This is a genomic window from Cerasicoccus sp. TK19100, assembly GCF_027257155.1.
In the GTDB taxonomy this organism is placed as follows: domain Bacteria; phylum Verrucomicrobiota; class Verrucomicrobiia; order Opitutales; family Cerasicoccaceae; genus Cerasicoccus; species Cerasicoccus fimbriatus.
Genome location: NZ_JAPWDU010000003.1, coordinates 461,372 through 517,725 on the forward strand (window position 1 = coordinate 461,372; position 56,354 = coordinate 517,725).

General features: G+C 57.5%; 55 protein-coding genes (1 of these 55 cut by a window edge). 33 read left to right on the forward strand and 22 right to left on the reverse strand.

Translation table 11 applies throughout. The annotated features are described in order from the left end of the window. Positions 1-755, reverse strand: partial view of a GumC domain-containing protein gene (locus tag O3S85_RS08545; protein WP_269539602.1) — the 5' portion only. It extends 115 nt beyond the left edge of the window; only the first 755 of its 870 coding nucleotides appear in the window; it begins with the start codon at positions 753-755; its stop codon lies off the left edge, out of view. Between the two features lie 304 nt (positions 756-1,059). Between O3S85_RS08545 and O3S85_RS08550 the strand changes: the two genes are divergently transcribed. From O3S85_RS08550 to O3S85_RS08560, 3 genes are all read left to right on the forward strand, one after another. After that, positions 1,060-1,233 (forward strand): hypothetical protein, encoded by a 174-nt coding sequence (locus O3S85_RS08550; RefSeq protein WP_269539604.1) that lies wholly within the window; start codon positions 1,060-1,062, stop codon positions 1,231-1,233. After that, on the forward strand, positions 1,224-2,180 hold the full coding sequence (locus O3S85_RS08555) for a permease (RefSeq protein WP_269539606.1): 957 nt from the start codon (positions 1,224-1,226) through the stop codon (positions 2,178-2,180). Before O3S85_RS08550 ends, O3S85_RS08555 begins: the two co-directional genes overlap by 10 nt. Before the next feature lie 277 nt (positions 2,181-2,457). Next, complete coding sequence (locus tag O3S85_RS08560; protein ID WP_269539608.1) at positions 2,458-3,510, forward strand: acyltransferase family protein; 1,053 nt, start codon at positions 2,458-2,460, stop codon at positions 3,508-3,510. Positions 3,511-3,535: 25 nt separating this feature from the next. Here the strand turns inward: O3S85_RS08560 and O3S85_RS08565 are convergent, their stop codons facing one another. Then, positions 3,536-4,561 (reverse strand): Gfo/Idh/MocA family protein, encoded by a 1,026-nt coding sequence (locus O3S85_RS08565; RefSeq protein ID WP_269539610.1) that lies wholly within the window; start codon positions 4,559-4,561, stop codon positions 3,536-3,538. A 568-nt stretch (positions 4,562-5,129) separates the two neighbouring features. Between O3S85_RS08565 and O3S85_RS08570 the strand changes: the two genes are divergently transcribed. From O3S85_RS08570 to O3S85_RS08585, 4 genes are all read left to right on the forward strand, one after another. Next, a complete protein-coding gene (locus O3S85_RS08570; RefSeq protein WP_269539613.1) occupies positions 5,130-5,909 on the forward strand; it encodes an IclR family transcriptional regulator in 780 nt (259 codons plus the stop codon). Further along, a complete protein-coding gene (locus O3S85_RS08575; RefSeq protein ID WP_269539614.1) occupies positions 5,896-6,768 on the forward strand; it encodes a phytanoyl-CoA dioxygenase family protein in 873 nt (290 codons plus the stop codon). The genes O3S85_RS08570 and O3S85_RS08575 overlap by 14 nt, the downstream gene beginning before the upstream one ends. Positions 6,769-7,236: 468 nt before the next feature. Next, positions 7,237-7,632 (forward strand): VOC family protein, encoded by a 396-nt coding sequence (locus O3S85_RS08580; RefSeq protein WP_269539616.1) that lies wholly within the window; start codon positions 7,237-7,239, stop codon positions 7,630-7,632. 18 nt (positions 7,633-7,650) lie between these two features. After that, a complete protein-coding gene (locus tag O3S85_RS08585) occupies positions 7,651-8,610 on the forward strand; it encodes a hypothetical protein (protein WP_269539619.1) in 960 nt (319 codons plus the stop codon). Between the two features lie 6 nt (positions 8,611-8,616). Here the strand turns inward: O3S85_RS08585 and O3S85_RS08590 are convergent, their stop codons facing one another. Next, positions 8,617-8,991 (reverse strand): hypothetical protein, encoded by a 375-nt coding sequence (locus O3S85_RS08590; protein ID WP_269539621.1) that lies wholly within the window; start codon positions 8,989-8,991, stop codon positions 8,617-8,619. Positions 8,992-9,162: 171 nt separating this feature from the next. Here O3S85_RS08590 and obgE point away from each other — a divergent pair, with 171 nt between their 5' ends. Further along, positions 9,163-10,170, forward strand: coding sequence for a GTPase ObgE (gene obgE / locus O3S85_RS08595; protein WP_269539623.1), 1,008 nt, complete (start codon positions 9,163-9,165; stop codon positions 10,168-10,170). Between the two features lie 91 nt (positions 10,171-10,261). On the opposite strand, the gene O3S85_RS08600 is transcribed toward obgE, so the two are convergent. Beyond that, positions 10,262-11,905, reverse strand: a complete 1,644-nt coding sequence (locus tag O3S85_RS08600; RefSeq protein WP_269539625.1) for a tetratricopeptide repeat protein — start codon at positions 11,903-11,905, stop codon at positions 10,262-10,264. A 281-nt stretch (positions 11,906-12,186) separates the two neighbouring features. On the opposite strand from O3S85_RS08600, the gene O3S85_RS08605 reads away from it, so the two are divergent. The 3 genes from O3S85_RS08605 (at position 12,187) to O3S85_RS08615 (ending at position 16,546) form a co-directional block, all read left to right on the forward strand. Next, positions 12,187-13,482 (forward strand): porin family protein, encoded by a 1,296-nt coding sequence (locus O3S85_RS08605; protein ID WP_269539627.1) that lies wholly within the window; start codon positions 12,187-12,189, stop codon positions 13,480-13,482. Between the two features lie 94 nt (positions 13,483-13,576). Then, the gene (locus O3S85_RS08610; RefSeq protein ID WP_269539629.1) at positions 13,577-14,182 is read left to right on the forward strand and encodes a polysaccharide biosynthesis/export family protein; all 606 of its coding nucleotides are present in this window, start codon (positions 13,577-13,579) and stop codon (positions 14,180-14,182) included. A 45-nt stretch (positions 14,183-14,227) separates the two neighbouring features. Then, positions 14,228-16,546, forward strand: a complete 2,319-nt coding sequence (locus O3S85_RS08615) for a GumC family protein (protein ID WP_269539630.1) — start codon at positions 14,228-14,230, stop codon at positions 16,544-16,546. Positions 16,547-16,560: 14 nt separating this feature from the next. On the opposite strand, the gene O3S85_RS08620 is transcribed toward O3S85_RS08615, so the two are convergent. Then, the gene (locus O3S85_RS08620) at positions 16,561-17,553 is read right to left on the reverse strand and encodes an L-threonylcarbamoyladenylate synthase (protein ID WP_269539631.1); all 993 of its coding nucleotides are present in this window, start codon (positions 17,551-17,553) and stop codon (positions 16,561-16,563) included. Positions 17,554-17,609: 56 nt separating this feature from the next. Next, positions 17,610-17,801, reverse strand: coding sequence for a 30S ribosomal protein S18 (rpsR, locus tag O3S85_RS08625; protein WP_309397377.1), 192 nt, complete (start codon positions 17,799-17,801; stop codon positions 17,610-17,612). 235 nt (positions 17,802-18,036) lie between these two features. Here rpsR and O3S85_RS08630 point away from each other — a divergent pair, with 235 nt between their 5' ends. Then, on the forward strand, positions 18,037-18,981 hold the full coding sequence (locus O3S85_RS08630) for a hypothetical protein (protein ID WP_269539633.1): 945 nt from the start codon (positions 18,037-18,039) through the stop codon (positions 18,979-18,981). Here the strand turns inward: O3S85_RS08630 and O3S85_RS08635 are convergent. The 4 genes from O3S85_RS08635 to alaS form a co-directional block, all read right to left on the reverse strand. Further along, positions 18,978-19,244, reverse strand: a complete 267-nt coding sequence (locus tag O3S85_RS08635; RefSeq protein WP_269539635.1) for a YhbY family RNA-binding protein — start codon at positions 19,242-19,244, stop codon at positions 18,978-18,980. The two genes, O3S85_RS08630 and O3S85_RS08635, sit on opposite strands and share 4 nt — an antisense overlap. Positions 19,245-19,354: 110 nt before the next feature. Continuing rightward, positions 19,355-19,762: a hypothetical protein gene (locus tag O3S85_RS08640; RefSeq protein ID WP_269539636.1), complete on the reverse strand. Its 408-nt coding sequence runs from the start codon at positions 19,760-19,762 to the stop codon at positions 19,355-19,357. Between the two features lie 104 nt (positions 19,763-19,866). Then, positions 19,867-20,271: a hypothetical protein gene (locus O3S85_RS08645; protein ID WP_269539638.1), complete on the reverse strand. Its 405-nt coding sequence runs from the start codon at positions 20,269-20,271 to the stop codon at positions 19,867-19,869. Positions 20,272-20,280: 9 nt separating this feature from the next. Continuing rightward, positions 20,281-23,097: an alanine--tRNA ligase gene (gene alaS / locus O3S85_RS08650; RefSeq protein ID WP_343218944.1), complete on the reverse strand. Its 2,817-nt coding sequence runs from the start codon at positions 23,095-23,097 to the stop codon at positions 20,281-20,283. A gap of 267 nt (positions 23,098-23,364) precedes the next feature. Between alaS and O3S85_RS08655 the strand changes: the two genes are divergently transcribed. Next, entirely contained in the window at positions 23,365-24,117 is a 753-nt protein-coding gene (locus O3S85_RS08655; protein WP_269539642.1) for a helix-turn-helix transcriptional regulator, read from the forward strand. A gap of 69 nt (positions 24,118-24,186) precedes the next feature. Next, positions 24,187-24,813, forward strand: coding sequence for a PEP-CTERM sorting domain-containing protein (locus tag O3S85_RS08660; RefSeq protein ID WP_269539643.1), 627 nt, complete (start codon positions 24,187-24,189; stop codon positions 24,811-24,813). Between the two features lie 63 nt (positions 24,814-24,876). Here the strand turns inward: O3S85_RS08660 and O3S85_RS08665 are convergent, their stop codons facing one another. Beyond that, on the reverse strand, positions 24,877-25,878 hold the full coding sequence (locus O3S85_RS08665; protein ID WP_269539645.1) for a TAXI family TRAP transporter solute-binding subunit: 1,002 nt from the start codon (positions 25,876-25,878) through the stop codon (positions 24,877-24,879). Here O3S85_RS08665 and O3S85_RS08670 point away from each other — a divergent pair. From O3S85_RS08670 to O3S85_RS08740, 15 genes are all read left to right on the forward strand, one after another. Continuing rightward, positions 25,877-27,370, forward strand: coding sequence for a TolB-like translocation protein (locus tag O3S85_RS08670; protein ID WP_269539647.1), 1,494 nt, complete (start codon positions 25,877-25,879; stop codon positions 27,368-27,370). The two genes, O3S85_RS08665 and O3S85_RS08670, sit on opposite strands and share 2 nt — an antisense overlap. Positions 27,371-27,586: 216 nt before the next feature. Next, a complete protein-coding gene (locus O3S85_RS08675; RefSeq protein WP_269539649.1) occupies positions 27,587-28,516 on the forward strand; it encodes a hypothetical protein in 930 nt (309 codons plus the stop codon). Positions 28,517-28,560: 44 nt separating this feature from the next. Further along, on the forward strand, positions 28,561-29,154 hold the full coding sequence (locus O3S85_RS08680) for a PEP-CTERM sorting domain-containing protein (protein WP_269539650.1): 594 nt from the start codon (positions 28,561-28,563) through the stop codon (positions 29,152-29,154). A 134-nt stretch (positions 29,155-29,288) separates the two neighbouring features. After that, positions 29,289-29,747, forward strand: a complete 459-nt coding sequence (gspG, locus tag O3S85_RS08685; RefSeq protein WP_269539652.1) for a type II secretion system major pseudopilin GspG — start codon at positions 29,289-29,291, stop codon at positions 29,745-29,747. A 25-nt stretch (positions 29,748-29,772) separates the two neighbouring features. Continuing rightward, entirely contained in the window at positions 29,773-30,411 is a 639-nt protein-coding gene (locus O3S85_RS08690) for a pilus assembly FimT family protein (protein WP_269539654.1), read from the forward strand. A 52-nt stretch (positions 30,412-30,463) separates the two neighbouring features. Beyond that, the gene (locus O3S85_RS08695; RefSeq protein ID WP_269539657.1) at positions 30,464-30,919 is read left to right on the forward strand and encodes a type II secretion system protein; all 456 of its coding nucleotides are present in this window, start codon (positions 30,464-30,466) and stop codon (positions 30,917-30,919) included. After that, on the forward strand, positions 30,909-31,583 hold the full coding sequence (locus O3S85_RS08700) for a PulJ/GspJ family protein (protein WP_269539659.1): 675 nt from the start codon (positions 30,909-30,911) through the stop codon (positions 31,581-31,583). The genes O3S85_RS08695 and O3S85_RS08700 overlap by 11 nt, the downstream gene beginning before the upstream one ends. After that, on the forward strand, positions 31,580-32,773 hold the full coding sequence (locus tag O3S85_RS08705; protein WP_269539661.1) for a type II secretion system minor pseudopilin: 1,194 nt from the start codon (positions 31,580-31,582) through the stop codon (positions 32,771-32,773). The genes O3S85_RS08700 and O3S85_RS08705 overlap by 4 nt, the downstream gene beginning before the upstream one ends. A gap of 39 nt (positions 32,774-32,812) precedes the next feature. Beyond that, positions 32,813-34,036 carry a PilN domain-containing protein gene (locus O3S85_RS08710; protein ID WP_269539663.1) on the forward strand — a complete coding sequence of 408 codons (1,224 nt, stop codon included), beginning with the start codon at positions 32,813-32,815 and terminating at the stop codon, positions 34,034-34,036. A 23-nt stretch (positions 34,037-34,059) separates the two neighbouring features. Continuing rightward, positions 34,060-34,578, forward strand: coding sequence for a hypothetical protein (locus O3S85_RS08715; RefSeq protein WP_269539665.1), 519 nt, complete (start codon positions 34,060-34,062; stop codon positions 34,576-34,578). Positions 34,579-34,584: 6 nt separating this feature from the next. Continuing rightward, positions 34,585-36,900: a secretin N-terminal domain-containing protein gene (locus O3S85_RS08720; RefSeq protein ID WP_269539667.1), complete on the forward strand. Its 2,316-nt coding sequence runs from the start codon at positions 34,585-34,587 to the stop codon at positions 36,898-36,900. Beyond that, the gene (locus O3S85_RS08725) at positions 36,900-38,615 is read left to right on the forward strand and encodes a GspE/PulE family protein (RefSeq protein WP_269539669.1); all 1,716 of its coding nucleotides are present in this window, start codon (positions 36,900-36,902) and stop codon (positions 38,613-38,615) included. The genes O3S85_RS08720 and O3S85_RS08725 overlap by 1 nt, the downstream gene beginning before the upstream one ends. 12 nt (positions 38,616-38,627) lie before the next feature. Beyond that, the gene (locus O3S85_RS08730; protein WP_269539671.1) at positions 38,628-39,920 is read left to right on the forward strand and encodes a type II secretion system F family protein; all 1,293 of its coding nucleotides are present in this window, start codon (positions 38,628-38,630) and stop codon (positions 39,918-39,920) included. A gap of 48 nt (positions 39,921-39,968) precedes the next feature. Next, positions 39,969-41,021, forward strand: coding sequence for a hypothetical protein (locus O3S85_RS08735; protein WP_269539673.1), 1,053 nt, complete (start codon positions 39,969-39,971; stop codon positions 41,019-41,021). Between the two features lie 26 nt (positions 41,022-41,047). Beyond that, positions 41,048-42,313, forward strand: a complete 1,266-nt coding sequence (locus tag O3S85_RS08740; protein ID WP_269539675.1) for an amidase — start codon at positions 41,048-41,050, stop codon at positions 42,311-42,313. Here O3S85_RS08740 and O3S85_RS08745 read toward each other — a convergent pair. The 11 genes from O3S85_RS08745 to O3S85_RS08795 form a co-directional block, all read right to left on the reverse strand. Further along, positions 42,310-43,698, reverse strand: coding sequence for a glutamate--tRNA ligase (locus O3S85_RS08745; RefSeq protein WP_269539677.1), 1,389 nt, complete (start codon positions 43,696-43,698; stop codon positions 42,310-42,312). The two genes, O3S85_RS08740 and O3S85_RS08745, sit on opposite strands and share 4 nt — an antisense overlap. 44 nt (positions 43,699-43,742) lie before the next feature. Further along, positions 43,743-44,318, reverse strand: coding sequence for a hypothetical protein (locus O3S85_RS08750; protein ID WP_269539679.1), 576 nt, complete (start codon positions 44,316-44,318; stop codon positions 43,743-43,745). Positions 44,319-44,330: 12 nt separating this feature from the next. Beyond that, the gene (locus O3S85_RS08755) at positions 44,331-44,894 is read right to left on the reverse strand and encodes a DUF4136 domain-containing protein (protein ID WP_269539680.1); all 564 of its coding nucleotides are present in this window, start codon (positions 44,892-44,894) and stop codon (positions 44,331-44,333) included. Positions 44,895-44,941: 47 nt separating this feature from the next. Next, on the reverse strand, positions 44,942-45,487 hold the full coding sequence (locus O3S85_RS08760) for a hypothetical protein (RefSeq protein WP_269539682.1): 546 nt from the start codon (positions 45,485-45,487) through the stop codon (positions 44,942-44,944). Positions 45,488-45,505: 18 nt separating this feature from the next. Then, on the reverse strand, positions 45,506-46,189 hold the full coding sequence (locus tag O3S85_RS08765; RefSeq protein WP_269539684.1) for a DUF6901 family protein: 684 nt from the start codon (positions 46,187-46,189) through the stop codon (positions 45,506-45,508). A 41-nt stretch (positions 46,190-46,230) separates the two neighbouring features. After that, positions 46,231-46,758 carry a hypothetical protein gene (locus tag O3S85_RS08770; protein WP_269539687.1) on the reverse strand — a complete coding sequence of 176 codons (528 nt, stop codon included), beginning with the start codon at positions 46,756-46,758 and terminating at the stop codon, positions 46,231-46,233. An 80-nt stretch (positions 46,759-46,838) separates the two neighbouring features. Next, positions 46,839-47,636: an RluA family pseudouridine synthase gene (locus O3S85_RS08775; RefSeq protein WP_269539689.1), complete on the reverse strand. Its 798-nt coding sequence runs from the start codon at positions 47,634-47,636 to the stop codon at positions 46,839-46,841. Between the two features lie 6 nt (positions 47,637-47,642). Next, positions 47,643-50,243: a DNA mismatch repair protein MutS gene (mutS, locus tag O3S85_RS08780; RefSeq protein ID WP_269539691.1), complete on the reverse strand. Its 2,601-nt coding sequence runs from the start codon at positions 50,241-50,243 to the stop codon at positions 47,643-47,645. 57 nt (positions 50,244-50,300) lie between these two features. Further along, a complete protein-coding gene (locus tag O3S85_RS08785) occupies positions 50,301-50,801 on the reverse strand; it encodes a sll1863 family stress response protein (RefSeq protein WP_269539693.1) in 501 nt (166 codons plus the stop codon). Between the two features lie 150 nt (positions 50,802-50,951). Then, positions 50,952-51,152: a hypothetical protein gene (locus O3S85_RS08790; protein ID WP_269539694.1), complete on the reverse strand. Its 201-nt coding sequence runs from the start codon at positions 51,150-51,152 to the stop codon at positions 50,952-50,954. 84 nt (positions 51,153-51,236) lie between these two features. Continuing rightward, positions 51,237-51,824, reverse strand: a complete 588-nt coding sequence (locus tag O3S85_RS08795) for a hypothetical protein (RefSeq protein WP_269539696.1) — start codon at positions 51,822-51,824, stop codon at positions 51,237-51,239. A gap of 103 nt (positions 51,825-51,927) precedes the next feature. Between O3S85_RS08795 and O3S85_RS08800 the strand changes: the two genes are divergently transcribed. The 4 genes from O3S85_RS08800 to sufU all read left to right on the forward strand — a co-directional run bounded on the left by O3S85_RS08800 (position 51,928) and on the right by sufU (position 56,331). Next, positions 51,928-53,088, forward strand: a complete 1,161-nt coding sequence (locus O3S85_RS08800; protein ID WP_269539698.1) for an APC family permease — start codon at positions 51,928-51,930, stop codon at positions 53,086-53,088. Positions 53,089-53,199: 111 nt separating this feature from the next. After that, positions 53,200-54,126: a LolA-like protein gene (locus O3S85_RS08805; protein ID WP_269539700.1), complete on the forward strand. Its 927-nt coding sequence runs from the start codon at positions 53,200-53,202 to the stop codon at positions 54,124-54,126. Positions 54,127-54,238: 112 nt separating this feature from the next. Beyond that, positions 54,239-55,486 (forward strand): cysteine desulfurase, encoded by a 1,248-nt coding sequence (locus O3S85_RS08810; RefSeq protein ID WP_269539702.1) that lies wholly within the window; start codon positions 54,239-54,241, stop codon positions 55,484-55,486. Positions 55,487-55,908: 422 nt separating this feature from the next. Further along, positions 55,909-56,331, forward strand: a complete 423-nt coding sequence (gene sufU / locus O3S85_RS08815; RefSeq protein ID WP_269539703.1) for a Fe-S cluster assembly sulfur transfer protein SufU — start codon at positions 55,909-55,911, stop codon at positions 56,329-56,331. Positions 56,332-56,354 lie beyond the last annotated feature (23 nt).

A 56,354-nucleotide genomic window follows, 5' to 3' on the forward strand; every position in this document is an offset into this window, starting at 1 on the left:
AGGTTTCTTGAGATATTTGGCGAAACGGGGACAGTGCTGGGCGAGGCCTTGTCGAGGATCATGATGGGGGAGGTGATGAGGGCGATGTCGACCATGGCTTGATTGTAATTGCCCGCCATGTCCACATATAGATCATAGTTCACTTTGTAGTCGGCCTGGTAGATTGGATCATCCATGGCGTTCTCCCGCAGCATTTCTTCACGTATTTCCACTACCTTACCCATCCGATGCTCAGCGCGGTTTCTGAGATCTTCGATGTAGCGAATTCTCATATCTAACGCGGTTCGCACGTAATAGTTGATGGTCTCGTCGGCGAAGTAGTTAGCGACTTTCGCGGCAATGATGCGATCCGAGTGCTGGTAGGCAACAAATAGCACGTTGGTTTCGGGGTCGATGTAGGCCTCGCGGTGAGAATCCAATACTTCCTCCAAGGTCATTGGGCCGGACATTTTTATCTCTTCTTTGTAAGCGGCCATCAGGGTTTGTCGGTCCTCTTCCTTGATGCGATTCGCGACTTGGTTGAGCAGCGAATCACTCCGAATGACACCGAGCACGTCCTCAATGGCGATGTCGTCCTTGATCACCAGTGGGTTCATGTACTTCGGGCTCATGACAACGCTCGCCCTCGACTCGTAGATCGGCGAAACATTAAACGTGTAGAGCAGCGTCAACGTAAACACCGGCACGACGGCGGCTACAGCCAGCGCGATGATGACGATTTTCCAAGTGGAGCCTTTGCGGGATTTTGGATTCATTAGGAAATACTAGATGCTATCCAAATAGCCCGGTCAAAGCAAACTTTGGCGAATGCTAGGGGTGCGCGAAAATTTATGCGTCCGCCTACAGGCTAGCCCAGAGCGTATCAGTGAAGCGCATGGAACGGAAGCCGTCGGCGAAGCTGTTGAGACAGGGCTCGGGTTTGCGAAAAATACCCAAAGTATTATTTGTATTTCATCGAATATGCACCTATTGGTATATTGGAGCAAGGCATCATGACTAGTGAGACAAAAGCAGCCACGGTGTTCTCCAAGCCATTCCCATTTTTGACACCGATATACCATGAGCAACGAAAAGCAAAATCCAACCGCCAAACACCCCGAAGCCAAACCGGGCTTCTTTACCCGTATGGTGAACAAGCTCGATTCCTCAATGAAGGAAAAGGCCGACGCCAAAGCCAAGGAGCAGAGTAGCTGCTGCTCGGGTGACGACGGTAAGGGCGGTAAATGCTGCTAGAGCAGGCGCTCAATACAGTCGTCTTCGATTGGTTCGGACTCGACCCGGAGTCGCGCTTCGGCGGAGCAGTCCATTTCTTCCTGTACGATACGATTAAGATCTTCCTGCTGTTGGCGGTGATGATCTTTGTGATCGGCGTGGTGCGCACCTGGTTGCCCGAGCACAAGCTGAAGCGCTGGATGAGCAAGGGCGGTCTGTGGGGAAACGTGGTGGCGGCGGTCTTTGGTGCAGTCACGCCGTTTTGCTCCTGTTCGTCGATCCCGATTTTTATCAGCCTGCTCAAGGCCGGTGCGCCGCTTGGGGTGACGTTTTCCTTCCTCGTCACCTCGCCGATTATCAATGAGTACCTGGCCATCCTGATGATTGGCGAATTTGGCCTGCCGATTACCATTGCCTACGTGGGCAGCGGCCTGCTGGTGGGCGTTTTTGCCGGGGCCCTCATCGGGCGGCTGGGGCTGGAACGTTATTTGGAAACAGACATGATCGCCGGCGCCGAGGATGAGGCAACCGAGCGCCGCTACACGTGGAAATCGCGGCTCAAATTTGGCGTCGACGAGTCGGTGGACGTGATCAAGCAAATCTGGCTCTGGGTGCTCGTTGGGGTAGGCATCGGCGCGTTTATCCACAACTATGTGCCGCAGGAGGTGATTCAAAACGCCATTGGCAAGACGGGCATCTTCGGTGTGCCGATTGCGACGATCCTCGGCGTGCCAATGTATGGCAGCTGCGCGGCAATTGTGCCGGTGGCCGTGGTGCTTTTTGAGAAGGGCATCCCGTTGGGCACGGCTTTGGCCTTTATGATGGCGATGGCCGCGCTCAGCCTGCCGGAGGCCATCATGCTGCGCCGCATCATCAAGCTCCCGCTGATCGCGATCTTCTTTGGCGTCACGACCCTGGCCATCACCGCCACGGGCTACCTCTTGAATTTCCTGGCGCAGTTTCTCTAACCTAGCGTCCCGCCCAGGAGTGAGCTTATTGAATCTCTGGACCGTCGGATGCGTTGCACCCGGATTGGCGCCTTGCCCACGGGTTGGATAAAACCGTGACGCGATAATTGCATTTACTCGCCCGGCAGGGGTGGCGGCGCGGCTGTCTTGCGCTGGCCAAACCCTAAATAAAGCAATGGCAAGCAGCGCCAGAACGCCCAGTGGAATTCCCGATCCGAGGAGTAGTGCTAAAGGTTCGTATTGCCGAATAGAGTATATCTTGTAGTACAGGGCGGCAATGAGGCGTCACATCCCTAACTTAGATGGTCTACGGGCATTCGCCATTCTGCCGGTATTGGGGCAACACGCCTCGTATGGCCTGATTGGCGGCGGATTTCTAGGCGTGGATCTCTTTTTCGTCCTGAGCGGCTTTCTGATCACGGGCATCTTGTTTGACGAACTTCAAAATGCTCATGCCATTGGTTATCGTAACTTCTATGTCCGCCGCGCTTTGCGTCTACTTCCAGCAATGGTGATCTCATTATTGCTCGCTGCTGCATTGTGGCCTTTGACCTTTAGTGAAGGTAACCATTTTGCCCTGGCGGCAACCTCAGTCGTATTTTACTTTTCAAATTTCGTTAATCCCGGCGCGCTGGGATCTCTTGAATCGGCTTGGTCGCTTTCCTTGGAAGAGCAATTCTATCTCATTTGGCCGTTGGCGTTGGCGCTGCTTTTTGCTCAGCGCAAAGCAAATGTTCGGCAGATGATGTGGTTGTTGGTTACCGTGGTAGCTTTGGTAGCAATTGGTCGAATAGTCGCGCTAGCGACATTCGCATCGCCCGAATGGGTTTACCGCTTCACCCTGACTAGAGCTGATTCCTTGATTATGGGTGCCCTTGCTGCCCTCTTCGTGAGAGATGGTTTTCAATTCAAACCTGCGTTCAGGCAAATAGTCGTGATGATCAGTGGCGTCCTCTTCTTCTGTGGTGTCATCTGGTGCTCTTGGCAGTCTCCGATCATGGGAAATGGCGGATTTACATTCTCCACGTTTGTTTTTGCGGCATGGATCATCGCATTAACCCAATCACCACCTTTGCGGCCATTTTCAAATAGAATTTTCAAATGGATTGGGCACAGGTCATATGGGCTCTACATTTACCATCTACCAATATTCCTGGCCCTTGAGCACTTACGGGCACACGATGACTTGGCAAATTTCTTATGGGTATCCCTCTTGCGCTTTGGCCTGACATTTCTGGTGGCAGATTTATCGTATCGATATATTGAACAACCGGTTCTTAAGCTTAAAAGGCTATTTCCAACGCTGGAAAAGGGCCAAGGCAGAGGCTAGTCAGCTATATTGAGTGACGCTCGTCCTACTCCCTTTCGGCCATCGCCGCTTCCCAGACCATGTCCGTGAAGCGCATGTAGCGGACGCCGTCGGCAAAGCTGGTGAGGGACACGGGTTTGCCGTCGCGGATGGAGTCGACGAAGTCCTGCTCGACACGCCAGCCAATGGCTGTGCCTGCATCCGGGGTGATGGCTTCTGGTGCGTGGCCGGCCCGGGTGAGGTGTAGCTTGTTGTCGTTCATGCAGAAATGTAGGCCGCCGCGCTCGCATTGCACGTCGATGAACCACACCGGGAAGCCGTGGTCGACGCAAGAGAAGTGGCCGAACAGCTGGGCACCGGTATTATAGCGACCCAGGAAGCTGAGGGTGTCCGGGATGGTGACCGGGGCGTGGCCTTTGCCGGAGGCGGTGGGGCGCTCGGCAATGGCGGTTGCGGCGTCGGCCTTGACCCAGTCCACATCCACGCCCTGGCCAAGCCAGCGTTGCGCGGTTTCGAACAGGATGCCCATGGTCATGATGTTGTGGCCGGAGAGGTCGCTGCGCTGCCGCCAGGTAAGGGGGGCGGTCGGGTCGGCTGCGCTGCCGCCAATGTGGACCAGCCGGACTTGGCGGATGGGGCCGAGCTCACCCAGCAGACGTTGGATGGTGGCGTCGTATTCCAGGGTAAAGGGGGCGGGGACGATTTGCGCGACCAGCTCGGGCTTAGCTTGGGCGGCGGCGATCATTTTCTTGGCCTCGTCGAGGTTCATCGCCATGCGGGCCTCGGTGAGCACGTGTTTGCCGGCGGCAAGGGCGTCGATGGTGGCCTCGGCGTGGAGATAGGGCCAGGTGCCGATGCAGACGGCGTCGACCGCGTCATCCGCGATCACGTCCTGCCAGCGCTTGCTGATGCGGGGGACGCCAAACTCGTCGGCCACGCGCTGCGCGGACTCCGGCGTGCGGTTGGCGATGGTAACGACTTCCACGCCGTCGATGGCCTGAAAGCCGGGAATGTGCTTGCTGCGGGTGTTGCCGCCCGCGCCGATGATGCCAATGCGTAGTGGGTTTGCCATGGGGCAAGTTAGCCATTTATCAGAGCCAAGTGGCAACATGATTTAAACAGGAAGATCGGGAAGATGGGGAAGGGGCGCACCTCCGGGGCGTCCGCCGACATCCTGTTGGACTGGCGTAGGTCGGTCTCTTTAGAGGCCGACACTTATCGCCGGCCATGCACGCGGATGGCTAAAGCCAACCGCCTACGCCAAGCAAACGTTTGTGGCTTCGCTCATTGTAGGCTAACAAGTCAGTGCGTCATGATTGGCTCCCAGCAACCTCTAAGGTAGCGCAGGCGCGTCTCGCGCCGCATCCCAGCGGAGTGGCTACGGTCATCATGTAGGGCTCGCGCTTGCGCGATGCCGCATCCGCTCAAGCCTCCCCCCGGATAGCCACCTATTGCGGCATCGCGCAAGCGCGAGCCCTACATTCCAACGACCTTTACCGTCAGCATGGGTGCGGCGCGAGATCACCGCTTAGCGGGACAGGCGCGCCTGCGATACCTTTTAAGGTGCTTGCACTGTAAGCGTTCTAATATGCAGAACAAAAATCCTTGACTTGTGTGTTCCATATACTAGAACGGTTGCCATGAACAACACCTTAACCAACGGCTTGGCCTTGCTGACGCTGGTTGCCAATGAGGCCCGGCCACACGGGGTCACTGAGCTGGCGCGGATGGCGGACTTGCCCAAGAGCCACGTGCACCGGCTGTTGCAGTCGCTGGTGGAGGCGCGGTATTTGGACAAAGATTCCCGCGGGCGCTACATGATCAGCGTCGGCGCACTGCGCTTGGGGCGTGAGCTGCTGCGGAATTTCCCCATTCGCCGCTTGGCGCTGTCGGAGATGATGCGCCTGGCGGTCGAGCAGATGGTCGCTTTTTCGCTGGCCGCGCCGTTTGGCAATGAGGCCATTTCCATCGCGCACTTCACGCATGATGGTAATCTGCGCGACTCGCCGGAGACGCTGGGCTCGGTGCTCGCTGCGCACTCTTCGGCCAGTGGAAAGTTGTTCCTGGCGCATTTGCCAGAGGATGAGGTTGACGCCGTACTGGCAGGCATCGACTACGAGCCACGCGGCCCCAATACTCATCGGGACGCTGCGAGCCTGAAGGCCGAACTGCCCAAAATTCGCCAGCAGGGCTACAGTATCAACGACCGTGAGAATGGCCCCGGCGGTTCCAGTATTGCCGTGCCGATCTTTAACCCCGACGGAGCGGTGATCGCCGCGCTGGGCGCTTCCGGATTGGCGAAAGACTTGAACCCCCGTCGCCTCGATGAGCTGGCCACCGTGTTGGGCGAAGCCGCCGGGCGCATTGAAACCCTTTACCAAGAACACCTTAAGGAGGAACCCGAATATGTTAACCGCTGAACCACAAACCAACGACCTGATGACCGCGGACCACATCCGCCAATACTGGGAGGAGGGCTATACCGTCGTGCGCGGCGTCTTCAGCGAGGCTGAGCTCGACCAAATGCGCACCGCCTGCGATCGCTGGAAATTCACTGGCGATCTGCTCGGCCGCACTTGGCGCAAGCAAAACACCGTGATCTGGGTCGATGAGGACGCCGACACCGGCACCACCGTGCGCGGTATGCAGTGGCCGTCTTACCACGATGCGGTGATGGACAAATTTCGCACCGATCCGCGCATGCTGATGATCATCGAGCCGCTCATTGGCAACAGCATCAGGCAGATCATCAACCAGGTGCACTGGAAGCGCCCGGGCTCGCAGACCAGTTGGGCGCTCCACCGCGACGTGCGCAGCCGCCGCCCGAGCAACGCCTTTACCGATCTCTACACCTCATGGGTGCAGACGGGCATCGCGATCGACCCGCACATGAAGGAGAACGGCGCGATGCAAATCGTCCCGGGCAGCCATCTGGATATCGAGCACGATCCGGAGGACAAGTCAGCCTGGATGGCCCCGCAGTACGCCGAGGATGCGCGCATCAAAGACATGGTCCTGGAGCCGGGCGACGTCGGCCTGTGGTCGGCCTACACCGTGCATGGCGGCGGGTTTAACACCACGAAATACCTGGATCGCCGACTTTACATCAATGGCTTCGTGAAGGCCGAGAAATGCGCGCGCGGCGAGTGGGCTTGGAAGGACGGCCGCACTTGTGGCCTCTACGGCGAGCAGGCCCTGGTGCAATTTGAAGAAATCGAGGAAATCCGCCACGCCTTCTACGCCTCCGAGCTCAACCGCAAAGAAGTCATCCGCGACTGACCAGCCTCCGGCTGGACCGGTAGATTTGCCCATTGGGCAAATGGGCGTGAGTCGCGGGTAGGGCGCATAAAAGGTAGGGCGCAGTCCCGCTCAGCGGGACAAGCCGCCTCGGTGGAGTGGTCTTGGCCATCTCTTGGGGTAGCGCGGGCGCGCCTGTCCCGCTAAACGGTGATCTCGCGCCGCATCCCAGCGGAGTGGCTACGGCCATCATGTAGGGCTCGCGCTTGCGCGATGCCGCAATAGGTGGCTATGCGGGGGAGGCTTGAGCGGATGCGGCATCGCGCAAGCGCGAGCCCTACATTCCAACGACCTTTACCATCAGCATGGGGTGCGGCGCGAGACGCGCCTGCGCTACCTTTGGCCAGATGGATTATAGGCGAACACAGAGGTTCGCGTTCCATTGGGCGTTCCGCCACGCCGGTGCCATTCAATCTTGCCAATCATGGCATTGCCCAAACGCTGGTTGGAATGAAGCCGCCAACGCACATTATCGAGACCTGTCTTTACGCGGAAGATGTCGAAGCTGCCGAGCGATTTTACTCCGACGTGATGGGGCTGGAGTTGTTTAGCAAAGCCGAGGGCAAGTTTGTCTTCTATAAGATGGCTGAGGCAATGCTGCTGATCTTTGACCCCGACGCCAGTGACGGCTCTCAGCACAAGCTGCCCGACCACGGTGCGAAGGGCCCGGGCCATGTCTGCTTTCGAGTGGATGAGGCTGAGTTCCCGGCTTGGCGCGAGCACTTGGCCAGCCACGGCGTGGCGATCGAGTCCGAGCATGTCTGGCCCAGTGGTGTGAGGTCGCTCTATTTTCGCGACCCGGCGGGCAACAGTCTGGAGCTGGCCCCATGGAAGCTGTGGGCCTAGCAGGGGCGTGTTACTTTAATGTCACTGGAAAATTTTGTTATCGCCTCCTCCAGTGTGAATTATCAATTTATGTTTAACGTGAAGACCATTCTTCTGTATTCTGTTCTCATTCTTTTTCTGGCCGCCCATTCCTTTGGGGCGGAGTCGGTTTTCTTAAAAGGTGCCAATGGCCGTATCGTAGAGTTTGCCGGTGTGCGTTCCGCCGGTCCGCAGGGGTTAATACTGCTGATGCAGGCCGATGGCGACGAGATGCTCGTTGGGTGGGACAAGATTGACCTCGAGGACTTGAAAAAACACGACAAGATTTACAGTGCCTACCAGAATGCGCAAAGCGGCCGCAAAACCACGCTGAATCTTGGCGTTTACGAAGGGGCGATGTCGCAGGACCAGTTCTTGCGGAACTTGAAAGCCATGCTTCTTAAGGAAGATGCTTACAAAGCACCGCGCATGACTGATATCGAGTTTGATCGAGATCTATTCAACTATGAGAATCGTCCTGGGGATTACGTAAAGGCCCAGCGCAAGACTGAAAAGATTTATCTGGAATACAGGTTGTTGATGGAGGAGTTCTTTGGGGTCAAAGAAGATCAGCTTAAAACTCGTATAACCACAATACCTTATGGCGATGAGACCTACCGTGTCATTGACTTTTCATCCCTGGCAGACCGCAGTAAAGTGAATGTAAGCCGTTTGAGTGTGATCAAATATTTTGCGGACTCAGGTCATGAATCCTATCATGACGCCATAGACTGGTTTACTGGCAATGATCTGGAGTTTCAGGGGATCGTCCGGGAGTTGAGGGATCAACAAAAGGTCGTCAATCAGCAACTGTTGGCCAGCGACAATGTAAAGCTTCGCTATTCCTATTTGCTGGGGCAGTTGCAGAAGCACTTCACCAATCTTGGTGATTCCTCCACCATGGAAAAGTCTTTGCCGACAGATATGCGTGCATTTCTCGAAGAAATGCAGCTCAGGTGAGTGATTTTAGCGTGACCGCTTCCGCGCCGCCTTGCGCTTGCGGGGTGGCGGGTGGACGCCAAAGCGCGGATCTCCCTGACGAATTGCTTCGATAATGGCCTCGGCGACCGGCTCGAAGTCATCGTGTTCCTCGGGCAGATAAAGCCATTTGGGCAGGATGGCGTGAGGTGCCAGCGGTGGGAAATCCGCGATGATGGCCTCGTGCTGCTCGCGGTCCACCGTGACCAGTAGGCCGCGCCAGGGCTCCTCCCGGGCGGAGAGCACGCAGACCATTTTGCCATTCAGGTAGCATCCCACCGCGCCAAACATCGGCTTGCGCACAAAGGAGGGGTCATCGGCGATGGGCTCAATCAGCCAGTCGTAGGGATGCGGTTTCGGCATGAGGGGGAGAATAAAGTGAGCCAATGAAAAATGAAAGATCAGGTTTGGCATTCGATTCGCCGCGTTGGGCGCAAATCGTTACCCGCTTGAATTTGCCCACTGTAATATTTAATCTACACCGGCTATCGCCGTGATTGACTTGTGATCCCGCAAGCAGCGTAATAGCTCCCCATGTTCGTCGACGAAGTCACAGTAAAACTCAAGGCGGGAGATGGCGGCAACGGCTGCCTGAGCTTCCGGCGGGAGAAGTATGAGCCCATGGGTGGCCCCAACGGGGGTAACGGCGGACGCGGGGGTAACGTCGTGCTCGTGGGGGATGAGAACACCGCGGATTTGGTCGACTACAAATTCATGCCGCACGCCAAGGCGCAAAATGGCGAGCCGGGCCGTGGCTCGGATCAACACGGAGCCTGGGGTGATGACAAGCGCTTGCGCTTGCCACTGGGCACACAGGTGTTCGATGTGGTCAGCGGCTTGATGGTCTGCGAGCTCCTTGAGCACGAGCAGGAGGTGACGTTGCTCAACGGTGGCCGGGGTGGCCTGGGCAATCTGGTCTTCAAATCCTCGGTTAACCAGGCACCGCGCAAAATTACGCCCGGTAAGCCCGGAGAGGAAGGCGAATACCGTTTTGTGCTCAAGACTATCGCCGATTGCGGGTTGGTGGGATTCCCTAATGCCGGCAAGTCGTCGATCATGGGCATCATGACCAAAAATCAGCCCAAGGTCGGTCATTATGCCTTTACCACGATCAATCCGAGCGTTGGCGTGGTGCTTTATCCTGATACCTACGAACGACTTACAATTGCCGATATCCCCGGGCTGATTGAGGGCGCTCATGAAAACCGTGGCCTGGGCCACCGTTTTCTGCGGCACGTTGAGCGATGCCGAATCCTGCTTTTCATGCTGGATATGTCGGGTGAGGAGGGGCGCGATCCGCTGGATGACTACGCTCAGCTGTGCCACGAACTGGAGCTGTATGAAGAGGAGCTCGCGGAACGCGACCGTATCTTGATCGCTAACAAGATGGACGAAGAAACTTCGGCAGAGAATTTAAAACGTCTGCGCGCTGCCTACCCGGATTTGAAAATTTGCCCAATTTCCTGCCTGAGCGAAGAAGGCATTCCGGAACTGCGCGAGGCGCTCTACGATGCGGTTATCCGCAGTGCCGCCACGGAGTAAGCCGCAGCTTGGTCGCTTGCTGAGCCTGTTTGGGGCAGGGCTGTGCTCACATGGCCGCCCTGTGTGGGCTTTGCGCACTTAGTGCCTGAAGCTAGCCAGCCTGCTCGGTCGGATTGAGCACGCCGTTGAGCTCGATGAGGAGATTTTCCCGGTCTGGCGTGAAGATGAAGCGGTCGCTACCCAGCTTTTCGTAGGCCTGCTGGAGAATGTCGGCCGACGGGCGGCGCATTTGGAGCAGCTTTTTAAGGTAGTTCCCGAGTTCGGCGGCGTTGCCGGTTTTGATCTCGATTTCGATCAGGTTGGACAGCGCAGCTTGGTTCTTGGGATTGTTCTCGTAGGCCTGCTTGAGCACGCGACGGGAAAATTCATCGCCTCCCAGCTGGGAGAAGCGGCGGGAAACCGCCATGAGCGATTCGGCGCGCAGGTTGGGCTCCTGCAAGAACTGGTCGACATAGATTTCAGCCAGGTTCATGTTGCCGACGCCGTAGTAAGCCACGGAGCGAAGGCTGTTGAAAATTGGCAGGTTGCTTTCCAGCCAGTCTGGGCGCTCCTTGGCGAGCTCTTCGCTAAAGCTGATGGCACCTTCGAAATCACCCGCAGTGATGTGAGACTCGATCAGCAGGAGTGCGAAGGGCGCGATGGGGAAGTCATTTTCGAGCGCTTGCTCGTAGATGCGGCGGGCGAGGTCGATTTGGCCTTCGTCGGTGGCGTAATTGGCCAATTTGAGCATGGCCTTCTCATCGTTGCGGAATTGGCGCAGGATGGCGTCGGCCTCGGCTTGGGCGCGTTCATCCTGGTCGGTCAGGCTGAGCGTGTAAAGCAGGTCGACGCGGGGCGAGACGGCCAACGGGGCATCGATGTTGCGCAAAACGGCATACTGGCGGGCTTTTTCATACTCCTCCAGGTCGCGATAATACTGGCTAAGCTGCGCGTAGAGTGGCTCGTTGGTCTTGTATTTGCCGATGCTGTTTTCCAGCTTGTCGATGGCAGTGCGCTGGGCACCGCGTTCCCAGGAAATCTTTGCGGAGAGCAGCAGGCCTTCCAAGCCGGTTTCCAGCTCATACTCTTTCACGAAGTCTTCGGCCTCATCAAAATTGCCCCGATAGAGGTGAGCGGTAGCTGCTGCAGTGGAGAGCAGTGTGGTCACGTCTTCGTTGTTGGTGTCGGCGAGAATCTCCTCGGAAAGGCTAATGACTTCCTCGTCCTCCTGCTGGCTGATCAGTAGCTGAACGTAGCGCTTGAGGTAAGCCGGGTTATCATGGGCGTAGGGCACGCCTTCACGTAAGAGGTCGAGCGCGCGGTCGATATCGCGCAGATTGGGGATGTAGAGGAAGTATTCGCTAACCAGGAGGCGACCCTCGAGGTTGGTGGGGGATCGCTGCACGCCCTCGCGCAGGAATTTAAAGGCATCACGGTAATTGCCCTCTTCGAGCATCTCCTTGGCCATTTCAATCTGGTAGTCGCCGACTTTGGCGCGGTGTTCATCCATGTGAAGCCAGATGGTAAACATGTCCGCGTATTGCACGTCTTCGAATTTTTGCACTTTCTTAAAGAACACAAACAACGCGGTCGCTAAGCCAATATAGCCCACGATGGCCAAGCCCGCAAAGACGCCAAGTATGCGCCCCCAGCGAAAATGAATATGCCAACGGCCACTGGGCCCCCGCTTCCGGACCGCGAAGCCAAGCAAAACGCTTCTTTGCTGGTTTTGAGACGATGGGGAGGCCTTTTTCATGGGTTTGAAATTTACACGCCGACCACTGGGGTCAATCTAAAATGGAAGCCGGGAATAAGTATTCACTTAACTGCATGTGATTGTTTTCCCCTTACGTAGAGCGGGCGTTAACGTGATTGTCACATTTGGAAAGAGTTGATGGGGAAAAATTTGGAATTTTTAGATTCTAGGCCGTTCTTGGGCTTGATTTTTATAATTCTTTTGCCCACAGTAGCAATCAACGCCTTTACCAGACGAAGTAAACCTATCTTCGGAAATCATCCAGCTACACAGATATAAATATGAAATCCTTTACCCAAAAATCTCTAATTGCTGCTTCGATTCTCGGTGCCGGCGCAGCTCTTAATGCTGCCCCTCTCGTATCGATCGGCGACTCCGTTGACATTTTCTTCAACGGTAGCACCAATGTTCAATGGCGATCCAACCTTTTCTACGCTGACGGTATCGAGGGCACGACCCCTCCCACAGCCTTGGCTCCCGCCGGTGTCACTATCAATCGCCCTAAGGAATCTGCTTTCGTCTTCTACGTATCGCCGGGTTTGGAAATCCAGATTGGCCGTAACAGTAATGCCAACGTTACCATCTATTTCCGTGAGGACTTCTTGTTCTACTCGAAGTATAGCAGCCAACTGAATACGGAACTGGCGAACCTCTACGTCGATGGCGTTTACGACTGGGGCAACCTGAGCACCTCTGCTGGCTTCTCCTTCGTCCAGTCACAGCAGAACACGCCAACCACTTCCGGCGGCGTTTTTCAAGCAGATCTGGTTGAAACTAACAACTACAATGCCTACATCGATGCTGACTACGACATCTCTCCGAAGGCATGGTTGAGTGGAGGCTTTAACTGGACTCGTAGGGACTATACCAACAATCAGAATTTTGGTAACCGCTACTCGGACGTTGATTACTATCAAGCTCCGATCACTTTCTTCTGGCGTGTCACACCGAAGCTCAGCGTTGGTCCTAGTTTCCGTTATCGCTACACCGATCCGAGCAGCACGCCGACCACTATCCCTGCTGATTACAATGATTATTTCTTCAACGTTGCAGTCAAGGGTGAGGTTATGCCCAAGCTGAATGTTGGGCTTAACGTTGGTTACCAGCTCCGCGATCCCAATCGTGATCGCATCAATCGGGTTACCAACACGGCGATCTCTCAGGACACCCGCGGTCAGTTCAGCATCATTGGTGATGTCGAATACGAAATCACTCCGAAACTACTTGGTTACGCCTCGCTTTACAATGAGTTTGGCGTCGGTGCAGAGGGTCAAACCACCACGGACCTCGGCGGTGACATCGGTGCGATCTATCAATTCAACAGCTACATTTCTGCAGTCGCAGAATTCGGAATGGAAAACTCGGAGTATCAAAATTCCAATGGTCGTGAAGATCTCACCACCACTGCTGACTTCTCCATCAATTATACACCCAATGCATATTGGCAGCTGAGCGCAGGTTACTATTACATCAACAACAACTCTGATGGTAACTTCAACCCGATCATAGGCTCAGACAATACGGGTGCTAGCTTTAATTCTCATACGGTGAATTTACAGGCGACCTTCCGCTATTAAGGGAGGCATTCTCAAAGTTCATTTGAACAATTCCGGGAAAGGAAGGTCTATTGAAGTGCCTTCCTTTCCTCTTTTTACCAAACCAGTTTTCACCATGAACCGTTTTACCTGTCTTTGTTTTTTGGCTATAACATGCTTTTTCGCGACCTTTGCTCAGGCACAAAACACTGCTGAAGCGAAGAACCGCGGGCTCATTGGTTCGAATTACACGTTGCAGCCGTTGGATATCGTCCAGATGACGGTTTACAAAGAGCCGGAGTTAGAGCAGCAGGTTCGTGTTAGTCAGGAAGGCACAGTGATATTACCCTTGGTCGGAGAAGTGCAGGTGGGCGGTATGACCATTACCAATGCAACTCGATTGATCACTGATTTGTACAATCGAGATTATTTGGTGAATCCTCAGGTGACTCTTCTTCTCATATCCTACACCGAGCGCCGAGCTTATGTGCATGGACAAGTGAACCGACCCGGTCCGGTCATTATTCCACCTGAAGAAACAATGACGCTTTCACAGGTCATTAGTGCCGCAGGTAGCACTACACGTCTAGCCAGTGACACCATTCGCGTTACAAGGACAGAATCTAACGGTAAGAAGACCGTTTATGAACTGGAGTTCGATGAGATTCTGGAAGATCCAGACGCCAAAGATATCATTATTATGGATGGCGATTCTATTTATGTGCCAGAGCGCATCATCTAGTTAGCGTTTATCAGTTAACTAATTTATCACTCACTACTTTTGAATATGAGCGACGACGATAAGCGTAACGTTTCAAATGAGTCTGCCGGAAGTTACGGCGGTTATCAGGGGTATGGTTCCTATGGAAACTACGGCGGTGGCTACTATTATGGTTATGGCTATAATTACGGTGGCTACGGCGGTAATGAACAAGGTCCTTCGCGTTCGATCAAAGATTATCTGGTTATTCTGCGTGAGCGTATCTGGTATCTTGTTGTCACGTTTTTTATTATTTTTACCGCTACGTTGCTCTATACGTTCAACGTAACAGAGGAATATGTGTCGACCGCCACTATCCAAGTGTTGCGCGATGATCCAAAGATTCTTCAAGATGACATGGATGTCTTGGATAACTCAATTCGTGGGATTGAAGACTTTCAGACTCAAGTTAGCATTTTGCAGAGTGGCTCGCTAATTAGTGCGGTAGCAGATCGCATTAAGGATGAAGATCGTGCGATCTTCATGGCACCTTACAAGGACCAGTTTAGCCTTTCGGGACCGCTATCACTAGAAGAGGTTCTAGCAAAAAACTTGTCTATAAGTCCGTTACGCATGACGTGGATTGTTGCAGTCTCATACATGCACCCGGATGCATCCATGGCTGCGAAGGTAGCTAATTACTTTGCGGATGAATACATAAATTATAATGTTAAACTTAACATTGAAACCTCGATGCGTGCGGTGGAAGATTTGCGCAATCGGGCAGAGCATCAACGACAAAAAGTCGAGGAGATACGTGAGGAGATCAATGAGTATCGTAAAAGGTTTAAACGGCTAGGATTTTCTCCTGAGGAAAATGCTGGGTTTGAAGCCCAGGAGTTGCTTTCTCTCAAAGCTGCAGTGATCGAAGATCAGCGAATGCTTTCAATGGCTGAGCGTCATTGGACATTGGTTCAAGAGTATCAGGAATCTGGCAGACCATTATGGGACATTCCTTTTATTTCTGACATGCCGAGAATATCGGAACTCCTTTCCCAGCAATCACAACAGAACATCACGGTTGCCTCATTGAAGAAGCGTTACCGCGATAAGCACCCTAGCATGATAGAGGCTGTGCGCGCTGTGGAAGAGACCACGAAGGAATTGGATAAGGCTGTGGCCTCGGCGATTGAGAAAACGCGCATTTCTTATGAACAGGCCAAGAAGCAATTTGAAACAGCTAGCAATCGCTTGGCGGAAAAAGAGCTGGATATGATGGATCTTGGCGAAATCGCTGTGAAATACAACTCGATGACTGATGAGCTCGAAGTTAATAACTCGCTTTACCAAGCGATGATGGCCCGCTACCAAACCGAAATGGCGCAAGTGGCTTTGGTTACTGCTAATGCCCGCATTATCGATAAGGCTGCACCCTCCAGTAAGCCGGCCAAGCCCAAAATCTTTCTCAATCTGGTGATCGGGGTTTTCGGGGGCATCGTCTGCGGTGCTAGCCTCGTGTTCCTCATCGCAATCCTGGACGACCGGATTAAGAGCGCCTACGACATTGAGAACGCCGTTGGACTGCCGTTGATTGGCATTATTCCTCGCATCAAGCGCCTAAACTCTCCGGAAAAAGCACAAGCCGTGGCCTCCAATGCTGAGCGTCGGGTCACTGAGGCATTCCGGGCTATTCACTCAGCGCTGAAGTTGAATGAGGCCAGTAAGAAGGCGAAGATTATTCTAACCACTTCGACTTCACCGTCCGAAGGTAAGTCCTTTGTGTCGACGAACTTGGCCATCACATTTGCGATCCATGGTGAGCGCACGCTGATTTTGGATGGTGACTTGCGCATGCCGAATGTGGCCAAGTCGATGAATCTTGAGGATCGCACGGATGGCGTCGTGAAATATTTTGCCGGTGAGTGCTCACTGGATGACGCGATCATCACGGAGCTTTATCCCAACCTTGACGTATTACCTGCCGGCACCAAGGCAAAGAATCCCACGCAGATTCTTAACAGCCCGGACTTCGAGGCCCTGCTTGCCACTTTGAGTGAGCGTTATGACCGTATCTTCATCGATACGCCGCCGATCGCGGTGGTCAGTGACGTGCTTACGGTTCTGCCATTCGCTGACGGCATCATTTACGTCATCAAGTTTAATGCGGTTAAGCGCAAGACTGCCAAGTCGAACCTGCGCCGCATCATTGAGTCCAACACTCCAGTCTTTGGCGCGATCCTTAACCAGATCAGTGTCAACGTGGCCTCTTACTATTACGCCAATTATTACGACAAGTCGTATGCTGGCTATTATGGCCATGATGAAGACGGTGATTCGTTGGACGTGCCGATCAAGCGAACCAGCAAGGCGCGATCTGAGGACGGGCAAGCGCTTCCCCGCAGTTAATTCTGCGGCGGGGCTTAGCGTTTGCTGGCGCGGCCTAGTCGATCCCGGATCGCGTTAGCGATTCCGGGGCCGGGCGGAGGCTGCTCGCAATGAATCGCCTGAATACCTTCGAGTGCATCCAAGGTGCGCAATAGGCTAAAGAGATTTTTGGCAACTTCAGGCAGTTCGCCGGATTCACTTAGCCAGTAGTCATGCTTACCGTCGGAAAATGGCGGGCGCTTAAGGTAAATACGAGCTTCTACCTCACTCACGCTCGGCAATTGGCCGGCGGGATGAAGCAGTAGACGCGTCGTCGGGCTGTAGTGCCGCTCCAACATGCCAGGGGCCAGGCTGCTATCGCTGGTTGGGGCAGGGAGCGATACTTCAACGCCGAGCACGGATTCAATCATCTCTTTGCCGATCGGTCCTGGGCGGAGTAGGATGGGTCTTTCTGGTTCGCGTAAATCGACAATGGTTGATTCTAGGCCACTTTCGCAAGGGCCACCATCGAGAATATGCGGGCAGCGTTCATTCAGTGAATCACGAACGTGTTGAGCGGTGGTCGGGCTGATGTAGCCAAAGGGATTTGCGCTTGGCGCGGCGAGGTATAATTTACTGGCCTCCAAGAGCTTGCGCATGATGGGGTGCGCCGGGCGGCGGATGGCTACGCTGTCGCGATTGGCGGTGACCAAGTCGTGTACGCGCTCATGCTTGGGCAATACCAAAGTCAATGGACCAGGCCAGAACGCTTCATCTAGGCGTCGGGCGGCGGTCAGTTGAGACTCATTGAGCTGTGTCAGGTCGTGCAGCTGGTCGAAATCGTGGAGGTGCACGATCAGCGGATCAATGAATGGCCGGCTCTTAATGGCGAAAATTTGGCGAACGGCAGCCTCATTCATGGCATCTCCCGCCAGGCCATATACGGTTTCGGTAGGTACGGCGACGCAATGGCCGGACTGTAGTAGCTGGGCCGCTTGCTGGATCCCGGCCTCGCTGCCGGAGATGAATGCTGGGAGGGCTGCGTCCATAAAAAAAGCGCCATATGGCGCTTTTCGAGGGTTTCGGGTTTTCTAGGCCGACACGCTTACTTCATCAGAAGCATGTTGCGCGCGCGCTTGATGGCCTTGGTGACGCGGCGCTGCTGAAGGGCGGTGAGTCCAGTAATACGACGTGGAAGAATCTTACCCGTGTCAGTGACATAACGGGAAAGTTGTTCGACATCATTGAAATCGAAATCCAGCGGCGTGCGGCTTTGCTTTTTTGCTTCTTCGCTCATGGTGATAAATTGGAAAACGTCCCAGCAAAGCGTTTTCAATAGGCATTGCAAGGAAAAATTTAAACTCCCTTTGCTTAACTTTAGGCACTAATCACTAGCTTAAAATAAGCTCCCTTCAAATGTGGAAGCTTTACTCCTTTCATTTAATCTCGCTAACATGCGTAATTGCTAGTCAATTCGTGCAACCACCATGGTGCTACCTGAGCCATCGAGTTAATATTCAACGATAACGACGATGATGAAACTACTGTCTAAATCTAACCACGTATTATTGGGTAAATTAATCAGCGCATTGCCGCTGTTGGTTGTGGTGGCACCGTTGCACGGTGTGGTCTACTCTTATTCGCTGAATACATCGGGTGCGGGTTGGCTCGATCAGCATAGCTTGCCGGTTATTGGAGACGAGGCCTGCGTGCCCACTTCAGCGACAAACGCCATGACCTACCTGCAAAGCGTGGCACCCGGTTATTTGGGGACTTCGCTGACGGGAAGTAGTTACACGGATTGGACCAACGCCGCGCTAACGGTGGCTGGCCCTAATTATTTAAACACTTCGGCGAGTGACGGCACCGACCTTGATTATCTTCCGCAAGCGATAGATAAGTATATTCGCCAGGACAATGGCTTCACTGGTGTGCAATTGAGCGGCGTGTTGCCATCTGATATCTGGGTAGACTCACCATTTACGAAACCCAGCTACATTACCGATGGGGTGCCGTTGGCTAGCTACTTTCTAGACGCTATCATGAATGGCGCGGCAACGATGTTTTCCATTCAATACACGGATGCGCAAGGTGGTGGCGGCCATGAGCTTTTCGCGACAGGCATCGATTGGAATGACGCCAACAACGACGGCATCGCTCAGGAGTCCGAGAGTGCGATGCTTCACTTTATCGATCCACTGGATCCGGCATTATATGATGGCAGCGGTTCTCCCTCTTCCGGCCCGAGGATCACCAGTGGCAGCTTTCACTATGACGAAACGGATGAGGTGCTGCGATTCTCCTACTCCCAGTATACGGGCGGGCTTCCCTATGATGGCAGCGAATATGGTGATGTGATCGATAGCTACATCGTTGGTGCCTTCACCATGCAGGTGCCGGAACCGAGCGATTACGCGATCATCGCTGGCGCGCTTGCTTTGGCCGGCGCGATGATTCGCCGCCGAATGCAGGCTTAGTCGGCCTTGGGCCGGTAAAATGCCGCGGTCTTGCCGACACTGCCCACGCACTCGCTGTCCGTGCGTTGCTCGATATCCGCGATGGCGGTCTTGATGCCCTCGCGGTCGAGGACGAACTTCACCTTCACCAGCTCGTCGCGCTTGAGCAGTTGATCCAGCTCGGCGATAAGGGTGTCGGTCAGGCCCTGCTTGCCGACATGGACGCCGGCAGCCAGTCGTTGGGCGACGCCACGGAGGTGTTTCTTTTCTGCGGAATTGAGCATGTTTGTGTGAGTATAAAACAGGAAGATCGGGCTTTCGACAAGCTCAGGCCTCGGAAGAACGGGCAGCCGACGCAATGTTATTCTCCGAAGTGGACTTGGCTTACCCGAATTTAGGGCTGTTCATTAAACGGGGGAAGCAGCTTCTTAGCCCTTGGGAAGATATAGATGCCCCAATAGCCGGAGAGCAGGCAGCAACAGGCTCCGAACAGCACAAATAGCCGGATGTCCCCCAAGGCGATCGCCAAGCCGGCATAGACGATGACGAGCGCGAGAACTGGCCGAAAGATTCCCGGGTGCCCGGCATTGAGTAGCGCTCGCCGACGTTTACTTTCTTGGTAGTTGATGTCCTCATCCCCGTTTAGGCCCAGGGTAGAGTAAGTGACGACGGCGGGCACCGACGCTAACGCGCAAAGGATAAAGAGCGCCGCCACCTGACCCATCGTCGAGATCGCCGGAAGCAGGGCGATCAGGGTGATGCACAAACCCAGGACTAAGCAGAAGTAACCGTATGCTTTCATTGCGCGTTAAACTGGTTGTGCGCGATTATGCCAGCAACGGATGCTTAGTCGCGAGAAAGAAATGGGCATGGGTTAAGGCAAATGCTTAGCGGGCTCCAGCAGCGCTATTTTTTAAATGCCTGTTCTTCGAAATGGGCGACAGCGTCGGCCTCGGTTTCAAAATATTCATGCTGTGCGATATTCAAGACTTGCCGAATATGAGGGCTCACGGGGGAGCATACTGCGGCGTCACCTCCCTTGTTGTTAAGGTGTTTTGTTAGAGCACGAATCAAGACTGGGCCATTATCAGTATAAATTTTCAGGCCGCAGAGGTCGGCAATGATCCAATCGAACTCCCAGGCCTTTCGTATTAGGTATTGTTCGACGTGACCGGTTTCGTTCTCTTCAAATCCCCAAAATTCGCCGTGTAATTTGATTCGCAGGTACGCTAATCCTCTAGGCGATTCAGATGGATATTCTTCCACACCCAAGTAGCAGCGGGTGTTGTCTTTGATGCGGAAGATTTCCATCAGGTTGCTTTACGCCACCACTTCCTTCAGCGCGCCGTCGAGGGCTGAGGCGTCGGAGCCGCCGCCCATGGCGAAGTCGGGCTTGCCGCCGCCTTTGCCGCCAAGCTTGGCTGTCAGGTCGCGGATGATGTCACCCGCCTTGTGGCCGGCTGCGATGGCTTCGGGGGAGCAGAGCGCGAGCACCGTCACCTTGGGGCCGAAGACGCCGCCAAGGATCACTACGCTCGGGCCGAGCTTTTTCTGGAGGTCCACGCCGAGGCCGCGCATGTCGTTCGGGTTTGCTACGGAGACCTTGCCAGCGAGCCACTTCAGGCCGTCCTTTTCCACGGCGGTGTCGATCAGGTTGCCGCCTTGGGCTGCGGCCTGTTTCTGCTCCATGGCGCGGAGCTGCTTCTCCAGATCCTTGTTCTGGTTGAGCAGTTTTTCGAGGCGCTCCTCGATCTCGGCCGGTTTGCAGGAAAGCTTGTTGGCCATGTGGTGGAGCTCGGCAAAGTTCTGCGTGGCCAGCTCGAAGGCGGACTCACCGCAGACGGCCTCAATGCGGCGCGTGCCAGCGGCGATGGCCGACTCGTGCTTGATCTTGAACAGGCCCAACTCACCGGTGGCGCGCACGTGGGCACCGCCGCAAAGTTCCTTGGAGTAGCCGCCGATGTCGACCACGCGGACCACGGAGCCATACTTCTCGCCGAAGACCGCGACGACGTCGTCGGGCTTGTCGGAGAAGGGCACCTCGAACCAGTTGACGCCGGCGTTGGCGATGATCTGCTCATTGACCATGCGCTCGATCTGGGCGAGCTCGTCCGGCGTGATTGCGGCGTGGTGGCGGAAGTCGAAGCGCAGGTGGTCGGGCGCGACAAGCGAGCCCGCCTGCTGCACATGGTCGCCCAGCGTTTCGCGCAGGGCCCAGTTGAGCATGTGCGTGGCGCTGTGGTGGCGCTGAATCTTGCGGCGGCGGGCAACGTCCACATCCATGGTGACGTGGCTGCCGACCTTCTCCTCATAATTGCCCTTGGCGACTTGATGTAGGTGGTGGCCAACGCCGTCGGTGATGGTGTCGGTCACGGCGACCTTGGTGCCATCGGCAAAGGTAATGGTGCCGGTGTCGCCCTTTTGACCGCCCATCTCGGCGTAGAACGGGCTCTGCGCGGTGACGAGGAAGTCTGAGTCGTCGCCGCTGAAGGTGCCGACCAGCTCGGTGGTGAAGCCGGTCAGGTCATTCAGGTCAAAGCCGGCAAACTGCGTGCTGTGGAGCTTTTCGTCCTGGTCGACGACGCTGACGATGGTCTTGACCTGGGCCTTGCGCGCGCGATCGCGCTGCTTTTCCATCTCGGCCTCGAAGCCGACAAGGTCGATCACGAGGTTACGCTCGCGGGCGAGTAGCTCGGTCAGGTCGAGCGGGAAACCGTAGGTGTCGTAAAGCTCGAACGCCTCGGTGCCGTAGATGACGCCGTTGGACGGGCCTTCGTAGAGGCGCTTGATCTCGGCAAGGTCGCTGTGGCCGTAGCGTTCGGCGTAAATGGCGTCCACATCACCGTCTTCCCCGGCTTCTTTTTGGATGTCGGCAATGATGCCCTCGAAGTGTTCGAGATCGCGGACCAGGGCGCGGTCGTTGATGCGGTCAAAGAGCTGGAGGCCGCGGTCGATGGTGCGGTCGAAGGATTTTTCCTCACCGGCGATGACCTCGCGAATGACGTCGCGGCGTTTCTCCAGTTCGGGGAAGAAGGGGCCCATCTTGTCGACGAGCGGGTCGACGAGCTTGGTGAAGAAGCCGGGCTTGAGGTCCAGACGGCGTCCAAACATCACCGCGCGGCGCAGGATGCGGCGCAGTGTGTAGTTGCGGTCGGCGTTGCCGGGCAGAATGCCATCGGCGATCGAGAAGCTGAGCGTGCGGATGTGGTCGGCGAGCACGCGGAAGATGACGTCGTTCATCTCCTCGCCGGACAGGTCGTCACGGTTCTCCGGCATGGTGTAGCCGTAGCTGCGGCCGCTCATGTTGGAGATGTGCTTAAAGATGTCCAGGAACAGGTCGCTGTTGTAGTTGCTCGGCGGCTGCGAGTAGTCCGTAAAATTCTTGGTCGTGGCGATGATCCCGGCCACGCGCTCAAAGCCCATGCCGGTGTCGACGTGGCGCTGCTTCAGCGTCTTAAAGGAACCGTCGGCCTCGGCGTTGAACTGGATGAAGACGAGGTTCCAGATCTCGATGCAGTAGGGGCTGTCGGCGTTGACGAGCTTGCCCTGCGTGTCGCCGGCGGGCGTCAGGTCGATGTGGAGCTCCGAGCAGGGGCCGCAGGGGCCGGTGTCGCCCATCATCCAGAAGTTGTCCTTCTTGTTGCCGTTGAGGATGTGGACCTTGGGATCGAGGCCTTCCTTTTCGAAAATGGCGGCCCAGTGGTCGTAGGCTTCCTGGTCGAACTCGGCCGGATCGCCCTCGCCGGGCTGGTAAACGGTCGCGTAAAGGCGCTCCTTGGGCAGGCCCCAGACGTCGGTCAGCAGCTCCCAGGCCCAGGCGATGGCTTCGGCCTTGAAGTAGTCGTTAAACGACCAGTTGCCAAGCATCTCAAAGAAGGTGTGGTGGTAGGTGTCGAAGCCGACGTCCTCCAGGTCGTTGTGCTTACCACCGGCGCGGATGCACTTCTGGGTGTCGGCCGCGCGTGGCCAGGGGGCCGCTTGTTCGCCCAGGAAGTAGGGCACGAACTGGTTCATGCCCGCATTGGTGAACTGCAGGTTCGGGCTGCTCGGCATAAGCGATGCCGAGGGCACGATCTGGTGCTCCTTCGATTTGAAGAAATCGAGGAACGACTGGCGGAGTGCGGCGCTGTCCATCATCTGACTCATGGGAAAAGCGGAGACAATGTCAGGCGTTGGCGCGTGATTAAAGTCTAAAGATTGGGTGATTGTCGGGGGGTGTATCTGGAAATTAAGCCGAATGGCGGCAGGCTAGGGAGAGTGGCGGACTACGGGGTTGACCCTGGGTGCGACAGAATTATCAATATAAGTAGTTTACCCACCCCCTGATTCGCCATTTCCCTCACGCACGAACAAGTCTCCCAATTCTGCCGAGCTTCGGAAGCACTGCTGAAGCCGGACCTCGGCTTGGCCAATTATCCGGAGCGCGCCTATGCATTCATCGAGCAGTTGGCACCCTGCGAGTTTGTGGCGTTTGGCTCGCTGGATTTGGTCAATGGCAACCTGGAGATTGGTGCGAGTCGCGATGTGCCGGGATTTGCTGGAGCCATGGAAAACTTCGGCCAGTTGATGACCCAGTATGAGCTCTACAGCTGGGACCCAAGCATTAATGATGGGCAGCCCTTTACGCGCAGTGATTATTTTTCCCGTCGGCAGTTTCGGGACACGGACATCTACGCGGAGGTTTACCAGCCGCTGGGCATTGATGACCATTGTGCGGTGCACGTGAGTGGGACCGATAGCGAAGTCGCCTTTTTCGGCATCGAGCGTCACCGTGGGCCGGACTACTCGGACGACGAGCGTGATCTGCTGCAAATGGCGCAATCCATCCTCGGCAGTGCGCGCAACCTCGCCCGGGCGCGGGATCGCCAATCGGCCAGCGAGGCCAACCCGGCCGCCCTTTGCCGTGCGGGGCTTAGCCCCCGGGAGGCCGATGTGCTGGCACTCGTAGCCGATGGTAAAACAAACGACGAGATCGGGTTGATACTCGGGATTCAGTCGTCGACGGTTAAAGATTACCTCAAGCAGACTTTCCTCAAATCCGGCTGCCCCAACCGACTGGCCGCTACGATGTGGGCCCTGCGGATCACGCAGATAGACGCCTCCCGTCGGCAACGGGTGCTGCTGCCCAATGTCACGGTGCCGGTGGCCGGCCTGTAGCCCCTAGGCCAATCAGCCCCCTCCAAAAGTGGGATACCTCTACATTGCCTTATCGGGTAAGCTGGGAGCATGTTTAATGCTGCTCATCATCACCGCTACTCGGGCTTTGCCCAGGGCGTTCTCCTCCGGATATTTGTTTTGGTCGGTTTGCAGGCGACGGTATCTATCGCGGATGCGGCGGTCGTTATTAACGCCGCGGAAGTTGGCGGTGACGTAGTCTTCACGGGCTCGGGGACACTGGATACGACGGGCCTGACCAAAGACATCACCGGCGGCTATGCGAGTATCCTCGTACCTGCACAAGGTATCTTTGTCTCTACTACCGGGACCATGGATTTCTATTTCATCAATGGTCCGTTGGTGGCGTTTGGCTCGAGCCTTGGCACTGCCGCTAGCTCGCAGACGGGGGATTCCTTAGGGGTGCTCAATTCTGGGGGCCAAAACTACTTCTTAGTGCCGACGGGATATGGCGGCAGCGCACTGGCATTCTCTTCCACTTATAGTGGGCAGAATATGACCAGCCTTGGCCTGACCCCGGGCACTTACCAATGGACGCTCCCCAGTGACACCGTCACCTTAAACGTGGGCGCGGCCGTGGTGCCCGAGCCGACAACCTACATTGCGATGGCAGGCTTTGCGGGACTGGGTGTCTTCGTTTGGCGTCGCCGTAGCGCCAGGTCGAAGAAGGCGCAATAAACTTTGGCTACTACATACCTCCCCGCGGGGCGTCCTCCTTTGGTCGGGAGGGCGCCTCTTGCTTTACGCCAGGTCTTCCGTGGCCGACTGGTTGTCCGGGTGCAGGGCGAGGAGGCGTCGGGAGAGCAGGCGGTTTTCGATCTTGCGGCATAGGCTGTTGCTCTGCTCCAGGAAGATGGAAAACATGCGGTCGCCGATGAGGTCGTCGCCAGTCAGCTCCGTTAGCGCGAGGTGCTGGAGCTCGGTGGTTTTGCGATGCAGGGCGCGGAGCTCCTCGGTGCAGGTGGTGTCGTTGAGCTCTTTATCCAGCTCGAGCGTGCGGTTGACGAAAATATCCAGGCGCTCCTTTTGAATTTGCAGGCTTTCTTTGCGCTCTTCTTCGCGGAGCTGGCGGTAGCGCTGCCAGCCGAGCCAGAACAAGGCGATAAATGCCACGATCAGCTCCTTAGCGGCGGAAAGGGACTCGAGGAAGCTGGCCACGGTGTCGATGCCGGCGTAGGGCTGCAGGTAATTGTGGCTGGCCGGGTGCCAGTTGGGCGCAAGGCGTTCCTCGGCCTCGGTTTGGCTGAGTAATCCGGGGAACTCCCGCTGCAGGCGCTCGCCAAAGACGACATCCAGCGTGGCGTCGATCAGGGGCTTGGGCGCGCTGCGGAGGACGGCGAGCCGCGCGGTGCTGGAGAGGGTTTCCACTGGCACCGGCGGAATGCCCCGCATGCCGGAGTAAATGCCGCGCGGGATTTCGTTAACCGTGTAAAAGTTGTGGTCGAAGGCGATGGCGCGGGCGTCGTCAATGGGCAGCAGGCGATAGCCGCCGCTGTTCAACATTTGCCGCAGGCCGGGGCTGCTCATGCTGGTGATCTCGATGGCGGCCTCGACTTCGGGCAGGAGCGGCATCTCGTATGTCTCGCCCCACTGGGTGGACTCCGGCGAGGGCGTGATCCCGTAGTGCTCGAAGATGACCTCCGCATGCGCGTGGTCGGCGGAGCCCGGCGGCCCGTAGATGATGTGTTTGCCGTTTAGGTCGGTGATGCGGCGGACATTCGAGGTCGTGGCGGACAATGACATGGACGAATTCATCGTAAACCGGTGCCACGACCGCCATCTGCGCGGTGAGCAAGGTGTCCGCCGAGACCATGGCCAAGTCGACCTTACCGCTGGCGAGCAGCTCGCGGTTGGCGATGGAGCCGTCGGTGTAAATGACCTCCACCTCGGCCCCGGTCGCAGCGCGGAGCTCTTCAGCGATCATCTGAGTCAACTGGTTAAAGGAGCCCCCGCGAATACCGCCGGCAATGGTGACCTTGTCCGGCATGCGCTCCCGCGTCCCGAACCAGACGGCGAGGGAGAGGATCAGCAGGGCCAGCATCAGCAGCGCAATGCTTCGGCGGACCGTGGCGGTTTTAATTTTACTCACGTAGCGGCGTTGTTGGGGTGTATCACAATGGGTCGTGGCGGAAATGTCGAGCCCGGCCTTGCCAGCGCGCCGCTGGGCCACCAAGTTGGGCGCATGCAGGCGGGATCTCTACCTCTGACTCTGGCCCCCGGATGGAAGAACGTTCCACCGCAGGCCACCGGGCGACACTTGGTCTGGAAAAAAGACCGCCGATGGCGCGCCTCGGACACGGATTTCAACAACCCCGGCGACCTCGGCCCATGCAGCCCGATCGACTGCCCCGTGGCCTACGACCCGACCCGCGAGCTCATTTACCGCTACCACTGCGCCCAGTGGGGCGATCGCCGCGACGCCAGCGAGCTGCGCCAAATCCGCGCCGATGGCAGTGGCGACGACAGGCTCTTTGGCTTGGGTCTGAATAAGTGGGCGCTGTGGCTGTGCCGGTTTTTGCCGGACCGGGATGCCCTGGCGGCCCTCGTTGCCACCGAGATGCCGAGCAAGGCCGACGGCACGGTCGTGATCCAACACCAGCTGGCGTGGTTCGATGTCGCCAAAAAACAGTCCCTGCTGGTGAATTTGCCCCGCGACTGCTTTTACCCGCTGGACCTTCACCCCGGCGCGAAGCGGGTCCTTTTTCATGGGGCGGAGGGCTACCAGGTCGTCGATTTCTCCGGCCGGCGGTTGTATCGCCTTGGGCCCAAAGGCCTGCCCGAGGGGCGCGGCGGCAGCTTTAACCCCAACAACCCGGACGAGCTGGTCCTCGGTGGCGGGGGCATCATGCTGGTCCGCCGCGACGCCACCTTCATCCGCCTGCGCGACCGCGGCGTGAACCCCGTCTGGTCGCCCGATGGGCAGGATTTGTTCTTCGCCGAGAGCAGCAGCGATCTCTGGCACCGTGCGGCGGATGGCTCCATCGAGCGCTTGCTCTCAGTCGCCGGCAACCGCTATTCCGAGGTAAATCGCGCGCGCCCGGTGCAGATTACCCGTGATGGGCGATACCTGGCGCTCGCGATCACGCGTCGTGTTCGTCGACAGGCCGTCGAAGGGGCCTACACTCAGGGCGAATCCAGCGGCTGGGCCGAAATACCGGCCGTCTGCATTCTTGATTTGGTCGAGAAAATCGCCTGGCAAACCTCTGCGAATGGCCCGGTTTGCTGGCTGGAGTAAAAAATATGGAATAATTTTCTCCGTTAACGTCTCTTTAATGAGTCACGTGATATTAACTCTCTCGTAACCAAGAGGATGATCTAAGCCTGAGTCCGTTAGGTTATGAGTCTTAATGTCATACGAGTTCCTAAAAAAAAAGTTGCGCTCAAACCTATTTGAGCACATGCTTCGATCAAAATCCACTTACCTGGCCTCACACATCTCCTTAAACTTGTCATGAAACTACTTTCCAAACTTTCCATCATTGCAGGTGCTGCCGCACTCGCGACCCCGATGCTCACCGCCCAAACGACCGAGGTCGCCACCATCCCGGTAGGTGTTGTGGAGATGACGATTCCCGCAGGGAACACGGTTGTTGCTCCAATTTTTGTCAATGCCAATGACTTTCAAGGGAATTCAACTTCACTAGTAGAAGGATCTGGTGTTACGACAGTGAACTTTGGTTCTTCCGTGTTTACTGCTGGTTCATTTAACGAAGGTGATTTTCCCGCATACTACCTAGAGGTTGTTGCTGGAGATGCGGAAGGCTACGCTTTTGATATTATTTCAAACACTGGCAGTTCTGTTGTTGTTGCTGGTCTGCTTAAGACGGACATCATGCTCGACGATGTGGAAACTTTTGCTATTCGTAAGCATATTACGCTCGGCCAGTTTTTTGGACAAGCCGATGCTATTGCACGTCGTGATGAAGTTAAGTTCTTTAATTCCGATGGCAGCATCACAATTGCTTCCTACACGGGCAGTTCATGGGTGTCTTCAGCGGGTACTGTAGATGAAAAGCCCATCTATGCAGGGACTGGCTTTATTAGCACGTTGAGCAACGACATCGCAGTTACTGCCACTGGTACTGTGAAGTCCACTAAAACCGTGGTTCCTATCTATCTATTGGCTCAGCTTAATCTAGTTGCCACTGGCAGCCCCGTCGAAATGTCTGTCGCATATAGTGGGTTGGGTGATCAGCTTGCACGCCGCGATGAAATCAAGTTTTTGGCTCCTGGAACATTAGACACAGTAGCTATTATCAGCGCTAACGGAAGTGGTGGATTTAGTGGCAGTGACGTGACGGAGCTGCCTGCAGGTGAGGCTTACATCTTCACCGTTTCGAATGACACTCACGTCACACTTCCTAGCATTCTTGACAATTAACTTTTGTCTGTTATCTGCTAATTACATTCTATTGAATCTTTACTATGAAAAAAATAGCCGCACTCCTTTCTCTTGCAATTGCGCCAGCCTTTAGCTTCGGGGCCATCACAATCAGTATTTATGCTGAAACACTCGATGGTGTATATCTGAATCCGGATTTGTCGCCTGTTAATCAGACCTATACAATCTCCATTGGTACACTCTCTGGTCTTACTACTTTCTCCGACTTCACCAATCTTTCGGCGTCTGAACAAGCCGATTATTTAGTGAATATTGGTTCTAATTTCGAACCGGTTGGCACTTATAATTTTGAAGCGAATGGGCAGTTGGTCCTCATTCCGGCTTACAATGGTGATGCACCAGCACCACAAGGCACTCAGCTTTATACTTTTGTGAAAGATGCCCTTGGGACTGTTCAAGGTCTCTTCACTAGCGAAGGTACCAATGATTGGATCGTTCCAGCTGAAAACGGTAGTGCGCGTCTCTTTCTCAATGCAGGGACACCTACAGCACTGATCGGTGGCATCAGCGGCGACAATGCAGTTCTTCAAGCAGTTCCCGAGCCTTCCACCTACGCGCTGCTTGCCGGTGTGATGACGCTGGGTCTGGTGGCATATCGCCGTCGTCAGAAGGCGTAAGTATTGCCAATTAATTTTTCCTGTCCCCCTGGCGTAAGTCAGGGGGATTTTTATTGTCTGAATCAGGCAGCTGGCCTAGTTAGGTTATATTAAATCGGTAGGAACTTTCTTGGCCGAACCACCTCTTACATACCATGGAAATGACTTCTCATCGCTTGAATCGTGGGGCTCCGAAGCGTGCTGCCGGTTTTACTCTTTTGGAAATTATCATCGTTGTTGGCTTGATCGCCGCCTTGGCTGGCGCGTTGATCGTCGGTTTGCAGGGCACCGGAACGGCGGGCCAAGTCCAGATTGAGAAGCAATTTGTCACGACTGGAGTGAAGGCTCCGCTGATGGCCTACCGGCTAAACATGGGCGATTATCCTTCTACGGACCAAGGCTTGGCGGCGTTGGTCACGGCTCCCGCTGGTGTCGGCGGCAAATGGGTCGGCCCGTATTTGGACAAGGCAGCCGTGGATTCCTGGGGACAACCTTACAACTACCGTTACCCGGGCACGAACAACAAGAACGGCACGCCCGACATTTGGTCCAACGGGCCAAACCGCCAAAATGAAGAAGGCGGCGGTGACGACGTAAACAATTGGGATCAGTAATTCTGACCCCGGGTCTTAGCAGTTCATGATCCGCCATTCGCGCCAGCTACAGACTCATCGCGGGCGCGCGTTTACGCTGATTGAAATAGTCTTCGCACTGAGCCTGATTGCGCTCATGGCGGGCTTCGTGGCGTCGTATAATTTCGAGAGTCTGCTCAACAACGCCGGGACCAAGCCCGCATACGAGATCTTCCGCGAGGCCACGCACGAAGCGCGACTACAGGCCATCAACGAGGCCAGCGTTGTTTATCTGTCCTACGATCCGGAGTCGCAAAAGTTCCTGCTGCGGACGGATGCGGCCCCCGCCATTCAGGAGGAAGACTCCGGCTTTGGCACGCTGCCCACGGTCAACCGCTATGGTTACCTTGAAGACGAGGAGGACGATGAAGCGGTGGTGGAGCCAGCGTCGCGGACCGAGTTTCAGGTTTACGATGAAGACCTGGAGGTCATTTTTCGCGGGTTAAAGGCTGAAAGCGACGGGGTTGCGGACTTTTCGGGCGAGTATTTTGAGGAGCCGCTTCCATATTTGGTATTTCACCCGAGCGGGGTATCGAGCCTCGCGGAGGTCATTTTGCGCGATGCCAATGGCGATGAATTAGTCCTGACTTTGGATGCTTTTTCAAATGGTCCACAACTTTCTCTGGATGAAGGGGTTGGATTTTAAAGTTTCCGGAAACAACTAGCTATGCCCGCAGTCATTAATGCGGGCCATCTCCATGAACACCTGTCGCCAAAATCGCCGTGACGGCTTTACCTTGATTGAAGCAATCTTGGCGATTGGCTTGTTTGCGGTGGCCTCGGGCATGCTGATTCAGGCGGCGGTTAACTCGGTTTTCGCCTACGAAGCGGTTAAATCCAACTCCGACCAGAGCCAGATTTACCGTTACCTGCTGCGCTCCATTGCGGCCATTGAGGACCAGGAAGAAATGGAGGATGGCGGCGATTGGCAACTACCCGATGACACGACTGCGAACTGGGAAGTGGTCATCGAAGACACCGAAATGGTGGACCTCTTTCACGTTACGGTGGAGATTGAACTGGAAGATGATGATGAGCCGACTTCCTTCGAGCTCTACCTTTACCGGCCGGACTGGTCTTCGGTCGATACCGACCGCGAAACGCTGATCAACGACCGCCGCGAAAACCTGGAGGACCGACGAGATGGATTCTAGGCCACGCAGCGCACGAGGATTCACGCTGATTGAGATGGTCCTGGTGATTGGCTTGTCAGGCTTTTTGCTGATGGGGGCCGTGTCGCTTATCTTTGGGCTGATGATGCTGAAAACCAGTGCTGAAGCCGCGCCTCAGGAGTCGGAACATATTGCCAATGTGCGGCGTTTTCTGGAGTATGTCTTCGCCGAAGCCGAGCCGATCCAGAACCTTGGCGACGAGGGCGGGGAGCCGCCCGAAGAGCCCGTCTCGTGGCGCAACATGCCGGGCAATAGTAATTTAAATGAATTCCTGCTGGCATTTCGCCTGCCGGGCAAGATCCCGCTTTTTGCCGACGACGAGCTCTACGCGCCGGAGGTGGATTGCTACCTGCGGCTGATCGACGACGAGGGGCTTTATCTGTATTGGCAGTCCGACGATATGGCCGACGAGAACATCGATGATTTTCGCCGGAGCCGCATCTCGCCACTGGTGACCAAGCTGGAGTATCTCTGGTATGACGCCGAGGACGAGCGTTGGGATGTGTCCGAGGAGATGGAGGAAAACGACGAAGGCGGCAACGATGTCCCGCAGTTCATTCGGCTGACTTTCGGGCAGGATGAGGACACGGCGACGACGGCGCTTCTGCTGTTGCCACCGGGAGAAGAGGGGGTGCCGCGGTTATGAAATTAAGCGTCCATTCCCAGGCCACTCGCCGCCAAGGATTCCTGCTGCTCGTGGTGTTGGTATTTCTATTTATGGCCGCGGCGCTGGTAGTGTCGTTGTCCGAAAGCATGTTGCGCAACATTCGTTCCACGGCGACGGCCTCAGCGCGGGATGACCTGCGGATCACGGCGTTTTCCGCGATGGAAATTGCCCTCGCGACGCTGGCGGAGATCAAGGAGCTCGATGGAAAGCTGCACAGCCCGTCCCAAGGCTGGGGCAATCCGATGAGCTACGCCCCGGTGCAGTGGCCGGCGAACACGACCGTCACCGTGACGATCACCGACGAGACCGGCAAGATTCCGCTCAACCCGCCCAATCGCGAGCGCATCCAGCAGCTGCTGGACTCGCTCGGCGTGGATTTCAGCCAGGGCGAGGAGCTGATCGATGCCTACATGGACTGGATCGACGAGGACGATTTGGAGCGGCTCAACGGCGCGGAGGAGGACTATTACCGGAATATGACACCGCCTCGCAAACCGCCGAACCAGCCCATTACTTCGCATGACGCCTTCCGCTACATCAAGGGGTTTGACGAGTTGTTCTTCACTGAAAGCGGCGCGCCCAACGCCCTGTTTAAGCGTTTCAAGGACTCGACATCCTTTTACCACGAGCACGAAGTAAACATCAATACCGCCTCGGATGCCATCTTGGGCATGTTGGAGGAAAACGCGGGCCTCGATCGCCACGCGCTGGACGATCTCAAGCTGGGCCTCGACCAAAAGGCGGGCACGGAAGACGATGGCTGGCCGGCCAGTGCGGACGATATCACCATCAACTCCGATGCGCCAGTGGGCTATGAGGCGCACGTTTTCCGCATTACCGTGCAGGTGGAGCAGGGGGACAAGCAGTTCCAGCTCGCCGCGCTGATCGACGATGAAGGCGGCTCCGACTCCAGCAACGGCGGGAACAATGGCGGCAATGGCGGAGGCAACAACGGCGACGTCGCAGGTGAGGGCAATGGTCAGTCGGGCAACGGCCTACTCATCCCAGGCGAGGTTAACGTCGAGCCCAATCCGCAGTCGGATGATGAGGAATCGAAAACGGGTGATTCCGGCGGCTCCAGCAGTCAGAGCGTCGAACATTCTGTTGTTTACACTAATGGCCAATGGCGCTTCTTGGAGCTGAATGAGAATCGACCGGAAGACGGTTGATTTCTTGTGCACATGTCTTGATACTTCGCAATTTTCCCGATGCTGAAACTCCCCGACAATTTAATCCGTGTGGCAGAAGCCCGAGCACCTGAGGTGCTGCTGGCTCCCGGCGGGTATTTTTTCAGTCGGTTGGTTCCATTGCCGGAAGAGGTGGCGCGGCCGGAGTTCGCTCAAATTGCCGAGCTGACCTTGGAGGAGTGCGCCCCGTTTCCGTTGGAGCAATTGGCCTGGGGATTCATGGTCGATGAAGCGCGCCGCGAGCTGTGGCTTTTTGCGGCCTGCCGCCCGCGGATCGGTCTGCACGCCATTGAAGAGTGGGACGACGCAGAGCATGTCTTTCCGGCATTTTTGCCGCTGCTGCTCGCTTTCCCGAAGCCACCGAAGCACTTGGTTTGGCGCTCGGAGGAAGAAGTGCTGCTCCTGGAGTTTGATGACGGTGCCCGCTTTCCGAAGCGCCTGCGGCATCGCAAATTGATCGAGCCCGTTGAAGACGAGGAGACCACCCCGGCCGTGGAGGACCTTGTTGCCGACTTCCTGCGTAGCCAGGGGCTGAGCCCGGATGAGACGCCGGTTTACACGCTGGAGGATACCCAGGTGAGCGCTGACCGGCAGGTCTCGTTTATCATTCGGCGGGATGAAGAAGGTGCCGCGCCGGAGGAGCCGGTTGACATGACCGACATCGAGGCCAGTTGGTGGGCGGACCTGCGATCGCCGGAGTTCATCGAGTCGGAGAAGCGTTCCCGCCGTTGGCAAAACAATCTTTGGACGGCGTTAACGTGGTCTGGCTGGGCGGCGATCTTTTTGATTTTTATGGTGCTGTTCAACTTCGTGGGCAATGTGCTCGTGGAGCGGCGGCAGGATAAGATTGTGGCGCAGCAGCCGGGCGTCATCGCAGTGCAGCAAAATGGCGAGTTCCTCATTAATCTGCGCCAATCGACCGACCGTCCGCTGAAACCCTACGAGGTGCTGGGGCTGACGAATCTCAACCGCCCGATTAAAAACATCTGGTATCGCGCGGCGGAGGTCGACAACAAGGACGGCGTCACGATCCAGGGTTACGCGAATAGCGTGAACGAGGTGAATGACTTCTGGCGCACGCTGGTCAACACCGGGCAGTTCAAGCTGCGCCAGCCGGCCAACGTCCGGAAGAAGGGCAACGTTTACGAGTTCACGCTGCGTATGGATTACATTGGCTCGACGGATGACGTTAGTGAATCCGTGGCGGCGATGGATGCGCCGCAAAGCGAAGGAGGTGCCCAATGAACCTGCGTCAGCTTTTTCAGCGCATGACGTCCCGAGAAAAGACGCTGCTCGTCGCCTTCGTGTGGGTGATCCTGATCATTTTGTTTAGCTTCACGCTGAAGGATTTTCGCACCTTCCTGAGCGGCTGGTCGGCGACAGGGCGTGAGTTGAAGCAGCAGCAGACGTTCTTAAATCAGGCGGCGGATATTAACAGCGGCCTGGATCAAGAATTGGAATTCTACAACTCGGAGCGCATTTACGATTTGGCTTCGTTGACCGGGCGTGTGGACCAGTTGGCCAAGCAGGCGGGTATTTCGAACTTTACGTTCAACACCAACAGCGAGGAGCAGGACATCCACGTGGAACACACCATCCGCCTGAATGTCCGTGATACACCTATTGACAAATTAATGGCTTTGGACGCCGCGCTCAATCTGGAGTCGCCGTATATTAACAAGGCCGGAGTCAGCCTGAAGTCAGACACGCGCAATACGGAGCTGCTCGACGCCACCATCATTTTAAACTCTTTTGAACTAAAACCCGGCGGCATTACCGCCAACTGATAAACTATGTTCCTGAGCGCCATCGCAAACCCCTTCGCTCGCATTTGGCTGGTTTTTACCACGCTCGGCCTGATGGCTGGCGCGCCGCTTCTCGCGCAAAATGACCCCGAACCGGAGCCGCCTGTCGCCGGTGAGATGCCACTGCTTACCGCCCCTGGCGGTAGGGGGGCGCCCATGCGCAGCCCGGCTCAGTCCCGCGCCGAGCCCGTGGTCGCAACGTCGACCCAGGAAGTCGAGCTGATGATGGTCGACATGGAGCTGAACGATGTGCTCCTCAACCTGGAAAAGCTGACGAAGAAGCCCATCATTCGCTCCCAGTCGTTGCCCGCGGTGAAGATCAATTTCGATGGCCTTGGCCCGATGACCAAAGATGAGGCGATCCTGGCCATTAAGAGTTTGCTCGCGCTCAACGGCGTCATCATCACGGACATGGGTGACGGCTTTTTAAAGGCGGTCAATGCGGCCGGCCAGGGTGGTGCAACGGCGCAGGTGCCGGAGTTTATCCACGGCTCCGCGCTGGAGATGCAGCCCAGCCAGGCCTACTACACGAAGTTTTTTAAGTTCAACTACCTGGATGCAGAGAAGGAGGGCACGGTCGTCGTGCAGTCGCTGAGCTCCGGCGGTGTGAACCCGGTTGTGTTTCCGAAGAACAACGCACTGCTCGTCACGGACATGCTCGTGAACCTTCAGCGTATGGAGGAGGTGCTCGATACCGCCGATACGCCCAACTACGACAATGAGCGCATCTTCTTTTTCTCGCTGCGGCACATCAAGGCACCGGACCTGGCGCAGCGCCTAACGAAGCTCACCACCGGCACGTCCGGCATCGCGCGTTACTTTAATAACAACACCATCTTCGAGGCCGATGAGCGCACGAATCAACTGATCGCGATCACGCACCCATCGAACAAGCCGATCCTCGACAACCTGATCGAAGAGCTCGACAAGGACGTGGAGCCGATTACCTCCAGTGAGGTCTTCTATATCAAGCATGCGCAGGCCACCGAGATCGATGCGCTGCTGGAAGAGGTCATCACTGGTCAGCAAAATGCGCGCGACAAATCCGAGAGCGCCAAAAAGCAAAACACCGGTTCGCCGGAGTCCAACACCGCACCCGGGGCGGGTGGCCAGGATGCGCTCGTTGCCGACACCGCGCCGCTGCCCACGCCCACTCAGGGCCTTGCCGTGGCGGAGATTGGCAAGAACCTTCAATTTTCCGACTTCGTAACCGTCGTCGCAGATGAGCGTTCCAACGCGATTGTTGCCTACGGCACGAAGACAGACCTCATCCAGATCGAGCGCCTCATTGAGCAGATCGACGTGTTGCTCGCACAGGTGTTCATCGAGGTGCTGATTGCCGAAGTGACTTTGACCGATGACGCCGTCAGCGGCTTCAGCTCATTTAGCCTCACCGGCTCAAGCGCAGTTGGCGGCTCGGTGCTCGACCCTGCCGCAACGTCGAGCTGGGCGCTGGGGGGCACCGGTAATTCCAATGCCAACCTCGCTTCGCCGTTTTCCTTTACCGCCTCGTTGAATCCCGATGAGTTCCGCGTGATCATCCAGCAGGCCGCGGCTAATTCCAATATCCGCATCCTCTCGGTGCCCAACATCGTGACGACGCACAACCAGGAGGCGAACGTCAACGTCTCGCAGTCCCAGCCGATCATCACCAGCTCGGTGACCAACCTCGCCACCGGTGCCACCAACGGCACGACATCCAACGACGTGCAATACCGCGACATCGGCATCCAGCTGACGGTCAAGCCGCTCATCGGAAGCAACGGCATCATCCAAATGGAGATCGAGCAGATCGTGGAAAACGTTGTTTCGACGACTCAGGTCAATGGCTCTGAGCAGCCGATCATCGGTAAGCGCGAGGCGACGTCGTTTGTCAGCGTATCCGATGGCGAGGTGATTGTCTTGGCGGGTTTGCAGGCCACGCAGTTTAGCAACGGTGACGGCAAGCTGTGGCTCTTGGGCTACATTCCGTTGATCGGCGACTTGCTCAACCCGGAGTCCGAAACCAACGAGCGCCGCGAGCTGATGATCTTCATCCGCCCCACGGTTTACTTCGGGCCGGATGACGCCCATAAGCACGCGCAGGAGGTTATCTCGCGTTTGGATAATGGTGCCGACGTGCAGACCTTCCTCGAAACCGACGACATGACCCAGGTCACCAAGATACAGCGCGAACAAACGCTGGAGCTGCAGGAAGAGTTGGAAAAGCAAACTGGCGAAGACCACCTTTTCAACGTGAACGCGCCGAATACCAACCCGGACGATAAGAAGAACGCCAAGCGCTCGCCCTACTCAGGCAAATAATGGATGACGTGCCAGACAGTTGGCTTGAGCGGCTCGATGAGGAGCAGCAAGAGCACTTTGCCGAAGCGCCCCGCCAGGATCGCGTCAAGTATTTGGCGGGCATTTGGCAGGAGCAGGAAGCCGATGTCTTTCAACGCATCGCCAGCGAAACGAAGACGCCGGTGCTGGAGGTTATCCGCCAATCCGAAGCGCCGGAAGACGCCCTGCCGCTGCGCCTCATCCACGAGTATCAGTGCATGCCGGTACAATTGGAAGAGCATGCTGGCGAGCTTTGCCTGGTGACGGTTTGGCCGCCGTCGCCGACCATGAGTGACTGGGTGCTCGCCGCGACGGGCCGCGAGCCGCGCTGGTTCCTCGGCGATCCATCCGACGTGGCCGAGCTCATCACGCAGGCCTACGGCGTTGGCTCGGGCAGCCTGGATGAGCAGGACATGGAGGGCTTTGCCGACTCCGAGCAGCAGGACGACGAGGAGGACGAGGACGCCGCGCTGATCCGCTTTGTCAACGAAGTCATTTCCAAGGCCATCGCCGACCGCGCGACGGACATTCATTTCGAGCCGCAGAAGGAAACGCTCAACATCCGCTACCGCATCGACGGCGTGCTGGTGGCCGTCCGCGTTCCCGAGAATTTAAAGACCTTCCAGCGCGCGATCATTTCGCGCCTGAAGATCATGGCGAAGCTCAACATCTCCGAGCGTCGCCGCCCGCAGGACGGCCGCATCGCATTCAACTACGGTAACGAAGAGCTGGATATCCGTATCTCTTCGCTGCCCACGATGTATGGCGAAAGCATCAGCTTGCGCCTACTTTCCGACAAGACGCAGCCGGTCACGATCGAAGACCTCGGCTTCATGCCGGCCGACGTCAAGATGCTCGACACCATCCTGCAGCGCCCGCACGGCATCATCCTCGCCACGGGTCCGACCGGTGCCGGTAAGTCGACGACGCTCAGCTCTTTCATCCGCCGCATCCGCGATCCCCGCCGCCGCATCGTGACGATCGAAGACCCGGTCGAATACGAGATCGACGGCGTCAACCAGACGCAGGTGCAGAGCGAAATTGGGCTGACCTTTGCCAGCAGTTTGCGCTCCGTGCTGCGCCAGGACCCGGACGTCATCATGGTCGGGGAAATTCGAGACGGCGAAACGGCGGACATCGCGATCCGCGCCTCGCTGACCGGTCACTTGGTGCTTTCCTCGCTCCACACCAACGACGCGCCGGGTGCCATCACGCGACTCATCGACATGGAGATCGAGCCGTTCCTGATCGCCTCGTCGGTAGAGATGGTTATTGCCCAGCGCCTCGTGCGCCGCATTTGCGGGCACTGCGCCGCGCCGGCAGACATCGAGCTGCACGAGCTCAGCTCCTGCCTCATGGCCATGCACATTCCGGCGTCCGAGGTCACCGAAGCGCACCTCGTCAAAAAGCCAGTTGGTTGCGAGCGTTGCCGCGGCTTAGGCTTCCGTGGCCGCGTGGGCCTGTTCGAAATTCTCCGCATCAACGACGCCATTCACGAGTTGATCATCCGCCGCGCCTCCGCTTGGGAGATCCGCAAGCTGGCGGAATCGCAAGGCATGGCCACGCTGCAAATGAGCGGGTGGAACCAGGTCAAGCGCGGCATCACGTCGCTGCCCGAGGTTATGCGCTACGCCGATGTGATCAGTGAGGAAGAAGAAAAAGCCAGCGACGAACAGCCCGGCAAACCCGTTTCCTAACCCGCCTCACGCATGCCGACCTTCAGCTACAAGGGAATCGATTCCGCCGGCGCCACCGTCAACGGCGTGATCGAAGCGGCGGACCGCAAGCAGGCCTTGCGCAAAATTCGCGCCGGGAAAGTGCGCCCGTTGGAGGTCAAGCTCGGCAAAGGCAAGCCCGGCCGCGCGGCCAAGGCAAAGCCCGTTAAGGCCGATGCAGAGGAGGCGGAAAGTTTCACCGTAAGCAGTAGCGATAAAAAGTCGCGCCGCCTCTTTGCACGCAACAAGCCAAGCCGTAAGCAGGCGCTCCCGTTCTTCCGCAAGCTTTACCAACTGCACAAAAGCGGCATGCCGATCGGCGACGCCATGCAGATCATGAGCGCGCGCATGGGCGATCCCGCGCTCAAGGATTTATCCGGTGCCGTTTACCGCGACTTGAGTGAAGGCCGCACGCTGGCGAGCTCCATGCGTAGCATGCCGGAATACTTCGACCCGACGATGTCCTTCCTGATTGAAGCCGGGGAGGCGACGGGTAACGTGCAGCCGATTCTGGAAAACATTATCGACCACTTGGAGCGCAAGGCTGCCCTGCAAAAAGAAGTGCAGGGTGCCATGGCTTATCCGATCATGATTTGCCTCGTCGCGCTTGGTGTGGTCGCGCTGTTTCTCTTTTACCTGTTGCCGCGCATCCAGAGCATGCTCGACACGATGGGGGGTGAGCTGAACATGGCCGCAAAGATCATGATCGGCGTTGCGGACTTCGCGCTCTTGCAGGGGCCGTTCATCGCGGTGGGCTTGTTCATCATCGCGCTCTCGATTGTGCAATGGCGCAAGACGGACAAAGGCCGCCTGACCACGGATGCCTGGGCGCTGAAGTTGCCGATTCTTTCCGGGCTCTACTACAATGCCGACATCTGCCGCGTCTCCAATATTCTCTACGTGCTCCTGTCCAACGGCGTAAACACCACGGAGAGCTTGCGCCTGGCGGAGAATACTTTGCAAAACAAAGTATTGGTGGCGAAGTATGTCGCCGCGCGCACGATGATCAACGACGGCGCACCGTTCTCCGCTGCGTTCCGGCGCTACGGCTTGTTGCCGGACTTGGATCAGGACATCCTCAGCATCGGGGAAAATACCGGCAGCCTCGCGCCGAGCTTTAATGAAATTTACAACACGCACGCCGAAGAATTATCGAAGCGCCTGAGCATCCTGACCAAGCTGATCGCAGGTCTTGCATTGGGCTTCGCGTTCCTGCTCGTGTTTGTGCTGACGCTGGCCATCGTCATGAGCATCCTGAACATGACGCAGAGCATCATGGCACGCTAACTTTGCATCGCAAAGTATTTTCAGTTTTACCGCTACGACCACTGCTAAATGAATTCTGAAACGATCAGTCCGGAGCAATCGGATAAGATGCGGGAGCTGCTCTGCGCCCTGCAAAACGACTTGCTCGCCACCATCATCCGCGAGCGTAGTGTCGCGCAGGAGCGTGCCCTGCACGCTGTAGCCGAGGTCACGCCGGCGGACACAATCTACCAGATCGATAAGATCAGCGAGCACGCTATCCTGGGCTGGTTTGAGGCGCATTGGCCGAAAGAGTGGCCGGTGGAAATCGTGATGGAAGGCCTCGAAGAGCGCGGCCCGTTTACGTTTCCCACGGTCGATGTTTCGCAGACCAAGTTTAAGTGCATCCTCGATCCCATCGACGGCACGCGCGGCATCATGTACGACAAGCGCTCCGCTTGGACGCTCGCCGGCATCGCGCCACAACTGGGCGAAGCGAACCGGCTGAGTGATATCTTTGTTGCCGCAATGACGGAGCTGCCAACGACCAAGCAGTGGCGTGCGGATCAGTTTAGCGTCGTGCACGGTGAGGCGATTCACGCAGAGTCGATCAATGTGCTCACCGGCGCGCGTCAACCGCTGGGGGCAACGCCGTCGCAGTCGACCGGGCTGGAGCATGGCTTTGCGACGCTGTGCCGATTCCTGCCTGCCGGGCTGGAGCTGCATTCGCAGATCGAGGCCGAGCTTTGGCGACGCATTCTGCCGGGGCGCGAGGCGGACTTGGCGATCTTTTGCGATCAATACATTACCACCGGCGGGCAGCTGTATGAGATCATGATGGGGCGCGACCGCTTCATCGCGGACGTGCGCCCGTGGGTGTTTGCCGAGTTGGGTTTGGAGACGAGCCTTACCTGCCACCCATACGATATCTGCGTATGGCCGCTGGCGGAGGCGGTGGGCGTGATCGTGGAAGACCCGGTTTCGCGCGCGCCGATTCATGGCAAGCTGGACACCGTTAGCCCGGTCGGTTGGGCGGCCTACGCCAACGCCGGGCTGCGTGATTTGATCGCGCCGCACTTGCAGCAAATATTGCGCGACTTTTGCCCATCGGCCGCGAGGGTGTGCAATCCCGTCTTGCGTTAATGGCCTCGCCGCTGCGTTATAGGACGATGGTGACATTCCAACAGTGGCGTGAATCAATTACGGCAAATCCGGCGAAAGCCGCCGATGAATTTCTGAGTTCGGTTGCGGCTCTGCCCGGCAACTTGCAGCGGGCCGTGTTTTATTGGGTGCCGGATCGCGATGCGTTGGTCGAGTCGCTAACGCAAGCGGCGGTCAGCGAGGGTTTGTTGGCTGGATTGCCCTTTGGCTTGAAGGATTTGTTCGACGTTGCGGGCACGCCGACAACGGCGGGCTCGGGCTTCCTTAGCGAAGTGCGCCCGGCACCAGGCGTCACTTCGCCCGTGGTGGAGAAGCTGCGGGCGCAGGGCGCGGTGATGGCCGTCAAAGTTGCGACGGTGGAGTTTGCCTACGGCATGTCGGGCGAGAATGTGTGGTTCGGCGATGTGCCGCATCCGCGCTTGCCGCAATCGCTGGCGGGTGGGTCGAGCAATGGCTCGGCGTTTGTCGTGGGGCGTGGCTTATTGCCGTTCAGTATCGGCACTGACACCAGTGGCTCGATGCGTGTGCCGGCTGCATTTTGCGGTTTGTATTCGTGGCGCGATGTGCCGGAAACATTCGGCGGTGCTGGCGTGGTTCCCTTGGCCAAGAGCTTTGATACACCCGGTTGGTTTGCGAACAACGCAGCCGATCTGCTCACGCTCAACGATGCTATGCTCGACAATGGCGGCGAGATCAGCGAGCCGCGCGTGCTGGATTTATCCGACTACGCGAACGAGGTCGACCCGGACTTACAGGCAGCGGATGACGTCATCTTCAGCAAACTTTGCGATGCAAAGTCAGCCGATGCCGTGGCGCTCGCACGTGAGAAGTTTGCGGAATGTTTTCAGGCGTATAACATCCTCGGTAGCACGGAGGCCTATGCGGTGCATGCGCCGTGGCTGGATGCCTTTAAAGAGCGCTACGATCCCGTGGTTTGGGGACGCATTGATCGCGGTCGTAACTGGACGCCCGCCCAACTTGACTGGGCCAAAGACAAAGAGGCCGCCGTGCAGCGCGTGTTCGATCAACTCTTTGCGGAGTATGATGCGATCGCCTTGCCGGTAACGCCCATCGCCTCTCCGGGCAAAGCGGACATGACGGAAGATTTCCGCATGCGCCTGCTCAGCCTAAACACCCCTGCCAGCCTCGCGCGTTGCCCGGCGTTGACTATCCCCGTCATGTTGGACGACGGTCGCAGCGGTGGCATCCAGGTGTTGTTTCGCAACAACCGCAAGGAAACCGCGCGCACCGTGCTGAGCCGATTGGACGCTTAGCTTTCAGCTTCCCTTTCGGCGAAGCGGCGCATGCGCATCAGGGCACGGTCTTTGCCGAGGGCGCGGAGGAGGGCCAGCAGGTCGGGGCCGCCGGCTTGGCCGCTGATGGCGAGGCGCGCGATCGGGAAGTAGTCGAACTTGCGCTGGTCCATCTTTTCGGCGAGGGAGAGGATGTGGTTGTCGATCGTTTGCTCGTCCCAAGGGTCCACGCCTTCGAGGGCGGGGATCAGCTCCGCCAGCCGCGCCAGGGGCTCGCCCTTTTTGAAGACGCGTTTGTGCGCTTCGGGGTCGATGGTGAAGTCTTCCTTGAAGAGCGGGCCGACGAGCTCGGGCAGTCCCTCGAAGTCGCGCGCTTTCTCTTGGCTGATCGCGAGGATGGCGTGCAGGTAATCTTCCTGCGTGTGCTCATCGATCACGCCGGCTTCGGTGAGGATCGGCGCGGCGAGCCAGCAGAAGGTTTCCACGGGCAGGGCGCGCAGATACTCGGTATTGATGAAGGCCAGTTTCTTTTCGTCGAAGCGGGCTCCTTCCTTTTGAATGCCGTCGAAGTCGAAGCGCTCAATGATCTCGGCGATGGGCATGACTTCTTGGCCGTCCTTCGGGTTCCAGCCGAGCAGACAGAGGAAGTTGCGTACGGCCTCGGGGATGAAGCTGCGCTTGACGTATTCCTCGATCAGGGAGCCTTCGTCGCGCTTGGACATCTTGCCCTTACCGTCGACTTTGAGGATCAGCGGGATGTGTGCAAAGACGGGCGGTGTCGCGCCGAGCGCCTGATAAATTTCCACGTGGCGGGCGGTGTTCGAGAGGTGGTCTTCGCCGCGGATGACATGGGTGATGTTCATCGCGATGTCGTCGACCACGTTGACAAAGTGGAAGCCGTAGTCGCCATTGGAGCGGCGGATGACGAAGTCTGTCTCGACGTTGCGGGTCACGTCGCCGCGAATGGCGTCCTTGACGGTGATCGGCTCGGTGCGGACTTTTTCGATCTCGGCGTCCTTGTATTTGTCGAACTCGACGTAGCGCTCGCCCAGGAGCTTAAAGTAAACGGCACCGTCTTTTTCGTAGGCGCGGTCGGCGTCGAGGAGCTTTTGCAAATATTCGGCGTAGATGTCTTGGCGCTCGCTCTGGAAATACGGGCCGTAGTCGCCGCCTTTTTCGGGGCCCTCGTCCCAGTCCAGGCCGAGCCAGCGCATGCCTTCGAGCAGCGCGGCGAGCGCCTCGGGCGTGTTGCGGGCGGTGTCGGTGTCCTCAATGCGCAGGACGAATTTGCCGCCGGTGTGGCGCGCATATAGCCAGTTGAACAGCGCGGTGCGGGCGCTGCCAATGTGGAAAAACCCAGTTGGGCTGGGGGCGAAACGGACGCGGACTTCGCTAGGCTCGTTCATCCCGCAGTGATGAAACACTGCGGGGCAAAGGTCAATGAAGAGATTTACATGGATTCAGCGAATGGTGCCCTCTGAATTTTCTTTAGGGTAAAAAATCCCCGGCCAACGGATCGCATTTCTGCTGGCATCGCCCAAGCTAAACTTTTCTTGTGTAGGAAAACCTCTATCACAATCAGGGTGAGTGATAGACCGACGTAGGCAATTCCGCTGACCAAATTACCACGACCGTTGCTGGCGGTTAGCATTAATATGCTGCCGTAGATCAACAGGATGCCAGAGACCATGGCTAGCAGCATGACGCCAAACCGAGCGAGCTCTCCAAGTGATTTCCACAACTGAAGCTGCCGGGCTTCCTTCTTATCCAGGTAATGCGTCGTATCGAAAATAAACTCCTTATGTCGGGAGTAAAAAATAAAGAAGAAGTTATCGTAGATACGACTCCACGTGCATCTATAAAGTCGCGCATTTGAGTCGGCTTTAGGGCTTGTGGGTTTCTCGCTCACATATGAGACGTAATATTCAAACGCTTCTTCTTGATCCTTGAATAGGCTAAGGAATTCACGGAAACGCCCAGCATCCAAGTGTTGCCGTGCGAGTTCCATATCCTCGTTGACGCTCATATCTGGCGAACGCTACTTTTTCTCCGGCGGGAAGTCGGCGAGGATCTCGTGGATGCCAGAAACGACGCTATCCACGTTGATCTTCGCGCCGGGGGCGCGCTTGGTGGTAGTCCAGCCGACCCACTCGAGGTCGCGTTGACCGCCGGTGTCTTTGGAAATTTCGATAGCGAGCGTGCCCTGCTCGTAGTTGCGCACGATTTGCTGTGAGCCGTAGGGGTAGGTGCTTAGCCACGGATCGCCGTAGTAGCTGGGCACGTAACCGGTGTCGATGACCTGCGTGCGCGGGAGGAGTTCGCCGTGCATCTTGACGAGGATGTCTGCCGTGGCTTCGGGGGCTTCGGTGTAGCCCTTGGCCTCAAGGCTGCTGATGATGGCCTGCTTGGCCGGACCGGCGAGCTCGACCATCGCGCCCGGATCGGCACCCGTGATCTGCGTGGGCATGGGCAGCACGGCGAAAGTCTTGACGTCCGTAAAGTTGGCTTGCGGATCGTATTGGGACTGGACCTTGGGCACCGTGGTGCAGGCACCCATCAGGGCAACGAATGTGAGAATTAACAAGGAGTGGAGCGCTTTCATGTCGTGGAGATTACCGCAGGGGTTCGCCTTGGCAATACGCTTTGCGCTCAAGTTGTTTCCACGCGCAGCGCCATCATGAACTTGAGCAGATCGGGTTCGAGGTTGGCGTTGCGGTTTCCGGTCATGCGGACTTTGAGGATTTCTCCATCCTGCCCGCGGCAAAAAATGTAGGACACGACATCCTCACGCTCGCCGTCGCTTTTGATGATTTGATACTCCATCTTTTTCATGAGGAAGGAGTCCTTCAGGATGTCGAAGTCTCCGCTCAATGGGACAATCTGCACATTGGCGTAATGGCCGCGCTCCTCGTAGATTTTAACGCTCTTCACGGCGTCCTGCACGGAGCGGCGGATGATGTCGCTGTCGATGCCGTCGGGGATGTCGGCCAAACCCATGTCGAAAACGTAAACGGTGGCCCAGCCGTCTTTGCCTTGGTAGGCGTAGGAGTAGCCGAGGCCAGGCTGGTCGTAGGTGTGTTTGTCACCGCGAGTGTAGGGGCCCAGTTTTTCGGGGAAATTGATATCCGCCTGGGCTGATGTGATGGCGGCGAGCCAAGCCAGGCCGATGATGAGATGGCGAAGTGCGTTTTTCATCGTTAAAGATATCACTTCCTAGCGAAACGTCATGTCCTTAAAAAGACGCAGGCTGTCGTCCCAATGTTCTTCGAGGAGTTTGCTGATGCTGATGGCACCGGTGAGGGCGTTGATGTTGGCGTCCTCATGGCAGTAGGCTTGAATGCGGTCGAGCAGGCCCTCCAGCGCGATGCGGATTTCGCCCATGTATTGCTGAAAGCGATGCCAGTTGACGGCGTTGGGGTCGGGCTCGCCGGAGCTGAGCAGGTGGTGCTGGATCAGGAAGCTCGAGAAAAACCGGTAGAGCAGCTGGTCGACATCGAGGCAGAGGAAAAAGAAGCCTTTGTCCGCGCTGGGGTCGAAGAGGTAGGGGCACTTGGCGCGCGAGACGAACTCGACCAGCAGGGCAAAGACAACCATCTGCGCCGAACCACGGATGGAGTATTGTCCGTTGGCGCGCACGATGACGAGGTCCACCTTTTGAAACGACACAACCTCGGTAAAGTTCTCCAGGAGCCCGGCGACGGCGGCAGCGGCTGGGCAGCGCTCAATGCGCTTTTCGTCCAGCGGGCAGTTCTTACATTGGTGGTAATCGAGGCGCGTCCACTCGGGCAGGCCTTTGACTTTTCCCCATTGCTCAGGGCTCAGACGCTCCGGGCTGTTGAGCTGGATCAGCCGCCCGTCATCCAGGCGCACCTGATATTGCGGAAATGTGTTAGCCATAGCAGTAGCACCACCACGGTCGAGGCGGTCGGTTTAATGGATCAGCGAAAGAGTTCGTCTACCATTGTGTCCGAAAGATCGCTAATACGCCAGCCAAAGGTTGTCCCAAATTGACAAAAAAGTGTGGGTGCCCGTGGCACGTGGTCGATCTTCAGTGCCACGGTGCTGGTCGGCTCGTCGCCGCGCTTTACGCGGGCGCGCTTGCCGGAATATCCCGCCAGCGAGGTGCCGTCGCGCAGGACAAAGGGGAACCGCAGCTGCATCTGCATCAGCTCGATAAAGTCGTCGCGGCCCAGGTCGTCCGCGCCTTGCCAGTAGCGCTCGTATTCGAAGAAGCCCAGCTCCCGGCCCTGCGAATCGGTGATGGTAAATTTCGCGCGCTTGTCGAATTCCCGCCACTCGGACAGCACGTCACGAAACTTGCGAAAGGCGTCCTGCTGGTATTCGACATGGTCGGGCTCGACCAATTGCAGGCGCACATTGGGCTCGATCAACGCATCGTTGATCGCCTCTACCGCGCCATCCAGGTCAAACAGCGCCGGGCGGTTGGTGTCCGTTAACGTGGTCACTCTACCTGACAATGATGTCCGATGCGCGCTTTGGGTCAAGTCCGCGAGCGTGAATAAATCGGTGCCTAATTCGGGCTGTTTTAAACGCAGGACGCCGGCAAATCCGTGAGTTGCAGGCGTTCGCGGGCGAATTGCTGCATGTCCCAGGCCATGGGCGCGCGGAAGGTCAGGCCATCGGCAAAGGTAAGTTCCGTGCAGTGCAGGGCCTGGCGGCGCATGGGCAGATTGGCCTGTAGGCGGTCCGTCCAACCGTGCTCGATGAAGTCGAGAAACAGCGTCGAATCGGGCCCGTAAATCTTATCACCGACGACGCGATGGCCCAGCCACTCGGCGTGAGCGCGGATCTGGTGCTTGCGGCCGGTCTCCAGCTTCACCTCGGCCAGCGTGAAGCCGTGCTGCGCGACCAGCGGCTTGAAATGCGTGATGGCGCGCTGGGAGGAGTTGGAGCGGCGCACGGTCACCTTGGCCGCAACGGGGGACTCCAGGTCTTTGGCGAGGCGCTGGTCCACGCTGACGTCCTCCGTCATCTCGCCCTCCAAAATGGCGTGATAAACCTTGTCGACGGCGCGGTCTTGAAACGCGATTTGCAGCTTGCGCGCGGCGGCCTTGTGCTTGGCCAGCAGGATGACGCCGCTGGTCTCGCGGTCGAGCCGCGCGATGAGGTGCAGCGTCTGCAGGCCGGTCCACTCGCGGCAGGCACCGACGAGGCTCGACCACGGCCCGTTCTTCGACGGGTGGCAGACGACCCAGCCCGGCTTGTCGATGGCGAGCACGTCGTCATTGTTTTCAATGACCCACGTGGGCAGCTCTTCGGGGTCGAGCAGGTCGGCATTCGGGCCGAATTCCGGATAGGTGGTGTAGTGGCGGTTAGCGCTCATGCATGGTTAAAATAACGCCAGTTGGTCGTCGTCTTCGGCGGGGGGCTTGGGGGCGCGTTTGGGCTTTTGCCGGGGTTCGGGGGCTGGGGCGTTGGGCTCGCGCAGGGTTTCGCGGAGGACGTTGCCCTCGCTCTCCAGCTCTTCCAGCACGGCTTTGGCACGGGTGATGACCGTGGCCGGGAGGCCTGCCAGACGCGCCACCTGGATGCCGTAAGAGCGGTCCGCCGCGCCGGGGATGACGGTGTGCAGGAAGCGAATTTCGTCCGCCCACTCCTTCACCGAAACGCTGAAATTCCGCAGACGTGGCAAAGTGTTTTCGAGCTGCGTGATCTCGTGGTAGTGCGTGGCAAACAAGGTGCGCGGTCCCTTCTCGCCAGCGCCATGCAGGTGCTCGACGACGGCCCAGGCGATGCTGAGGCCATCGTAGGTCGAGGTGCCGCGGCCGATTTCGTCGAGGATGATCAGGCTGCGCTCGGTGGCGTTGTTAAGGATGTTCGCGGTCTCGTTCATTTCGACCATGAAGGTCGAGTTGCCGCGGGCCAGCTCATCACTGGCACCCACGCGGGAAAAGATGCGGTCAACGAGGCCCACGTGGCAACGCTTGGCCGGGACCCAGCTGCCGACTTGCGCGAGCAGCGCGATCAACGCGACTTGGCGAATGTAGGTCGACTTACCCGCCATGTTGGGGCCGGTGAGCAGCACGATTTGCTCCTCGCTCGCGGTGAGTAAGGTGTCGTTCGGCACGAAGCCATGGGCACCGCGCAGGCCGAGGCGGTCGGCCTTAATCATCTGCTCGACGACGGGGTGGCGGCCTTGGTCAATGTCCAGCGTGTCGTCTTCGCTGAGCGTTGGGCGGCAGTAGTCCCACTCGCGCGCGAGCTTGGCCCAGCCAATAAACACATCGCATTGGGCAAGGGCGGCAGCGGTTTCTTCGAGCGCGGCGGCGTCTTCCAGAATGCGCGCCACGAGGTCTTGAAACAGCGACTCTTCGCGGGCGAGCGCCTTCTCCTCGGCGTGGAGAATTTCCTTCTCCTTCACGCGCAGCTCTTCAGTGACGAAGCGCTCGGCGTTCTTCATCGTTTGCTTGCGGATGTAGTCTTCGGGCGCTTGTGAGGCGTTGGCCTTGGTGACTTCGATGAAGTAGCCGAACGCGCCGTTGTATTTCACCTTGAGGCTTTTGATGCCGGTGCGCTCGCGCTCGGTTGCTTCAAAGTTACTGAGCCACGTCTTGCTGTCGCGGGTCAGGCTGCGCAGGTAGTCGAGGTCTTCATCAAACTTGTCGCGGATCACGCCGCCGTCCGCGAGGTTGCCGGGCAACTCATCGGCGAGGGCTTGCGCCAGGTGTTCGCGCAGTTCGTCAAACGAACTTACTTTGCGATGCAAAGCTTGTACCTCGCTGCCGGCAAATGCGGCCAGCTCTTCGCGGATCGCGGGCATCGCGTTGATCGTGTCGCGAATGCCGCCCAGCTCGCGCGGGTTGCGAATGCGGTTCTGCAAACGGCCGAGAATGCGCGCAATGTCGCGGATGCCCTTGAGCAAATCGCACAGCGCGGCGCAGCGCGTGGGCTCGGCGTGAAAGTCGGCCACGGCTTGTTGGCGGCGGTTGAGCTCGGTGAGGTCCAGCAGCGGCGCGGCCAGCCATTGCTCGATCAAACGTCCGCCCGCGGCGGTGACGGTTTGGTCGATGGCATGGATCAGCGAGCCGGTGCGCCCGCCTTGCGAGCTTTGGAAAATCTCCAAGTTGCGCAGCGTGGCCGGGTCGAGCAGCAGCGCGCGTTTGGTGTGGTACTCCTTGATGTGGTGGAGGTTCTTTGGCGGCGCGCAAAGGGTGTCCGTCGCGTAGGTAATGAGCGCGCCCGCGCTGCCAAGGGCCGGGTGGGAGACGTCGAGGCCGAAGCCGTTGAGGTTGAGCACGCCGAGGGAATCCAGCACGGAGCGCGCGCCGGCGTCGGTCTCAAACTGAAAATCCGGCAGCACCGTGACGGGCCGCGACTCGCAGTAGTAGTCGAAGTCTTCGTGCCAGTCGCGGAGTTTCTCATCGTGCGCCCACTTGAGGGAGACGTTTTCCGGGAGGAGGATTTCCTTGGGGTCGATCGCGTGAAAGACCGGCATTAGCTGCGCGGGATCGGCCTCCGTGGCGACTTGGAATTCGCCGGTAGAGAGGTCGAGCCAAGCCGCGTGGAAGTTGCCCTTGCGGTCGCTGGTCAGCGCGAGCAGGTAGTGGTTGCGCCGGGCGTCGAGCTGGTGCTCCTCCAGCGTGGTGCCGGGGGTGAGCACGCGCGTTAAATCGCGCTCAACGAGCTTGCCCGGTTTGGGCGTTTCCACCTGGTCGACAATGGCTACCTTGACGCCCTGATTAAGCAGCTTGGGCAGGTAGTTGTCGCGGGCGTGGTAGGGGATGCCCGCCATCGGGTAACCACCACGCTGGGTGAGCGTGATGCCCAGCAGCCGCGCGCCCTCCTCGGCGTCGCCATGAAACATCTCATAGAAATCGCCGAGTCGAAACAGCAACAGCGCATCGGCGGGGACCCGGGGGTCTTCCTTCCGGTAGCGCCAATACTGCTGCATCATCGGGGTCTCCCGAGCTGCTTTTTTCTTGGGGGGCATGCGGGTGCTAGGTGTGCAATTTAGCGGCTGGGCAATGCGCCAAAGCGCGGACGAGCGTTACTTACTTTGCAATGCAGAGTGTGCGTCGTCGCATGCTTTTTTCATGGATGCCCAGGCGTCCTTGAGCTCGGCTTGAACCTTGTCCCAATTGTCCGCGGTGGCGTCCTGCATGTTGTCCATGGCGCTGGAGAAGCTTTTCTTGGCATCGTCCCATTCATCTTCAGCGTCGTCCCACTGCTCCTTGGCGTCGCCCTTGAGGTCCTTGGCTTGCTCGGCGAGTTTGTTCCACTGCGCGTCGAGCTCTTTGCCGGATTCCTTGAACTTGGCCACGGCCTGCTCCTTTTGCTCTTCGGACCAGTCGGCAATATTCTCCGAGTATTCCTTGGCCTTGTCGCTGATGGCGTCGGCGCTGTTCTTAACGCTTTCGGAGAGGCTGTCGTAGGCTTGGGAGGCGCTTTCCTTGGCTTCGTCGGCAGCCTTCTCGGCGTCGGAATTATCGGAGCAACCGGCACCGATCAGGGCAGCGCTGGCGGCGAGAGAAAATATGATATGTTTCATGCGGTAATTGCATGGCAAGCGCCTCGGTATGGCCAGTTTTTTATGCGGATAGTGTTTGGGAAAATGCGGTTGGGTAAATTCCCGGTTTGTCGGGTGTTCCTATCGCTCTCACCTTACCGGAGCGGGCAACGTTCTTCATCGTTGAAGCCTTTAACGGGTGCGCTGGTGCAGTTCTTTCAGTTCGAGTAGCTTTTCTTTGTCGGCACGTGCTTGCAAAATGCTTCTGATGGCGGTGACCTCCTGGGCGATTTTGTAGACATAATAGGGCATGAGAATTGCCATGACCAGCAAGACAAAGCCAATGATTAACAGTATCAACGAGCTGATTGCACCTAATATTTCCATTTGCATAATATGTAATAAAAACTATCCGCTGTAAAGGGTCTACTTGTGGAATGCGCGCCCCTGTATCAGCGCTTCCTGAGCGGGGTTGGTTTAGATTGTCGCGTAGGCTTCGATGGCGTCGGCGAGGTCGTTGAGCGCGGGGGCGAGGGCGGCGGCGCGCTGACGGTCACCGTCATGGCGTAGGTGGCCGCTGTGCTCGTAGTGGATGACGTTGTCCTTGGGGCCGACCCAGGCACCATTGAGCGAGATGGAGCCGAAGCGCCGTGGAAACCGCTGCTGGACGCTGAGCAGGCTCTGCCGAATCTCGGGCAACAGGGCACCGTGGACGAAGCCCGTGTCGTTGCATTTGACGACGAAGGTTTCGTCGAAGGCGGGGTCGCCGGTTTGGATGTCCTGCATGCCCACGGCTTTGCCGATCTTACTAAAGAAGCCCTCGACGCCGAGCTTGAACGTGAGGTCTGTTGACCGGTTTAAGGTGACACGCACGGCGTGGTAGGGGCTGCTGTTTTTGCCGGAGCCGCGGGTGAAATTGTATATCTTTAAATGGCGGCCGCGGTAGCCGCCCTCGATGTAGTAGGGGCGCTTGAGCAGATTCAGCAGCGGGACGGATGGCAGGTAAGGATCGCCGCCATGCAGGGGCGCGCCGAGTTCAGTCGCAAGTGGTGGATATTGGCTCATGGTGCAAGTGTAGCTAAGATCGACGTGGCGCGCGATTACAAGTTGTTCAGAATTTTATACGTGAAGCTTGTCATCGGCCTTGCGCGCGTTCCTGATATGGGCGATGGCGAAACCAACAGCAGCGCTTAAACGAACTGCCGACGTGAAGGGTGCGGTCTTCCTGGGGCTGGGCTCGATTCTGGGCACCGGGGTGTTCGTGATCCTGGCGATGGTCACCGCGCAGGTGGGCGACTGGGCGCTGCTCGCGGTGGGCGTCGGTGCGATCGTGGCGACGTTTAACGGGCTCAACAGCGCGCAACTGGCGGCGGCTTACCCTGTCTCTGGCGGTGCCTACGAATATGGCTACCGCCTGCTGCATCCGTATGCGGGCTTCACGGCGGGGCTCTTGTTTCTGTTGGCCAAGAGCGCAAGCGCGGCGACGGCGGCTTTGGCGATTGGCACCTTTTTCCGGCCGGAGTTTCACGTGGCCTTCGCGGTCATAGCGGTGCTGGTCGTGACGGCGGTCATCGTCTTTGGCTTGCGCCGGAGTAATCAGGTTAATGCCGGCATATTAACGATCACCATTGCGGGTCTGCTGAGTTTGATTTTTGCCCCGGCGGGTGACTTGGTGATCGAAGACCAGCCGCCCTTTGAGCTGGCAAACGTCTTGCAGGCCTGCGCGTTGATCTTCGTGGCCTACACCGGCTATGGCCGCATCGCCACGATGGGAGAGGAGATCATCGAGCCGCGCAAAAACATTCCCAAGGCCATGATCATCACCCTGCTCGTTTCGGCGGCGCTTTACGCGGGCGTGGCGCTGGCCTGGCTGCGCGGCGCGGTGCCGACACAGCTCTTTGAGGTCGCGGGCTACGTTGCCCTGATCGGCGTGCTGCTCAACCTGATCTTGGGTTTGTCGCGGGTGCTTCTGGCCATGGCGCGTCGCGGGGATGTCGCGCATTTCTTCAGCAAGCTCGACAAGAACGGCGAGCCACTGGCGGCGATCCTCGGCATCGGTGGTTTGGTGGCGCTGCTTTGTCTGCTGGGCGACATCAAGCTGGCCTGGTCCTTCAGCGCGTGCACGGTTTTGATTTATTACGCGATTATGAACGCGGCGGCGCTCAAGCTGACCCCCGAACAGCGGATGTACCCTAAGTGGCTGGCCTGGGTCGGGCTGGCGTCCTGCCTTTTCCTGGCCTTCTGGGTGCCGATGTTTATCTGGGGCGTTACCCTCGTTTGCATTGGCGCGGGGATGATCCTGCGTTGGACTATTACGAAGTTAAGCTAAGGTTACGGCCGCTTAACGTGCCAGACACAGTGTCGTCGGTTTGTCGCTAACGATACGGTATTATTACACTTCCGGTATTTTCAAGGGCTGCCCGATGTGTGTCTGTGGGGTATGCCTAAATCTCGTCGTCGTTCCTCTTCCTGGTCCCGCAAAAAGAAGCCCCAGCTTATGGTGCTTGGCGGCGTGGGTGCCATTATTTTAACGCTCGGTGCGGGCATGTTCGCCTTGATCATGCACAAGAATGCCCAGGTCGCCGAGGCCTCGCATGAGCCCACGGAGCACGCCGTTGCCGAAGCACCCGCAGAGCCGAAAGCTGCCCCGGAAAAGGCCGAGCTGGACATCGGCGGCATCGTCTCAAAGGACCCCCTGGAGCAGGTCGTCTTGCGGCATTTTGCGGTGACGAACATTGACGACGTTACCACGCTCAAGCTCAACGCCAGCCTGCAAATGGGCGCAAACCCGGAGCCCGATAACATGCACGAGGTGGTCTTCTATTTCCGCCGCCCGAACTTCGCTCGGCGGGTGATGATGCATGGCGACTTGCGCTTCGACATGGGCTTTGACGGCAACGAAATCTGGGCGCAGCAAGTCGGCAGCAACGGCGCGGTGCGCAAGGTGGACAACATTTCGGAAAAGCAACGTGCCCAGTTCAAAGAAGCCGCCCGCATCGGCAGCTATCTTTGGAAATACCAGCAGGACCCCAAGCGTTTCTCCCTGCATCGCGACACGATGATCGATGGCCGGATGTGCCACGTGGTCGAATACGAGGACGAAAAGGAGCGCGTGCTGACCTACATTGACACCCAAGACTACTACGAGATTGCCCGTGAGCAGCACCCGAAAAATGCGGGGGACGCGATCGCTTTCATGCGCATGACCGAGCACATGGAGAAGAACGGCGTCGTCATGCCGATGAAGATTGAGACGTCCTCCAATGGCGAAGTTTTCTCCACGGTGGTCATCGACCAGATGGAGATCAACGCCGGGGTGCCGAGCTACATTTTCAACGAGCCCAGCGTCCGCTACTCGGCGAAATAGGACCCGCCGCCAACGGCTTCAATGCTGGCGGTTTTGGCCCTTTTGCTGCCGCATTTATTTCCATTATTCGCAGTTGCAAAGGCGCACTGTTGAGCTACAGTCTCAATTTAGAATGATTCTAGATAAGGACAGTTCGACCGCTGCGTGGGACGTAGCGGCGGTGCGCGCGGAGTTCCCCATTCTCGGGGAGTTAGTCAACGGGCAGCCGCTCGTGTATCTCGACAACGCGGCCACCTCGCAAAAGCCGCTTGCCGTCATTGAGCGCCTCGATGCCTACTATCGCGCGGGCAACGCCAATATCCACCGTGGCGTGCATGCGCTGAGCCAGGAGGCGACCGGGGCCTACGAAAGCGCCCGCAAGTCCGTGGCGAAATTTCTGGGCGCGCCCGAGGAGCGCAGCTGCATCTTTACTCGCAACGCCACGGAGGCGATCAACCTCGTGGCCGCGACCTGGGGCCGTGAAAACATCGGCGCGGGCGACGAAATTCTCGTCTCCGAAATGGAGCACCACGCGAACATCGTGCCTTGGCAATTGCTCGCCGAGCGCGCCGGTGCCAAGGTGACGGTGATCCCCGTGACCGACCGCGGCGAGCTGGACCTCGACGCCATTCCGGCCCTGCTGACCGACCGCGTAAAGCTGCTCGCACTGTGCCACGTATCGAACTCGCTGGGGACGATTAACCCCGTCGAGCAGATCATTCCGCTGGCCAAGGAAAAGGGCATTACCGTGCTGCTCGATGGCGCGCAATCCACCGCGCACTTCCCGGTCAACGTGGCCAAGCTGGGCTGCGATTTCTTTGTCTTTTCCGGCCACAAGGTCTGCGGCCCGACGGGCATCGGCGTCCTCTGGGGCAAGCCCGATCTGCTCAACGCCATGCCTCCCTACCAAGGCGGCGGCGACATGATCGACCGCGTCAGCTTCGCCGGGACGACATTCCGCAAAATTCCCGAACGCTTCGAGGCTGGCACGCCGCACATTGCGGGAGCCATCGGCCTGGGGGCCGCCGTGGAATACCTGATGGCGCGCGACCAAGCCTCCCTCGCCGCCTACGAGCACGAGCTGCTGGCCTACGCCACGGAACAGCTCCAGAGCATCGAGGGGCTCAAGATTTACGGCGAGGCCGCGCGCAAGGTCAGCGTCGTGTCGTTCATCATTGCGGGCATTCACCCGAACGACCTCGGCACCATGCTCGATGTGGACGGCATCGCGATCCGCACCGGGCACCACTGCACGATGCCCCTCTGGGCCCGCTTTGGCCTGGAAGGCTCCTGCCGCGCCTCCTTCGCGTTCTACAATACCATGGAAGAAGTCGACAAGCTGGTCGCCAGTTTGAAGAAGGCCCAGAAGTTGTTGGGGTAGAAAATGACCAGTGACGTGAATCTACCATGTGTCTTGGCAAGTGGAGATCGTGTGAAGTGCCAATTGACCTATTGGAATGATAATTCGTTGGCGCATGTGAAAGTCTTGATCTCGGGTAGCGAATACAATGCGTCGGATCATGATTTCTGGGGGGCGTTCCTACTGATTCGCGAAAAGCTTGAGTCAGAGAAAATTCAGATCATCTGTAACGGAACGAGCAAGGATGTGTTTCCTTCGGGAATGTGCCGAGATATGGGCGCAGGGCTGTCGGCTTACCGGACTAGACTGTTTCGTAGATCTTCAAGAGAGTGCTTAGTTCAAGTTTTTGAGCATGCTACTTGGAATTGTTTTGCTACGGTAGAGCAACAGAGGAAGAGATTTGCCTTGTGGCTTATTCTGCCTCGTATTCTGCCACCTAAACCATGACCGACCCCGAGCTACAGCGCGAAATCCTGCTCGACCACGGACATCATCCGCGGGGCGAGGGCTTGCTGGAGCCGTGTGATCTCCGCACCGAAGGCAGCAACGCCGATACGGGTGATGTCGTGCAGCTGACCCTGCGCCTGGAAAATGACGTGATTGCCGCCATTGGCTTTACCGCGCAGGGGAGTACCGTGCTGCGCGCGTCGTGTTCGATGTTGGTCGACTCGCTCACAGGTAAGACCCGCGCCGAGGCCGCCGTGCTCGCGGACCGCTTCATGGCCCTGCTCAAGCAGGAGGTGGACGACGAGGGTTGGGACGGCCTGGGCGACGCCGTTGCCCTCTGCGGCATCCGGCAGTTCCCGGCCCGCGTGCGCTGCGCGATTTTGCCCTGGCGGACCGTTGCCGGGTTGTTGGCGGAGTAGAGGGTGCGTGGTCTGTAGATTGT

What these genes read in the sequence shown, in the direction of transcription:
- O3S85_RS08810 (WP_269539702.1), top strand. Translation starts at nt 54,239, where the DNA reads ATGATTCTAGATAAGGACAGTTCGACCGCTGCGTGGGACGTAGCGGCG.
- O3S85_RS08690 (WP_269539654.1), top strand. Translation starts at nt 29,773, where the DNA reads ATGATCCGCCATTCGCGCCAGCTACAGACTCATCGCGGGCGCGCGTTT.
- O3S85_RS08560 (WP_269539608.1), top strand. Translation starts at nt 2,458, where the DNA reads ATGAGGCGTCACATCCCTAACTTAGATGGTCTACGGGCATTCGCCATT.
- O3S85_RS08795 (WP_269539696.1), bottom strand. Translation starts at nt 51,824, where the DNA reads ATGAGCCAATATCCACCACTTGCGACTGAACTCGGCGCGCCCCTGCAT.
- O3S85_RS08600 (WP_269539625.1), bottom strand. Translation starts at nt 11,905, where the DNA reads ATGAAAAAGGCCTCCCCATCGTCTCAAAACCAGCAAAGAAGCGTTTTG.
- gspG (WP_269539652.1), top strand. Translation starts at nt 29,289, where the DNA reads ATGGAAATGACTTCTCATCGCTTGAATCGTGGGGCTCCGAAGCGTGCT.
- O3S85_RS08580 (WP_269539616.1), top strand. Translation starts at nt 7,237, where the DNA reads ATGAAGCCGCCAACGCACATTATCGAGACCTGTCTTTACGCGGAAGAT.
- O3S85_RS08730 (WP_269539671.1), top strand. Translation starts at nt 38,628, where the DNA reads ATGCCGACCTTCAGCTACAAGGGAATCGATTCCGCCGGCGCCACCGTC.
- O3S85_RS08735 (WP_269539673.1), top strand. Translation starts at nt 39,969, where the DNA reads ATGAATTCTGAAACGATCAGTCCGGAGCAATCGGATAAGATGCGGGAG.
- sufU (WP_269539703.1), top strand. Translation starts at nt 55,909, where the DNA reads ATGACCGACCCCGAGCTACAGCGCGAAATCCTGCTCGACCACGGACAT.
- O3S85_RS08585 (WP_269539619.1), top strand. Translation starts at nt 7,651, where the DNA reads ATGTCACTGGAAAATTTTGTTATCGCCTCCTCCAGTGTGAATTATCAA.
- O3S85_RS08620 (WP_269539631.1), bottom strand. Translation starts at nt 17,553, where the DNA reads ATGGACGCAGCCCTCCCAGCATTCATCTCCGGCAGCGAGGCCGGGATC.
- O3S85_RS08550 (WP_269539604.1), top strand. Translation starts at nt 1,060, where the DNA reads ATGAGCAACGAAAAGCAAAATCCAACCGCCAAACACCCCGAAGCCAAA.
- O3S85_RS08565 (WP_269539610.1), bottom strand. Translation starts at nt 4,561, where the DNA reads ATGGCAAACCCACTACGCATTGGCATCATCGGCGCGGGCGGCAACACC.
- O3S85_RS08790 (WP_269539694.1), bottom strand. Translation starts at nt 51,152, where the DNA reads ATGCAAATGGAAATATTAGGTGCAATCAGCTCGTTGATACTGTTAATC.
- O3S85_RS08680 (WP_269539650.1), top strand. Translation starts at nt 28,561, where the DNA reads ATGAAAAAAATAGCCGCACTCCTTTCTCTTGCAATTGCGCCAGCCTTT.
- O3S85_RS08675 (WP_269539649.1), top strand. Translation starts at nt 27,587, where the DNA reads ATGAAACTACTTTCCAAACTTTCCATCATTGCAGGTGCTGCCGCACTC.
- alaS (WP_343218944.1), bottom strand. Translation starts at nt 23,097, where the DNA reads ATGATGGACAGCGCCGCACTCCGCCAGTCGTTCCTCGATTTCTTCAAA.
- O3S85_RS08705 (WP_269539661.1), top strand. Translation starts at nt 31,580, where the DNA reads ATGAAATTAAGCGTCCATTCCCAGGCCACTCGCCGCCAAGGATTCCTG.
- O3S85_RS08610 (WP_269539629.1), top strand. Translation starts at nt 13,577, where the DNA reads ATGAACCGTTTTACCTGTCTTTGTTTTTTGGCTATAACATGCTTTTTC.
- O3S85_RS08615 (WP_269539630.1), top strand. Translation starts at nt 14,228, where the DNA reads ATGAGCGACGACGATAAGCGTAACGTTTCAAATGAGTCTGCCGGAAGT.
- O3S85_RS08805 (WP_269539700.1), top strand. Translation starts at nt 53,200, where the DNA reads ATGCCTAAATCTCGTCGTCGTTCCTCTTCCTGGTCCCGCAAAAAGAAG.
- O3S85_RS08740 (WP_269539675.1), top strand. Translation starts at nt 41,048, where the DNA reads ATGGTGACATTCCAACAGTGGCGTGAATCAATTACGGCAAATCCGGCG.
- O3S85_RS08660 (WP_269539643.1), top strand. Translation starts at nt 24,187, where the DNA reads ATGTTTAATGCTGCTCATCATCACCGCTACTCGGGCTTTGCCCAGGGC.
- O3S85_RS08715 (WP_269539665.1), top strand. Translation starts at nt 34,060, where the DNA reads ATGACGTCCCGAGAAAAGACGCTGCTCGTCGCCTTCGTGTGGGTGATC.
- O3S85_RS08700 (WP_269539659.1), top strand. Translation starts at nt 30,909, where the DNA reads ATGGATTCTAGGCCACGCAGCGCACGAGGATTCACGCTGATTGAGATG.
- O3S85_RS08590 (WP_269539621.1), bottom strand. Translation starts at nt 8,991, where the DNA reads ATGCCGAAACCGCATCCCTACGACTGGCTGATTGAGCCCATCGCCGAT.
- O3S85_RS08570 (WP_269539613.1), top strand. Translation starts at nt 5,130, where the DNA reads ATGAACAACACCTTAACCAACGGCTTGGCCTTGCTGACGCTGGTTGCC.
- O3S85_RS08745 (WP_269539677.1), bottom strand. Translation starts at nt 43,698, where the DNA reads ATGAACGAGCCTAGCGAAGTCCGCGTCCGTTTCGCCCCCAGCCCAACT.
- O3S85_RS08765 (WP_269539684.1), bottom strand. Translation starts at nt 46,189, where the DNA reads ATGGCTAACACATTTCCGCAATATCAGGTGCGCCTGGATGACGGGCGG.
- mutS (WP_269539691.1), bottom strand. Translation starts at nt 50,243, where the DNA reads ATGCCCCCCAAGAAAAAAGCAGCTCGGGAGACCCCGATGATGCAGCAG.
- O3S85_RS08760 (WP_269539682.1), bottom strand. Translation starts at nt 45,487, where the DNA reads ATGAAAAACGCACTTCGCCATCTCATCATCGGCCTGGCTTGGCTCGCC.
- O3S85_RS08635 (WP_269539635.1), bottom strand. Translation starts at nt 19,244, where the DNA reads ATGCTCAATTCCGCAGAAAAGAAACACCTCCGTGGCGTCGCCCAACGA.
- O3S85_RS08630 (WP_269539633.1), top strand. Translation starts at nt 18,037, where the DNA reads ATGATGAAACTACTGTCTAAATCTAACCACGTATTATTGGGTAAATTA.
- O3S85_RS08750 (WP_269539679.1), bottom strand. Translation starts at nt 44,318, where the DNA reads ATGAGCGTCAACGAGGATATGGAACTCGCACGGCAACACTTGGATGCT.
- O3S85_RS08720 (WP_269539667.1), top strand. Translation starts at nt 34,585, where the DNA reads ATGTTCCTGAGCGCCATCGCAAACCCCTTCGCTCGCATTTGGCTGGTT.
- O3S85_RS08645 (WP_269539638.1), bottom strand. Translation starts at nt 20,271, where the DNA reads ATGGAAATCTTCCGCATCAAAGACAACACCCGCTGCTACTTGGGTGTG.
- O3S85_RS08725 (WP_269539669.1), top strand. Translation starts at nt 36,900, where the DNA reads ATGGATGACGTGCCAGACAGTTGGCTTGAGCGGCTCGATGAGGAGCAG.
- O3S85_RS08785 (WP_269539693.1), bottom strand. Translation starts at nt 50,801, where the DNA reads ATGAAACATATCATATTTTCTCTCGCCGCCAGCGCTGCCCTGATCGGT.
- O3S85_RS08555 (WP_269539606.1), top strand. Translation starts at nt 1,224, where the DNA reads ATGCTGCTAGAGCAGGCGCTCAATACAGTCGTCTTCGATTGGTTCGGA.
- rpsR (WP_309397377.1), bottom strand. Translation starts at nt 17,801, where the DNA reads ATGAGCGAAGAAGCAAAAAAGCAAAGCCGCACGCCGCTGGATTTCGAT.
- O3S85_RS08710 (WP_269539663.1), top strand. Translation starts at nt 32,813, where the DNA reads ATGCTGAAACTCCCCGACAATTTAATCCGTGTGGCAGAAGCCCGAGCA.
- O3S85_RS08605 (WP_269539627.1), top strand. Translation starts at nt 12,187, where the DNA reads ATGAAATCCTTTACCCAAAAATCTCTAATTGCTGCTTCGATTCTCGGT.
- obgE (WP_269539623.1), top strand. Translation starts at nt 9,163, where the DNA reads ATGTTCGTCGACGAAGTCACAGTAAAACTCAAGGCGGGAGATGGCGGC.
- O3S85_RS08695 (WP_269539657.1), top strand. Translation starts at nt 30,464, where the DNA reads ATGAACACCTGTCGCCAAAATCGCCGTGACGGCTTTACCTTGATTGAA.
- O3S85_RS08775 (WP_269539689.1), bottom strand. Translation starts at nt 47,636, where the DNA reads ATGAGCGCTAACCGCCACTACACCACCTATCCGGAATTCGGCCCGAAT.
- O3S85_RS08665 (WP_269539645.1), bottom strand. Translation starts at nt 25,878, where the DNA reads ATGTCATTGTCCGCCACGACCTCGAATGTCCGCCGCATCACCGACCTA.
- O3S85_RS08575 (WP_269539614.1), top strand. Translation starts at nt 5,896, where the DNA reads ATGTTAACCGCTGAACCACAAACCAACGACCTGATGACCGCGGACCAC.
- O3S85_RS08640 (WP_269539636.1), bottom strand. Translation starts at nt 19,762, where the DNA reads ATGAAAGCATACGGTTACTTCTGCTTAGTCCTGGGTTTGTGCATCACC.
- O3S85_RS08755 (WP_269539680.1), bottom strand. Translation starts at nt 44,894, where the DNA reads ATGAAAGCGCTCCACTCCTTGTTAATTCTCACATTCGTTGCCCTGATG.
- O3S85_RS08800 (WP_269539698.1), top strand. Translation starts at nt 51,928, where the DNA reads ATGGCGAAACCAACAGCAGCGCTTAAACGAACTGCCGACGTGAAGGGT.
- O3S85_RS08670 (WP_269539647.1), top strand. Translation starts at nt 25,877, where the DNA reads ATGGACGAATTCATCGTAAACCGGTGCCACGACCGCCATCTGCGCGGT.